We start from the raw sequence: 55,196 nt of genomic DNA on the forward strand, positions 1-55,196 counted from the left end.
GTGGCGTTGACCGTGGCCTCGTGGCCGGCGTTGAGGAGCAGGACGGCCGTGGAGATCATCTCCTGCTCGGTCAGCCGGTCGCCCTCGTCGTGCGCGGCGATCAGGCCGGAGACGAGGTCGTCGCCCGGCCGCTCACGGCGCTCGGCGATCAGCTCCCGGAGGTAGTCGGAGAACTCGACCGAGGCGCGCACCGCCTTCGCCGCCGTCTCCTCCGGCGGGTTCAGCTCGTACATCCCGCAGATGTCGGCCGACCAGGGCCGTAGTTGCGCCCGGTCGGACTCCGGGATGCCCAGCATCTCGGCGATCACCGCGACGGGCAGCGGTTCGGCCACGTCCGTCAGCAGGTCGCCGCCGCCCGCCTCCACCAGGGCGGCCACCAGGTCGTTCGCCAGGTTCTGGACGTACGGCCGCAGCGCCTCCACGGTGCGCGGCGTGAACGCCTTGGACACCAGACGCCGGATCCGGGTGTGGTCCGGCGGCTCCAGGTCGAGCATGCCGTGGTCGTTCAGGACGTGGAACGGCTCGTGCTCCGGCGGGGGCGCGGTGCGGCCGAAGTCCTCGTGGGTGAACCGGTGCTGGTACGTCCGCCCGAGCCGGCGGTCCCGCAGCAGCGCCGAGACGTCCGCGTGGTGCGGGACCAGCCACTGGTCGGTGGGCTCGTAGTGGATCACCCGCCCCCGCTCCCGCAGCTCGGCGTAGGCCGGGTACGGGTCGGACACGAACGTCTGGTCCCAGGGATCGAACGCGAGGTCGTCAGCAGCTGCCATGAACGGACGCTAGCCCGGCACCGGGGCCGCTGACCAGGGGTGTCGGCGGTCCGCCCCGCTCTCAGCCCGGTGTGACCAAGCGCGCTTCGTAGGCGAACACCGCCGCCTGGGTCCGGTCCCTCAGCCCCAGCTTCACCAGGATCCGGCTCACGTGGGTCTTGATCGTGGACTCGGCCACCACCAGGTGCCCGGCGATCTCCGCGTTGGACAGGCCCTGGGCGATGAGGACCAGTACCTCCGTCTCGCGTTCCGTCAGGTCCCCGTAGGCCGCCTGCGCCGTCACGGACAGCCGCGGGGAGTCGGCCAGCCGGGAGAACTCCGTGATCAGCCGCCTGGTCACCGAGGGCGCCAGGAGGGCCTCGCCGGACGCCACCACCCTTACCCCGTCCGCCAGTTGGCGGGCCGAGGCGTCCTTCAGGAGGAAACCGGAGGCTCCCGCACGCAGGGCCTGGTACACGTACTCGTCGAGGTCGAACGTGGTCAGCACCAGGACCTTCGCCGCGCCGTCCGCCGCCACTATCTCGCGGGTGGCCTCTATGCCGTTCAGCTCGGGCATGCGGATGTCCATCAGGACGACGTCCGGGGCCAGTTCGCGCACGCGGTCCACCGCCTCGCGGCCGTTGACCGCCTCGCCGACGACCTCGATGTCCGGCATGGCGCCCAGGAGCACGGAGAAGCCCTCGCGCACCATCATCTGGTCGTCCGCGATCAGTACCCGGATGCTCATTCGTTCCCTTCGATCGTCGTGGTGACGGGCAGGAACACCGTCACCTCGTAGCCGCCGTCGTCCGCACGGCCCGCCGTCATCTCGCCGTTCAGCATGGTGACGCGTTCCCGCATCCCCGTGATGCCGTGGCCGGCCCCGGGGGACGGCTTCACCAGGGACGGCGCGGGCGGCGGGCCGTTCACTATCCGCAGGCCGAGCCCGCCGAGAACGTACCCGACCTCCACGCGGGCGCTCGCTCCGGGAGCGTGCCGGAGGGTGTTGCTCAGGGCCTCCTGGACGATCCGGTACGCCGACAGCTCGACGCCCTGCGGCAGTTCGCGCACGGCCCCGGTGACCACCTTCTCGACGTCGAGGCCCGCCTCCCGCACGTTGGCGAGCAGTGCGTCGAGGTCGGCGAGCGTGGGCTGCGGGGCGTCCGGGGCCTCGTAGTCCTCCGCGCGGACGACACCGAGGACGCGGCGCAGCTCGGTCAGCGCCGCCACCGCGTTCTCCCGGATGGTGGCGAAGGCCCGCTCCAGCTCGGGCGGCGGGTTCTGCACCCGGTAGGGCGCGGCCTCCGCCTGGATGGCGACCACCGACATGTGGTGGGCGACCACGTCGTGCAGCTCGCGGGCGATGGTGGTGCGCTCCTCCAGCAGGGTGCGGCGGGAGCGCTCCTGCTCGGTCGCGGTCTGCTGGGCGGTCACCTCATGCCGGGCGTCGCGGCGTATGTGCCAGACGGTGACGGCCAGCAGGATCATGCCGGCGATGATCAGCACGGGGGCGGTGTTGACGCCGTAGTCGCCCCGGTCCATGAGGTACTCGACGACGAGACCGTAGGCTCCGGTGATCGCCCACATCCAGGCCGCCGTGCGCGGGCGGGTGCGTATCGCGACGATCGTGAGCACCGCCAGGTGGGACACGGCGGCGCCGGGCAGCCACGGCCAGTCGATCGGCGAGTAGCTCCTGCTCAGCAGGGTGACGACCGTCGTCGCGACGAAGGACAGCCAGAAGGCGCCGACCGGGCGGATCAGCGTGAGCAGGACCGGGGCGGCGACGACCAGGCCGCTCAGCAGGGCCGGCAGGCCGCCACGGCTGTCGCTCGACCAGGCGACCAGCATCGAGAGCACGGCAGCGGCGGCCACCATGCCGTGCCGGGCGTACAGGGCGTACTGGCGCGTGCGCGGTGAGAACAGGCTGGTGATCGGACCGTCGACGTTCATGGTGGGCAGCGGGCGGTAGGCGAAGGCGTCCTGGAACAGGTCCTGTCGCAGCCCCCGCAGGGCGCCCGCGGCCAGCCGATATTCCATGCTGCGCCGCCTGGCGCCCGCGCCAGGCGGTGTCGTCTGCGTGTGCGTCGTCTCGGTCACGTGCAAAAGGTAGGCGGCAGGAGGGGCGTGGGGCGTCACCAGTGAGAGGGGTCCTTCGGGGTCCCCCTCAGGTACTACGGGTTGCCATGGGCCCCCGTCGCCGGTCGGATGCCTCAGCGGCCGCCCGGACGGACCAGGCCCGACTCGTAGGCGAACACGGCCGCCTGGGTGCGGTCGCGCAGGCCGAGTTTCACCAGGATGCGGCCCACGTGGGTCTTCACGGTCTGTTCCGCGACGACGAGCCGTTCGGCGATCTCCGCGTTCGACAGACCCTCGGCGATCAGGGCGAGCACCTCCGTCTCCCGTTCCGTGAGGTCACCGACGCGTTGCTTCAGCGGTGCCCGGCGGCTGCCGTCCAGGCGGGAGAACTCGGCGATCAGCCGACGGGTGATCCCCGGGGCGAGCAGCGCGTCGCCCGCGGCCACCACCCGGACCGCCTCGGCGAGCTGGTCCGCGGAGGCGTCCTTCAGCAGGAAGCCGGACGCGCCCGCGCGCAGTGCGTCGTACACGTACTCGTCCAGGTCGAAGGTGGTGAGGACGAGCACCCTCATGCCCGGGTACTCGGCGGTGATGCGGCGGGTGGCCTCGATGCCGCCCAGTTCGGGCATGCGGATGTCCATCAGGACGACGTCCGGAGTCAGTTCGGCGGCCTTGCCGATCGCGTCCAGGCCGTCCACCGCCTGGCCGACCACGTCGATGTCCGGCCGGGTGTTGAGCAGCACGGTGAAGCCCTGCCGGACCATCTGCTGGTCGTCGGCGATGAGGACGCGGATGGGACTGCTCGTCATACGGTGCCGTCCTTCGGGTCGGTGACGAAGCCCGGGGCGACGTCGCCCGCGGAGAGAGGGAGATACGCCATCACCTTGTAGCCTCCGTCCGGCAGGGAGTGTGCCGTCAGCGAGCCGTCGAGCATCGCGACCCGCTCCCGCATGCCGAGCAGCCCGTGCCCGACGCCCGGCGACGGTGGTGCGGGCCGCGTCGGCGGTGAGTTGACGATCTCCACGATCAGCCCGTAGGTGTAACGGAGTTCGACGCGGGCGGTGGCGCCGGGTGCGTGCCGGAGCACGTTGCTCAGCGCCTCCTGGACTATCCGGTACGCGGACAGCTCGACGCCCGGCGGCAGCGGTCGCCGCTCCCCCTTGATGTCGAGGTCCACGGTGAGACCCGCGGCCCGGGTGTTCTCCACGAGCGCCTCCAGCCGGTCCAGGCCGGGCTGCGGGGCGTGCGGGGCGGTGCCGGTGGCCGGACCGTCGAGCAGGTCGCCGGTTTCGGGGTGTTCGGAGCGCAGCACGCCGAGCACCCGGCGCAGCTCCGTCAGTGCCTCCAGCGCGTTCTCGCGGATACCCGCGAGGTTCTCCCTGAGTTCCTCGGGCGGGTCCTCCACCAGGTGCGGGGCGACCTGGGCCTGGATGGAGATGACGGACATGTGGTGGGCGACCACGTCGTGCAGTTCGCGGGCGATGCGGCTGCGCTCCTCCAGGAGTGTGCGCCGCGCCCGCTCCTCCGCGGTGAGCGTGGTCTGCCGGCCGAGTTCCGCGCGTGCTTCACGGCGGCCGCGCAACGCCATGCCGAGCACCACGACGACCGCTGACAGGACGGTCGCGACCATCCCGGTGGGCTGGTAGTTCGCCCCGCCCCACAGCCCTTCGAGGAGGTAGGTGACCAGTACGGTCAGGCCCAGCGCCTCCGCGGACACCCTGGTGCGCACCCGCAGCGCGAGCAGCAGCAGCACGAGCAGGTGGGCGATGATCCCGGCCACGGTCCAGGGCCAGGTGAACCTTTGGGTACCGGCCTCCACGGGCAGCCAGCCGTGCACCGCGACGGCCCCCACCACGGTGGCCGCCATGGACAGCCACCACGCCGGTATGGGCCGCCGCAGGGCGAGGACCACCGAGCCGCCCTGTGCGAGGGCGATCAGCAAGGCGTACCCGGAGTAGAGGTTCCCGTTGTTCGCGAGCTGGGCGGCACCGCCGAGGGTGATGCCGAACGCAGCGAGGCACAGCACGCCGTGCGGCAGCCGACGCATCCATACGGACGGGGGCAGCGGATCCGCCCTGGTGGTCCACAGGTCGTCACGCAGCACCCGCAGCCAGCGCAGGACTGTGCCGGTGAGCACACGCCGCGTCCCCGGTTCCGTCACGGGCCCCACCCTAGACATGACGCTTCGCCACCACCGCTCTTCCGGGGGACGGCCGGTGCGACCGGACCACGTGTGAACGCCGGCCGCGGGGCTGCTCGTAGCAGCGGAATGCCGTCCAGCAGACGGCGAGGGCCAAGGCGAACACCGGGAGCCAGGTCAGACGGGACGCCACCCAGCCGAGGTCGTCGGGCAGGGTGTGCAGGCCCGGCAGGCGGCCGGCCGGGAGGGCGGTGGCCGTGGTGGCCATCATGGCCGTCTGGTGCCAGAGGTAGATCGTCATCGCGGAGAGGTTCACCAGGGCCACCGCCGCCCAGGCCAGGGGACGGCGCAGCGCGCCGCGCAGCCGGTCGCGCAGCAGCAGGGCCAGCCCGCACTGGGCGAGGCCGAAGGTCACGGCCGCCAGGGTCGGCGGGTCCAGGTTGGAGACGGCCGTCCCGGGGACGCCGACCATCGAGGCCGGGTAACCCGCCCAGGCGACCAGTGCCGCGGTGGCGGCCGCGCCGCCGAGGAGCAGCACCCAGCCCGCCCGGCGGCCCTCCAGCTCGCCCCGGGTCCAGGCCGCGCCCAGGGTGTAGGGCACCAGCCAGCCCGCCGCCAGGTTCACCCAGCCGAGCCAGGACGGGGCCACGCCGAGGCCGAATCGGAGAATGTCCACATGGAGGACGACGGCCAGCGGCCACAAGGGGTTGAGCCGGCCGACCAACGGGGTCGCCGCCGTCAGCGCCGCGAACACCAGCAGGAACCACATCGGTGACAGGGCCAGCTTGACCAGGGTGTGGACCGTGTCGTACGGGACGCCGGAGACGAGCAGGGCGGTCGCCACCACCGTCCACAGGGTGAGGACGGCGGCGACGGGCCGGAACAGCCGGGACAGCCGGCCGCGCAGCCACGCGCCGTACGACGTGCCCCGGGAGCGGGCGGAGGCATACCCCTGGGTCGCCACGTGGCCGCCCACCAGGAAGAAGACCGCGAGGGTCTGGAACACCCAGGAGACCGGGGCCAGCCAGGGCATGTGCTGGAGCGGGCTCGCCGTGTGCAGCGTGCCGTCGTCCACGACGAGGGCGGTGACCAGCCAGTGGCCCAGGACCACGCCGAGGATCGCGAAGGCGCGCAGGGCGTCGACCGCGCGGTCCCGGGAGGCGGGGGTGGCGGCGTCCACGCGGCCGGCGGCCTGCCGTATGCCCCGCAGGAACGGTGCGCGGGTGGTCGGTTCAGGCACCGGACACCTCCGAGGTCTCGCCCAGGACGATCCGGGCCAGGTTGGTGAGGGCGGTGGAGCCCGGGGTGAAGTAGCCGCTGTGCTTCGCGTCGGCGGCATCGAAGACGCGGGCGCCGAAGGCCGGGGAGACCGGGTCGGTGCCGAAACCGACGGTGGCGACGGCCAGGTCGGCCCTGACATGCGGCACCTCGCCCACCCAGTCCTCGCTGCCGCGGGCCGCCCAGACCCGGGCGGGAGTGCGCAGGGCGGCGACCGTGCCGGCGCCCGTGCCGGGGCTGCCTATGAGGGCGATGTCGGCCACCGCCAGGCCCGCGGCGGCGCGGCCGCAGACCACCGAGCCGTACGAATGGCAGACCAGGGTGAGGCGGGTGTGCGGGCCGGTGACGCGGCGCAGCTCGCCCACCATGTCCCTGAGGTGCGGGGCCGCCTGCTCGGCGCGGCCCGCGGTGAGGACGGTCGTGCTGACCGTGCCGGGCGTGCGGTAGCCGAGCCAGGCGACGACGGCGGTACGGGTGCCGGACGGGGCGTGCCGGGTGAGTTCGCGGTACAGGGCGGAGCCGGCCGCGTGGAAGCGGGCGTAGGTGTCGAGGGAGGTGTCGGAGCCGGGGACCACGACGGCCACCCGGTCCGCGTGGGCGAGGTCGCCGAACACCTCCGTGGCGAGGCCCGCGCCCCGGCCGTCGAAGGCGAGCAGGTGACGGGACGGGGCGGCGAGCTCGCGGTCCGCCGCCGCCCGGTGCCGGTCGCCGTGGGCGGCGGCCATCCGGGACGCTTGCGCGGCGTTGGCGCGGTTGGCGGTGTAGGCGTCGCCCAGGGTGGCTGCCGTCACGTGGCCGAGAGCGGCGGGTGCCGGGGCGGGGATCTCCGGGTGCGCGGCGGCGGAGAGGGGGACCACGATGGCGGCGGTGATCGAGGTGGCCAGGAGGGCGCGCAGCCACCTGGGTCCGCGGCGCCGTCTCCCGTCGCGATCGCGTGCCGTCCGTACCAGCTCCATGCCGGCCTCCCCTCCCCTGCCGCCCGGCCATCGGGCTGGTCTGGAGGGGAAGTTACGGAGCGGGGCCCGTCGCCTGCGTCACGCTCGGGAGCTGTTCTCGGAGGTAGCTCTCAGGTACTACGGGTATGGCCGGGTGCCACCACGGGGCTACGTCAGGGTGCCGCCCCCGGCGTATGCCCGGGTGCCGCCCCCGAGGGCCGGCCCGGGCGCCCGCGGCGCATCGCCCGGCGGTACCGGGGCGCCTGAGCGGGCGTCACCGGCGGTACCGTCCCAGCAGTGCTCTCACCAGCGGTACCGTCCCACCGCTGCTCTCGCCACCGGTCTCTCACCACGCCAGTTGCGCGATCTCCTCCGCCACCACCGCGCACGCGTCCGCGGCCGGATCGATCAGCGGGAAGTGGCCGACGCCCTCCAGGAGCGTCAGGCCCACCATCTCGCCCGCCTTCGCCGCCGCCTCCGCGTACGACTCGGCGACCGCCTCCGGAACGTCGATGTCCGCGCGGCCCTGGACGAGGGTGGTGGCGATGCCGGTGGGCAGGAGGAGCGCGGGGTCGGCGTACGGGCGACGCTCGGTGAAGTTCTCCTCGCCGCCGAGGAGTTGGACCGCCGCGTTGCCGCAGACCTCCAGTTTCGCGGCGACCTCGAAGTCCGCGATCGGGGCGAGGGCCACCACCCCACGCAGGGGGGCGGGGCCGTCCGTGCGCCAGGGGGAGCCGGCCGGCAGCACATGGCGGGCCGCCGCCCACAGCGCCAGATGGCCGCCCGCGGAGTGGCCGGTGAGCACCGTTCGGCGCACGTCGGCCTGGGGAAGCACCTCGCGGACGAGGGCCGGCAGCGCGTCCATGGCCGCCGCCACGTCGTCGAAGGTGTCCGGCCAGCGCCCCGCGACCGGGTCGTCCGCGCCCTGCCCCTGCCCCGGTGCCGCACCGCCGCGGCGGTACTCGACGTTGGCGACGGCGAAGCCCCTGCGGGCCAGGAAGCCGGCGAACGGGGTGATGTGGCGGCGGTCGTAGGGGGCACGCCAGGCGCCGCCGTGCAGGACGACGACCAGGGGGGCGGGTCCGCTCTCGCCCTGTGGTGCGTAGAAGTCGATCACCTGGTCGGTGTGCTCACCGTAGGCACGGGTGGCTTCGGGCTCCACGGACGGGTGCGAGAAGGCCGACTCCTCCTCGGCGGCGGCGCGGGATGCTGCGTCGTCCGGCATGCTCCAACCTCTCAGCGGTGTAATGGGTTTGGGACCAGGTGGGAATCGGCCGTTGGCCGGGACGGTACCAGGCCGGTGACGTGGTATGTCACTCTCGGTGAGGATAAACGGTTCGGCGGGGGTGGGTCCGGTGGGCGGTGGGGGGGGCGGCGGAGTGGTCGGGGCCCGAGGTTTTCGCCCCCGCCGCCCCTACCCGTTCCCGTCCCCAGGGGCTGCGCCCCTTCGACCCCGCCAGGGCTGCGCCCCCTGAACCCCGCCGGGGGCTCTGCCCCCGCGCCCCTGGGGGCTGCGCCCCCAGACCCCCCTTCGGCCTGAACGGCCTCGTCCTCAAACGCCGGACGGGCTGAGTGACGCCTACCGGCGCTGAGACGCCCCGGCGGGAATCCTCACCCCCTGACCGTCTCCCCCAGCACCCGGGCCGCGCGCTCGACGTCCGTGAAGCGCACGTACAGGGGGGTGAAGCCGAAGCGGAGGACGTCGGGGCGGCGGAAGTCGCCCACGACGCCTCGTTCGATCAGGCGGCGCATCACCTTTCCCGCGTCGTCGCAGCGCAGCGCGATCTGGCTGCCGCGCTCCTGGTGACGTACCGGGGTGAGGGACTCGACGCGGCCCGCCGGGACGTACCGCTCCACGCACTCCAGGAAGAAGTCGGTCAGCGCCAGGGACTTGGCCCGTACGGCCGGCACCGACACGTCCTCCCAGACCTCCAGCGCCGCTTCCAGGGCCAGCATGGAGAGGATGTCCGGGGTGCCGACGCGGCCGCGCAGGGCGCCCGGCGCCGGTTCGTAGGAGGGCCGCATGCCGAACGGCTCGGCGTGCGAGTTCCAGCCGGGCAGGGGGGAGTCGAAGCGCGGCTGGAGGTCCTCACGGACGTACAGGTACGCGGGTGAACCCGGGCCGCCGTTCAGGTACTTGTAGGTGCAGCCGACCGCCAGGTCCACCCCGTGCTCGTCCAGGCCCACCTCCAGCGCGCCCGCGCTGTGGCACAGGTCCCAGACCGCGAGGGCGCCGCACGCGTGGATCGCCGCCGTCAGGGAGGGCAGGTCGTGCAGGCGGCCCGTGCGGTAGTCGACGTGGTTGAGGAGGACCGCCGCCGTACGGCCGCCGAGCGCGTCCGGTACCTCGGCCGGGGTCACCGGACGCAGCGTGCGGCCGGTCAGCCGGGCCGCCGACTCGGCGATGTAGCCGTCCGTCGGGAAGGTCGTGGCGTCGACGAGGATCTCGTCGCGGTCCCCGTCCGCCATGCGTACCGCCGCCACGAGCGCCTTGAAGACGTTGACGCTCGTGGAGTCGCCGACCACGATCTGGCCCGGCGCGGCACCGACGAGCGGCGCGATGCGGTCGCCGATCCGCTCGGGCGCCGTCCACCAGCCGCTCTCCTCCCAGGAGCGGATGCGCAGTTCGCCCCACTGGCGGCGGATCACGTCGGCGACCCGGTCGGGGACGTTCGCGGGGAGGGCGCCCAGCGAGTTGCCGTCCAGGTACGCGCCCGCGGCGTCAGCCGCCTGATCGGACACAGTGTCCAGGACGAACCGGTCCCGCAGCGGCGCCAGTTCGTCCGCGCCGTCCAGCTTCCGCGCGCGTACCGCGAGCTCAGACATGGGACCTCGCCGTCCACAGCTCGGGGAAGACGTTGTTCCGGGCGCGCTTCTCCAGCCAGGCCACGCCCGCCGAGCCGCCGGTGCCGGGCTTGGCGCCCATCGCGCGGCGGGTGGCGACCAGGTGGTCGTTGCGCCAGCGCCAGACCAGTTCGGCGACGTCGGTCAACGCCTCGCCCAGGCGGGCGAGTTCGGCGTCCTGGTCGCCGGAGTAGATCGACGTCCAGACCGACTCGACGGCGTCCGAGGGCTCGTGGCGCTGGGATACGTCACGGCTCAGGATGTCGGCGGGGATCGCGTGGCCGCGGCGGGCCAGCAGCCGCAGCACCTCGTCGTAGAGGCTCGGCTCGTGCAGGGCCTTCTCCAGTTCCGCGTGCACACGCGGCGCGCCCCGGTGCGGGACGAGCATCGACGCGGACTTCTCACCGAGCAGGAACTCCATGCGGCGGTACATCGCCGACTGGAATCCGGAGCCCTCGCCGAGCGCGGAGCGGTAGGAGTTGAACTGTGCGGGGGTCAGCTGGCCGAGCGGCTTCCAGGAGGCGTTGAGGGCCTCCAGTTCGCGGACGGAACGCTTCAGCGCGGCCACGGCGGTCGGCACGTCGTCCGAGCGCAGGGCGTTCGCCGCGGTCTCCCACTCGTGGACGATGACGGTGAACCACAGCTCCATCACCTGGGTGGTGACCAGGAAGACCATTTCCCCGGGGTCGTCGGAGAGGGTGTGCTGGAGGTGGGTGAGCACGTCCGCCTTGACGTAGTCCTCGTACGGCGTCGTGCCGGCGAAGTCGAGATGCGGGGTCTCGGGCTCATGGGCCTCGGGGGGCTGAGAGGTCGGGCGAGCCTGTTGGGACATCGCTGTCTCCTGTTGTTGCTCCGGGTAGCGGTCCGCCCCTGCCGATGCCGGCACGGGGGCCCCGGTCCCCTCTCCGCATCCTCCGTAATTCCCCCGGGTACGGCAAGGCCCGTCTGCTGCCAGACGGGCCACACCAGGCAGTCCAGTCCCGTTCCGGAGTCAGGACGGGGGCTGGAGGACCGAGTCGATGACGTAGATGGTGGCGTTCGCGGCCTTGATGTTGCCGCAGACGATGTTCGCCTTGCCGTTGACCTTGAAGTCGGTGCCCGAGCCGGAGGTGGTCAGCTTGCTGCCTTCGACCGTCGTGAAGGAGCCGTTGGAGAGTTCGTTGGGGGTGATCTGCTTGTCCACGACGTGGTAGGTCAGCACCTTCTTCAGCTCGCCCTGATTGCTCAGCAGCGAGGCGAGCTGCGACGCGGTCACGTTCTTGAACGCCTGCTCGTTCGGAGCGAAGAGGGTGATGTCCGGCTTCCCGTCGAGGGTGTCGGTCAGTTTCGCCCTGACCGTGGCCGAGACCAGCTGGCTGAGCTGGGGGTACGCGGCCGCGGCCTCCGAGACCTTGTCCTTGGCCGTGTCGAGCTTCTGGGAGAGCGCCGAGCAGCCGGAACCGAACGTCCCCGACGGGCTGGGAGACGGGGCCTGTGGCCGGCTCTGCGACGCCAGACCTCCGAGCGCGAGCGGGACGGCGACCACAACTGCCGCGGTGGCGTTTGCTGTACGCATGCGGGTGAACCTCATCGCAACCTTCCTCCCGTGGAGGCGTGAACAGTGCAGAGGTCTGGATTGCGGAAGTGCTCGTTTTCCTGAGGGTGTCCGGGTCTTGGGGGGGGTGGTGCGGCTGCTGCGCAACGGCCTCGGGCCGTCGTCGTCCGGCCACTCAGCGAGCGTATCCAGCAGGCACCGGTGACCGCATCTCGAAGCCGGCTTCCGGAACTCGGCAGCCGCGCCTCACCGTTCTGCGCCCTGGGTGACGAGGCGGCCGGGGCCTCTCAGGCTGCGTCGACCGGCGACGCGGGGGAGGATGGTCCCTGAGGGACCGCGGGGGGGGGAACCACGAGGGGACCACGAGGCCTGGGCTCTTCAGACCTCGCAGGGCCCACCCCGCAGGGCCCCGTCGTGCTGCCGTGGGCCGTGGACACAAGTGGCAGACTGGCCCCATGACGACTCACAACAACCTCCTCGGCGGCCCCGAGCCGACGTACCTGCCGGAGAACGAAGAGGCGTACCGCCTGCTGGGCGAGGAGTCCCGGTCCCCGGCCGAGGTCGCGGCGAAGCACCCCACGTTCTCGCTCGCCTGGGCCATGCTCGCCGAGGACGCCTTCGAGGCGGGGCGAGTGGTCGAGTCGTACGCGTACGCCCGCACCGGCTACCACCGGGGCCTGGACGCCCTGCGCCGGGCCGGCTGGAAGGGCCACGGCCCCATCCCGTGGAGCCACCGCGCCAACCGCGGTTTCCTGCGCTGCCTCGCCGCCCTCGCCCGCGCGGCCGGCGAGATCGACGAGAAGGACGAGACGGAGCGGTGCTGGCAGTTCCTCCAGGACAGCAGCGCGGAGGCGTACGCCGAGCTCAAGCGGTGACCGTGCACGCCCCGAGGTAGCGCTGCGGGCCGGCCCTGGCTACGCCCGGCGGTCGCCGCGCTCCAGCGGCGGAGCCGTCACGTTGCCGTGCGTCCGGCACTCGGGGCGGCGGCAGTCCGGGCGCGGACGGCGTACGAAGGCGAAGGCCAGTACCGCCCCGGCGACCAGGACCCCCGCGCAGATCGGCATCGCCCGGCGGAAGGCCGCGTCGAAGGCGGCAGCCGAGCGGTAGGCCTCCGGGCCCATCCCGGCCAGCAGCGGCAGCGCGGCGACCGCGATCAGGCCCGCCGCGCGTGCCGCCGCGTTGTTGATGCCGCTGGCCAGGCCCGCCCGGGCGGTGTCCACGGAGGCGAGGACGGAGGCGGTGAGGGGGGCGACCAGGGTGACCATGCCGGTGCCCATGACCAGCAGGGCGGGGAGGACGTCCGTCGCGTAGTTCGCGTCCGGGCCCACCCGCAGCATCAGCAGCATCGCCGCCGCGCACAGCAGGGGGCCGAGGGTGAGCGGCAGGCGGGGGCCGATCCGGTCGGCCAGGGCGCCCGAGCGGGCCGAGAACAGCAGCATCAGGGCGGTCGTCGGCAGCAGGGAGACACCGGCCTGCAGGGGCGAGTAGCCGGCCACGACCTGGAGCTGGAGGGCGGTGAGGAAGAAGAAACCGCCGAACGCCGCGTACACGCAGAGGGTCACCAGGTTGACCGCCGTGAACTGCCGCGAGGCGAAGATGTCCAGCGGCAGCATCGGGTCGGGGCGGCGCTTCTCGACGTACACGAAGGCGCCGGCGGCCAGCAGTCCCGCCACCGCGGCGAGGGCGACGGCCGGCGAGCCACCGCGGGCCTCGATCAGCGCGTACGTCACCAGGGCCAGGGACAGCGCGCCCAGCGCGGCGCCGAGCGCGTCGAAACGGCCGTGCACACGGGCGTCGGAGGACTCCGGGACGTGCCGCAGGGCGACCGGCGCGCACAGCAGCGCCAGCGGCACGTTCAGCAGGAACACCCAGCGCCAGCCGGGGCCGGCCACCAGCCAGCCGCCGACGAACGGGCCGACGGCGGCCCCGATCCCGCCGAAACCGGACCACAGGCCGATCGCCCTCCCCCGGTCGTCGGGATGGAAGGACGCCTGGATCAGGGCGAGGGAGCCCGGGGTGAGGAGCGCCCCGCCGATGCCCTGCAGGGCGCGGGCGGCGATCAGCACGCCCGGGGTCGGGGCGAGGCCGCACAGCAGGGACGCGGCGGCGAACCAGACCACGCCGAGCACGAAGATCTTCCGGCGGCCGTAGCGGTCCCCCAGCGAACCGCCGAGCAGGATCAGCCCGGCCAGCGTGACCATGTACGCGTTGACCGTCCACTGGAGGGCGGCGAGGCTCGCGTCGAGGTCCCGGCCGATGGTCGGGAGCGCCACGTTGACGACGGTCGAGTCCAGCAGGGCCATGCTGGAGCCGAGGACCGTGGTGAGCAGGATCCACTTGCCCTGCGGGGAGGCCATCCGGACGTCGGGCATGCCCCCAGGTATACAGCGAGCCCGGCGCCGTAGACAGACGCCGGGCTCGCCGGGAAGTACCGCGACCGGTTACTTGATCTTGTTGCCCGCCGACCGCAGGTTCTGCGCGGCCTCGACGACACGCTTGGCCATGCCCGCCTCGGCCAGCTTGCCCCAGGTGCGCGGGTCGTAGGTCTTCTTGGAGCCGACCTCGCCGTCGACCTTCAGGACGCCGTCGTAGTTCTTGAACATGTGGTCGGCGACCGGACGGGTGAAGGCGTACTGGGTGTCCGTGTCCAGGTTCATCTTCACGACGCCGTTCTCCAGCGCGGTGAGGATCTCCTGCTCGGTGGAGCCGGAACCGCCGTGGAAGACGAAGTCGAACGGCTTGCTGCCGGCCGGCTGGCCGTACTTGGCGGCGACGCCGTCGTTCAGCTCCTTCAGCAGGTCGGGGCGGAGCACGACGTTGCCCGGCTTGTACACGCCGTGCACGTTGCCGAAGGACGCGGCCAGCAGGTAGCGGCCCTTCTCGCCGAGGCCCAGCGCCTCGGCGGTGCGGATCGCGTCCTCGACCGTGGTGTACAGGGAGTCGTTGATCTCGTGGGAGACGCCGTCCTCCTCGCCGCCGGTCGGGGTGATCTCGACCTCGAGGATGATCTTCGCGCGGCGGGCCTGCTCCAGCAGCTCCTGCGCGACGTCGAGGTTGTCGGCGAGGGTCTCGGCGGAGCCGTCCCACATGTGCGACTGGAACAGCGGGCCCAGACCGGCCTGGACACGCTTCTCGGAGAGCGCGAGCAGCGGACGTACGTACCCGTCGAGCTTGTCCTTCGGGCAGTGGTCCGTGTGCAGGGCGATGTTGACCGGGTACTTCTCGGCGACGATGTGCGCGAACTCGGCCAGCGCCACCGCGCCGGTGACCATGTCCTTGCTGTACTGGCCGCCCAGGAACTCGGCGCCACCCGTCGAGATCTGGACGATGCCGTCGCTCTCCGCCTCAGCGAAACCGCGCAGGGCCGCGTGCAGGGTCTGGGTCGAGGTCACGTTGATGGCCGGGTAGGCGAACTTGCCTGCCTTCGCCCGGTCGAGCATCTCGTTGTAGACCTCGGGGGTTGCGATGGGCATCTGTCCGCTCCTTGTATGTGCGGGTGGCGTTCTGCGATTACGGCCCTGACCTAGGGGATGACGTCGTCGTCGGGGCCATCTTTGCAGACTCGGCGGGATGCTTCGGACATCCTGTCCAGCCTGTGGAAAACCGCTCAGTCGAGCCCCAGGTCGTCCTTCGAATAGGCGAAGAGGTACGGCACACCGGCCTGCTCGGCGATGGCCTCCGCGGCGCCCGTCGCCCGGTCCACGATGGTCGCCACGGCGACGACCTCCGCGCCGGCCTCGCGCAGCGCCTCGACCGCGGTCAGCACCGAGCCGCCGGTGGTGGAGGTGTCCTCCACGGCCAGCACCCGGCGGCCCTTGACCTCGGCGCCCTCGATGCGGCGCTGCAGGCCGTGCGCCTTGCCCGCCTTGCGCACCACGAAAGCGTCCAGCGTCTTCCCGCGCGCGTGGGAGGCGTGCAGCATCGCCGTGGCCACCGGGTCGGCGCCGAGGGTGAGCCCGCCGACCGCCTCGAACTCCAGGTCGGCGGTCAGGTCGAGCATGACCTCACCGACCAGCGGCGCGGCCTCGCCGTCCAGGGTGATCCGGCGCAGGTCGACGTAGTAGTCGGCTTCCTTGCCCGACGACAGGGTCACCTTGCCGTGCACCACGGCCTTGTCCTTGATCTGCTGCAGCAGCTCGCCGCGAACGTCCGTCATGTCGGACAGCTTAGATGCGCCGCCAGTTCCAGGTCATCGTGGCCTCCAGCGGCTCCAGGGGGGTGACCAGGCGTGGAAGCGTGTTGAGGCCGTTGGGCGGGCCGGTCTGCGGCTCCACGCACACCGCGGCGTCCTGCTCGTCGTAGACGACGACCCACTCCTCGCGGCTGGTCACCTTCAGCTCCAGCTGCCCGGGCCAGGTGAGCGTGACGTCCACCCCGCCCGGCATTCCGAAGCAGTCGTCCCACGGGCCGGGCCCCGGATCGACGCGGTTGCCGGTGGGCAGGTGGTCGTCGCCGCGCTCCTCCTGCCAGGCGGGGTCGAAGTCGAGGCGCACGTCCTGACCGCCCAGGTTCCGGTTGAACCACGGGTGCCAGCCGAGCTGCGCCGGGAAGGACGAGTCGTACGTCTCCACGGACATGGTGAGCGTCAGACTGTCCTCGGTCAGTGTCACCGCCTGGGTGACCCGGCCGGAGAACGGCCACGGCTCGACCAGGTCGTACGTGAGGACCGCCTCGCCGTCACCCGCGCGGGCGACGCGCCAGGCGCCGTCGCGGGCGGTGCCGTGGATGGCGTGCGGCGGCGAGTTGAGCGGCATCTGGTGGACGGTGGCGCCGTCCAGGAAGCGGCCCTCCCGGATCCGGCCGCACCAGGGGACCATCGGGAAGCACCCGAAACGGTCACCCTGCCGGAGCAGTTCCAGACCGGCGACCTTCAGTCCGCCGACCCGGCCACCATGGGCGGGCCGCAGGGTCACTTCGGCGTCGCCGGCACTCAGAGCGAAGTCCTTGTTACTCACGTGACGACCCTACTCGGGTGATCAAGGGGGCGGTCCGGTCCTCGCGTGGCCCGGTCAGCGTCTTCTGCGCAGCGCGCGGCCCACGACGATCGCCGAGGCCAGTACCAGCGCCGCCGTGGGAGCCGCCCAGCGGAGCGTGGAGTTCACGGCGACGGTCTGCGGCGCCGGCACGGGGGCGTACCGGCCGCGCGGTGGCGCGTGGTCCACCTCCTCCGCGCTGCGGCCGATCATCGTCCGCCGGGCGTGCGCCGCCTCGGCGGGCGGCTCGCCCGGTGCGGGGAAAACCTCCGTGCCGGTGTTGTCGACGTCGGTGTCGAAGGCCGGGCGGGGCGGTACGGGGCTTTCCTCGGCGGTGGGGGCGGTGTCGGGGGCCGGGGCGGCGGGCTCCGGTTCGGCTTGCGGCCCGGACTTCTGCTCGGCTTGCGGCTCCGGCGTGGTTTCCGGCTCCGGCTTCTGCTCGGCTTGTGGCTCCGGCGTGGTTTCCGGCTCCGGCTTCTGCTCGGCTTGCGGCTCCGGCTCTCCCAGCGCTTCCAGGGAACGGCTCAGCAGCCGCAGCGCGGCCGAGGCCACCGCGTCCCCCGGCAGTTCCGTGACACGTCCCTCCCCGGTGGCGGTCCCGTGGACGGTCACGGTGGTGCCGCCGTCGGTGTCGCGCAGGCGGAGGGTGAGGGCGAGGGTGACCGAGCCGGTGCCACGGGTCTCGGTGGCGTCGCCCTCGACGACGTACGCCCCGTCCTGACCGGGCGAGACGCGCAGCGAACCCCGGTAGGTGATGGAGTGGCTGCCGACGCGTACCTTCAGCCGCCCGGCGACGGGCTCCGCACCGGCGTCCTGCTGGAGCCCGGGAACCGCCCGGGCGATGCGCGCGGGGTCGGCGAGCGCCTCCCTCAGCCGCTCGGCCGGAACCGGAAGGAAGACCTCGTACTCCATGTCGGCTGAGCCTACCCAGGTGCGGCCGGTGCGTACCCTCCTCGGGCGCGCGTCAGTAGCGCGGATGCACCAACGTCGAGGCGGGCAGCCCCTCGACCCGGGTACGGGCCGCGGAGCGGACGGCGCCGGCGAGCTCGGCGCCGGTCAGCGTGCGCGGAGGCGGGGCACCGGGGTCCAGCCGCAGCGGGGGCGGGGTGGCGCCCGGTGCGGCCAGGAAGAAGCCCCAGTCGTGCGGGGCGTGGAAGGCGCCGGCGGAGCGGTGCGGGCCGACCGCGAGGCCGGGGTCCTGGCCGGGGACGCGGTAGGGGCTGGTGGCGAGGCCGGCCGCGTGAAGCGTCGAGGCCACCGTCCAGAAGGCGCGGGTGCTGCCGGAGATTGGGCCGGCGTGCACCGCCAGGCGGCCGCCGGGGGCCAGCACCCGGCGGGCCAGGCCGTAGAACTCCAGGGAGTACAGCTTGGTGCTGGGCGTGATGCCGGGGTCGGGCAGGTCCGCGATCACCACGTCGTAGGCCGCCGGGGGCGCCCCGCGCAGCCAGCGGAAGGCGTCGGCCGTGGTGGTGTGGACCCGGCTGTCGTCGTACACGTGCCCGTTCAGCCGGGACAGCGCGGGATCGTGCCGGGCGAGGTGGAGCAGGCCGGCGTCGAGTTCCACGACGTCGACGCGGCGCACGCCCCGGTGGCGCAGCACCTCGCGGGCGGCCAGCCCGTCCCCGCCGCCGAGGATCAGCACGCGCGCGTGGGGGCCGGTCATCGCCGGGTGGACCAGTGCCTCGTGGTAGCGGCGCTCGTCCCGGCCGCCGACCCGCAGCCGGCCGTCCAGGTAGAGGTCGAGCGGGCGGCCGCGCGTACCGCCGGTGAGGACGACCTCCTGGACGCCGGTCTGCACGGCGACCCGTACGTCGGGGCCGTACACGGCGTGCCGGGCGGCCCGTTCGAAGTCGTCGACGAGCACGGCGGAGGAGGCCAGGACGGCGAGGACGACGAGGTTGGCGACCAGCAGCAGCCGGCGGGCCCGGCGGGTCAGGTCGCGGCGGAACAGGCCGAGGACCAGGGCGCCGCCGGCCACCGCGTTGACCGTGCCGGTGAGCAGCGCGCCGGTCAGCTGGCCCAGCCGGGGCAGCAGCAGGAAGGGGAAGGCGAGGCCGCCGGCGAGCGCGCCGACGTAGTCCGCCGCGAACAGGTCGGCCACCGCGCCGCCCGGATCCTGGCGGCGGATGCGCTGGATCAGCTCCATCAGCAGCGGGACCTCGGCGCCGATCAGCAGGCCGATCGCGAGGGAGAAGGCGACCAGGAGGCAGCGCGGGCCGTCGGCCCACAGGCCGCCCCAGTCGCCCGTCCAGGCGAACACCGCGTACAGCGCCATCGCGCTGCAGCCGCCGACCAGCGCGAGGGCCGCCTCGATCGCGCCGAATCCGGCGGCGGCGAGCCGGCGCAACCGCTTGGCGACGAGGGAGCCGATGCCCATCGCGAAGACCATCACGGACAGCACCACGGAGGCCTGGGTGACCGAGTCGCCCATCAAATAGGAGGCGAGCGCGACCAGTTCGAGTTCGTACACGAGTCCGCAGGCCGCGCAGACGAACACGCCCGCGAGGACCAGGAGACGTCCGGTCGCCGGCCGGACGGGCAGCCGCGCGGGGCCGCCCCAGGACGGCGGTGTGCCGGGCGGGGCGGGCGCGTGCGGTTCGATCACTCTGCGACGTTACGTCACGGGTGGGGTGCGCTTCGTCACCCACACGTGTGTAACTGGGAGTTGTGCGGGGCCCTTGGTTCCGGCCTCGGGACTTCCGTGGTTCCGGCCTCGGGCCCTCCGTGGTTCCGGCCTCGGCACCTCGCGTGGTTCCGGCCTCCGGCCCTCGCGCTTGGCCGTCAGGACGGCTGGACCTGGTCGAAGTGGGCGAGTGCTTCCGCGGGGTCCGGGCTCACGAGGCGTTCCAGTCCGTCCGTCGTGATCTTCGCCCACCTGCCGGCCCGTGCCCACATGCGCTCCTCGAAGGCGCGGACGGCCTCGTCCGGATCTCCGGGGCCGGCGGCGAGGGACTCGGCGAGTTCGGCGCCTTCCAGCATCGCGAGGTTCGCGCCCGCCCCCAACGGGGGCATCAGATGGGCGGCGTCGCCCAGCAGCGTCACCCCGGCGACGTGGGTCCAGGTGTGGGACACGGGCAGGGCGTAGCAGGGGCGGTGGACGAAAGCGGTGCCGTGGCGGAGGAGGTCGAGGACGGGAGCGGCCCAGCCGTCGAACAGGGCCGACAGGCTCGACCGCACGGCCTCGACGTCGGCCAGGTCCAGGTCCGTGTGCCAGTCCAGCGGCGCGCGGAACCTGGCGTACACCTTGACGTGGCCGCCGCTGTTGCGCTGGGCGACGACGGAGCGGTTCACGCCGTACACGGCCACGGAGCCGTCGCCGATCAACCGGGCGAGGCCGGGGTGGCGGGTGTCGACGTCGTCGAGGGAGGTCTCGACCGAGGTGACGCCGGTGTAGTGCGGCGTCACCGGTGAGACCGCCGGGCGGGTCCGGGACCAGGCGCCGTCCGCGCCGACCACGAGGTCGAAGGTCTCCTGCCGCCCGTCCGCGAGGCGGACCAGGACGCAGTCCCCGTCGCCCTTCCCCGGCAGCACCTGCGTCACGTCCCGGCCCCACTGGACGTCGAGGGGGCCGAGCAGCAGGTCACGCAGGTGCCCGCGGTCGATCTCGGGATTGGCCCGGTCGTCCGGTCGCGCCGGCCAGTCGCGCAGGACCGTCCCGTCCGTGTCCAGGATGCGCATGGCCTGTCCCTCGGGGCGGGACAGCGCCTGGAAATCCGTCAGCAGCCCCGCCTTCTCCAGCGCTGACTGGCCCATCCCTTCGTGGAGGTCCAGCGAGCCGCCCGGGGGGCGGGCGTCGGGGGCGGGATCGCGTTCGAGGACGGTGACCGGACGGCCGTGGCGGTGCAGTACCCGGGCGAAGGTGAGGCCGGCGGGACCGGCCCCGACGACAGCTATACGGTGTCTCATGTCGATACACTGTATTCCGTCAATGTGATGCATCGCAGCAGAACGGTGATGACCATGACTGTCTGGGACCTGCCGGAGCCACCGGCTCGCCCCGTGCCGCTCGACCGGGGGCGGATCGTCGCCGCCGCCCTCGCGCTGGCCGACGAGGGCGGGCTGGAGGCGGTGTCGTTGCGCAAGGTCGCCGCCCGGCTGAACGCCGGTCCGATGCGGCTGTACGGCTTCATCTCCACCAAGGAGGAGCTGTTCGACCTCATGGTGGACGAGGTCCAGGCCGAGATCCTCCCCGCGGAGCAGCCCGGTGACTGGCGGGAGGCGCTGCGCGTCCTCTCCCACCGCACCAGGCAGGCCGCTCTCCGCCACCCCTGGCTGGCCGACCTGCTCGGCGGTCGCCCGACCCTGGGCCCGAACGGCCTCGCCGTGACCGAGGCCAAGCTGGCCGCCCTCGACGGCCTCGCCGACGTCGACACCGTCATGCGCGCCGTGGAGACCGTCAGCGCCTACGCCATCGGCGCGATCAGGCGCGAGATCGCGAACCTGCGGGCCGAGCGCGCAACGGGCCTGTCCGAGCGCGACTGGCAGCGCGCCTCCGGCCCGCACGTGACCAGGATGCTGGCCACGGGCCGCTTCCCCGCGCTGGCCAAGGCCGTGCACGACGGCACGGACGTGGACGCCGAGACATCCTTCGCGACCGGCCTGGACTGGGTCCTCGACGCCGTGGCCGCCAGACTCACCCTGCCGCCGGGGTGACGCTCGTGACGCTCGGGCGAGGAGGTCAACCGGTCGTCAGGTGACGCGCCGAGGCGCGCACGCCGACCTTCGTGCAAGTGGCCACCAGTTGGCCGTCCTGCGGATAGGCGTGCCAGGTACGCCAGTTCACCTGGCCGTCGTGGTGCTGGGCCAGGAGCGCGGTGAAGGCGTGCGGGCTGCCGGGGAACACCCCGGCCAGGCCGTGCGGATGGTCGGAGACCAGGGCCAGCAACTCCTGGGCGCGGCCCGCGAAGGAGCGGGGCGAGAGGACCTCCACGCGTGCCGAGAACTCGTACTCCCAGTTCCCGACCCGCTTGGCCACGCCCAGCGGAAGCGGGGTGCTGGATCCCGGGAGGCACGCCACCGTCTCCGAGCAGTTGCCGCGCTCCTCCTCCAGGAGCACCTGGTGGGACGCGCCGAGGAGCCGCAACTGGAGCTTCGCGTCGGCCAGTTCCAGATCGAGCGTGGCGAGGGCGGGGAGCGGCTCGCGTCCCAGGGCCCAGGCGAGGTCGGCGGCGCGCGTGTCGGTGTAGGCGGTGTTCAGGGTCGTGAGCATGGATCGGCTCCGCTAGCACGCAAAGATGAGGAGGGGGAGAGAAGACGAAGGAGACGACAGGGGCGGCGTCGGTGCGGCGCACCTGGGTCGCCACCAGGAGATCGGCCAGGTCAGCCCGGTCGGCCCGGCCTGTCCAGGGCGGTTTAGAGGGAATCATGAACTGTGACGCCGCCAAAGCGTTTTTACCCAACTTCGTGGTGTTTCCATCCCTCAGAGGGCTCAACAGCTCAACTGTTCAACCACGGCGTGCGATTCGGGCCCGAGGCGCACGCCCGCGCCCGCACGACGGAGCGCCCGCCGGTTGCCTTCCTCCGGCGGGCGCTCGGTGTGCGGCCCCTGGGGCGCGGTGGAGCTCAGCTGCCCCGTGTCAGCTGCCTCCGCCGCATCCGCCCCCGCCGCAGGACGAGCCGCCCCCGCAGGACGACCCACCGCACGACGAGTGCCCCCCGCAGGAGTGACCGCCGTGACCCCCGTGACCTCCGTGCCCCCCTGAGGACGAGCTGCATGAGGAGGCCGCCCCCGAGCTCCCGGCCACCCACCAGCTGCTGTCGCCGCTGTTGTACGAAGCCGATCCCCTGCGAGTCGCCCGGCGCGTGCCCTTCCGTACGGCCGTGACGACCAGGACCGCGACCACCACCAGGATGATGCCGATGACCATGGCGCCACCCTCCTTCCGTTCCCCCGTGACTGTGGTGAACGGGGGATGCCCTGCCGTCTCGCGGACCAAAGCAGAGTTGAGCTACTTCTGAGGGTCCTTCAGGAAAAAGCGAGGACGCGGGCGGCGTCGCGGAGGGATCCACCGATCCTGGGGGAGCGGGTCCGCGGACGATGTGGGTCATCTCTTGTCGGCGCATGCCTCTGCCTCCGCCAGGTACCGCGCCACCGGCCCCAGCGTCAGCATCCCGCTCGTCCCGCCCGCGTGTTCGGTCCGGGCGGCGCGCAGGGCCGTTGCCGCGCGGGCGGCGACCCGGCGCTCGCCGAGGCGGGCGGCGGCGTGGGCGGTCAGGCACCAGAGGGCCTCCTGCATGTGATCAAGGGGTGGTTCGTGCGTCATGGTCAGTGCGGCCCGCGCCTCCTCGGCCCGGTTCCGGGCGAGCAGCACCAAGGGGTGCGTCCAGGGGTGGTAGGGGCCCCAGTCGAGGGCGGGATCGGTGGGCGCGGGACGGTTGTGCAGGAGACGTAGGCCCAGGAGGGCGAGGGCGAACAGGCCCCGGTGCAGCCCCGGCATGCCCGCTGTTTCGGCGAGGGCGTTTTCGGCGGCGCGGTAGTGCGCCGCGGCCGTGGCGGCGGCCGGTCCGCCCGGTTCGGCGCTGCGGGCGGCCGTGACCCGGGCCCGGAACCAGGCGGTGAGTACGGGGACGAGAGAGGCCTCGGTGCTGGCGGCGAGCTGCTCGGCTGCCTCGGCGTGTGCGGTCGCGGCGTCGAGGTCGCCGAGAGCGGAGGCGGATTGCAGGCGGATGAACCGGCCGAGCACGGCGAAGTTCGCCAGCTCGTGCCGGGTGGCCAGGTCGAGGATCTCGGCGCCGATCACGTCCCGTGCCGCCGCGAAGCCGGGCCGGGTGAAGGACTGGAGGAACACGCCGTTGAGGGCGAACACCAGCAGGGCGGGGTCGCCCAGCTCCCGGGCCAGGGCCTCGGCCTCGCGCGCCGCCTGCCCGGCGCGCCTCCGTTCGATTGCCGACAGATCGGCGCTGCGGCTCTCGACCGCGACGGTGGCCAGCAGGCGGGCGCGCAGTTCGGCGGGGCCGTCGGTGCCGAGCGCGGTGAGCGTACGCTCGGCCGCCGCGACGACGGCGCGGGACTGCTCGGGGTCGTCGGCCCGGCTCCAGAGGGCGGGCACGTCGTAGGCGCCGATGACGCGGGCGGTCAGAACGACGTCTCCGGTGCGCTCCGCCGCCTGGACGGCGGCGAGGCGGTCGCGCCGCGAGTGGATGAGGCCGTCACCACCCGCCAGGGCCAGGGTGCGCGCCAGTTTCACGGTGGTGCGCGGGCCGAGTCGTACGCCTGCGGTCCGGACGGTACGCAGGGGCTGGAGCGTGGCAGCTCCGCGGAGAATGTCCGTCTCCAGGCGCCGGAGGTCGTCACCTGGGTCGAGCCCGAGCTGGTCCGCGAGCATCGTGCGGGCGCGGCGGAGGGTGGCCAGTGCGTCTGCCTGACGGCCTGCCCGGTGCAGTGCGCGGGCCAGCAGCCCCCAGGCCGGCTCGCGCCAGGGGTGTTCGGTGACGTGGGCGCCCAGTTCGGCGACGAGCTCGGCTCCTGAACCGGAGTCGAGGAGGAGGCGGGCGCGCAGTTCCATCCCCTCCAGCCTCAGCTCCCCCAGCCGGGTCCGTTCGCGCTGGGCCCACGCGGAGCCGGTCACATCGGCGTAGGCAGGGCCGCGCCAGGCCGCGAGGGCCGCGTCGAGGTCGGTCAGCGCATCGGGTGCACGCCGGGCGCGGACCAGGGCGTCCTCGAACCGGTGGACGTCCACGGCGTCGCGCGGCAGACGCAACGCGTAGCCGGGGCCTTCCGTGACGAGGACGCGCGGCGGGGTGCGGGGCGGCCGGTCGGGTTCGATGGCACGGCGCAGCGCGGCGACGAACGTACGCAACGCACCCACGGCGCGCACCGGCGGCTCGGCCCACAGGTCGTCCACGAGGGTGTCGGTGGGGACCATCCGTGCCCCGGCGGCGACGAGCCGGGCGAGCACCTCGCGGTGGCGGGGCCCGCCCAGGTCGACCGGGGTGCCGTCGTCGCGGAGGGCCCGCACGGCACCGAGTACGTCGATTCGCATGCCCTCCATCTTCCGTGCCGCGGGTCCGCGGCACGGAAGCGTACTGATCGGCTGCTGATCGTCGTCGCCCACGCTGATCCCGTCAGTCCCTCGGACCAAGGCTTTCGTCGGTCCACCGACCCCAGGAAGGGGCCTTTGATGACGCTCGCCATTCCCGGTTTCGACCCCGTCCGTCTGCCCGGCGCCGACGGAGTGGAGCTGGCCGCCGCCGTCGGCGGCAGCGGCAGCCCGGTCGTGCTGCTGCACGGCTTTCCGCAGACCCACCTGATGTGGCGGCACGTCGCCGAGCGGCTCGCCGGCGAGCACACGGTGATCTGTCCCGACCTGCGCGGCTACGGCGCCAGCGACAAGCCGGTGGCCACCGGCCCCGAGGTGTACTCCAAGCGCACCATGGCCGCCGATGTCGTCGCCCTGGCGGCGGCGCTGGGCCATGAGCGCTTCGCCCTGGTCGGCCATGACCGGGGCGCCCTGGTCGCCTTCCGGGCGGGACTGGACCATCCCGATACCCTCACACACCTGGGCATCCTCGACGTCGTGCCGACCCTGGACATGTGGAACGTCCTGCACGGTGTCCCGGCGGCGGTCGGCTACCACCTGTTCCTCATGGCGCAGCCGCCGGGGCTGCCGGAGACGATGATCGCCAACAGCGCCGACGCCTACTTCGGCTCCTTCCTCGACGCCTGGGCCAGGGACCCGGCCGCCATCCCGGAACCGGTCCGGGCCGCGTACCTGCGGGCGAGCGCCGCGGCCGTGCCGTCGATCGTCGCGGACTACCGGGCCTCGGCGGGCATCGACATGACACACGACCAGGCGGACCAGGACGCCGGTTCCCAGCTGGCCATGCCCGTGACGGTCGTCCAGCAGGACTGGGGCGCTCGACTGGGTTACGACGCCGCCGCGATCTGGCACGCGTGGGCGCCGGACCTGGACCACCGGCTGACCGGCGCGGGCCACTTCATGGCCGAGGAGGCGCCCGACGAGATCACGGAGGCGATCCGCGACCTGCTGCTCCGCTGAGTCCCCGCCCGTGCCACAGGAGGCGGCGGGCGAGCCCCGCGATCCGGCGACTGCTGACCAGCTCGCCTCCCTGCGGCCGCTGCCGCGGCCCGGGGAACACCAAGCGACGCTCAGCAGCGGGCGCGCCGGCGCCCCACGGGGGTACGGCCGTGTCCCTTCCGCTCCGCGGGGCGGGGGGTAGGCCGGGGCAGCGAGGGGGCGGCACCCGTTCCGGCCGGACCGATCGGCACGGTGGCGGCACGGACCGGGTGCGCGTGGGCGGGGAGGGCGGCCGATGAGCGCCGGGAGCCGGGCGTCCCCGCCCCGCCTGGTTCATCCCTGGAGGGTGGCGAGCCAGTCGGTCAGCAGGCGGTTGACCTCGTCGGGGCGCTCCTGCTGGATCCAGTGGCCGCAGCCGTCCAGGAGGTGGGAGGCCGACAGGCCGGGGAGAGTGGTGGGGTAGGCGTCGATGGCGTCGGACAGCCAGGTGGTGGAGGCGTCCAGGGCGCCGCCGACGAACAGGGACGGCTGCTTGATCGGGGCTCCGCGGTGCGGGGCGAGTTCTTCCCAGTCGCGGTCCATGTTGCGGTAGCGGTTGAGGGCGCCGGTCAAGCCGGTGCGCTCGAACTCCCCGGCGTAGACGTCGAGGTCCTCCTCGCTCAACCAGGCCGGGAGCGGGCCGGCGGGGAAGCGGTCGCGCAGCCGGCCGCCGCGGGCGACGAAGTGCGGGTCGGGCTCGCCCCGGGCAGGCATGGTGTCGGCGGACAGGGCCGCGTAGAAGCCCGCGAGCCAGCCCCGGACGTCGGGCTCGATCTCCGCCTCGGCGCGGCCGGGCTTCTGGAAGTAGGAGACGTAGAACTCCTGCTCGGGGCCGCCGATCCGGCCGAAGAGGTCGGTCGGGCGCGGGCCGCCGGGCGGCGCGTAGGGGACGCTCAGCAGGCCGACGGCACGGAAGATCTCGGGGCGGAGCAGGGCCGAGGCGGAGGCGATGTTGGCGCCCCAGTCGTGGCCGACCACCACCGCGCTCTCCTCGCCGAGGGCACGCACGGCGGCGACGTTGTCCTCCACCAGGTCGAGCATCCGGTAGGCGTCGGTCGCCTCCGGCTTGGAGGAGCGGCCGTAGCCGCGCACGTCGATCGCCACCGCCCGGTAGCCGGCCGTGGCGAGGGCCGGGAGCTGGCGGCGCCAGGAGTACCAGGACTCGGGGAAGCCGTGCACGAGCAGGACCAGCGGGCCGGTGCCCTGCTCGACCAGGTGCAGGCGCCCGGCCGGGGCCTCGACGGTGCGGTGGCGGAGCTGGGCGGTCGGCTCGGGCTGCATGGGCTTCTCCTCGGTTCACGGCGACGCGGCTGCCCATCGATCATGCGGCGCAGCACCCGCCTGACGCGATCAGCCTTGCCCTTCTGGCAAACTCGCAGGACAGAGCGGTGGAGCGGCAGGGCGAGAAGGAGCGGGAAAGGTGGCAGTCGACGACGTGGACGGCACGCTGGCCGCGATGGGGCCCCGGTTGCGGGCCGCGCGCGAGCACCACGGCGCGACGCTCACCGGTGTCAGCTGCGCGACCGGCATCTCGGCCAGCACGCTGTCCCGCATCGAGACCGGCCGGCGCAAGCCCACCCTGGAGGTGCTGCTGCGCCTGTCGAAGGAGTACGGCGTCTCCCTGGACGAACTGGCCGGCACCGCGCCCGCCCCCGCGGCCGAGCCGCGCGCTACGGCGCCGCTGAGCTTCGGGGATGACAAGGCAGTGCTTCCGTTGACCCGATACGTCGGCGGCCTGCACGCCCACAAGCACGTCCTGCCCGCTGTGGGGGGTCCGCCCACACGGCCGCGGCAGGTCTCCCACGAGGGCTACGAGTGGTTGTGCGTCCTGTACGGACGGCTGTGGCTCGCGCTCGGCGACCAAGATCTCGTCCTGACCCCCGGGGACGTCGCCGAGTTCGACACCCGTACCCCGCACGGGGTGGCGAACTCCGGCCCCAGCGGTCCGGTCGAGTACCTGGTCATGTTCGGACCGCAGGGCGAGCGCCAACGACCGCGCACCCCTCCAGCCGCTGTTCGCAGAGCCATCGGGCCTCGGCACAGCCACTGAAGGCCGCTGGAAACGAAAGCCCCGCCCCTGACAACTCAGGGACGGGGCTTTCTCATCGGAGCGCCGGGCAGGCCTTGCACCTGCATTTCCCCGCAGGAAGCGGGGCGTCTTTCCTTGGACCACCAACGCACTGAGCGCTACCGGCGTTTCAGCGCCGCGCTCAAGATCAACCATACCCCATCCGGACGGACGTGTCACACGACGAGCACGGCCTTCAGCAGCTGCGCAGTCGCCCGGGGGAACGCCGTGTTCCCGTTGTGCCCGCCGGGGAACACGACCGGCTCGGCGCCCAGCAGTTCGGCCAGCGCGAGCGCGCAGCGGTAGGTGTGCACCGTCGGCCGGGTGGTCCGGCCCGTGGCGGGGATGATACGAGTCCCGGCGCGCGCGGCGGCCCGTACCGGCTCGGCGGGGTCGAACCGGTCGGTCAAGACGGCCGTGAACTCGGTGCCGATGAAGTGGCCGAAGTTGGCCTGACGCCGGGGCGCCATCGGCTGCGGTGTGAGGCCGTCCTCGGTCTCCTCGTGGACCGGATCGATGCCCAGATGCCGAGCGATGGCCGGGAACGCCGCCGCCAACCCCCGGGATGTGTACGCCTCCTGAATGGCCGCCAGCTCGGCCACGTGCTGGGCGCGATCGGCCTCGGGCAGCAGGTTCGGCGTAACGGGTTCGTGCGCGACCAGCGTGCCCAGCACGCCCGGGTGCCGGGCCACGACCTGGAGTCCGATCGCGCCGCCCATGCTGAACCCGACCATCAGCGCCGGCCCGTCGGCGACTTCGGCGAGCAGCCGCGCGACGTCGTCGGCGTGCTCGGCCATGGTGACGGGCCGGTCCGGGTCCTTGAGCGTGCTGCGCGACAGCCCCCGGCGGTCGTAGGTGACGACGGTGAAGTCGTCGGCCAGGTGCGGGACGAGGTCGACGGTCCGGTCGGCGTCCCCTTCACCGCTCTGGGAGAGCAGCAGAACGGGCCCGCTGCCCTGGGCCTGGTAGTGCAGAGCGGCGCCGGGCACGGACAGGGCACGGGCGGCGGTCGCGGCCATGGTGGATCCCCCCTGGATGTCGTCGTCGGCAATTCGGACCGACATCAGGACAGTAATCCATCGAATCAGATACATCAAGAACGATGCATCGGTTTCGATATACCATCCGGGACATGAACGGAGTCGAACTCTTCCTCCTGGGCCGCACCCTCATGAAGATCGGCGAACAGGCCATGCCCCAGCCCAAGACGGAGGCGCGGGGCTCGGTCCGCTCGGTACTCGTCGCCCTCGGCGACATCGTCACCCACCCCGGCACCACCGTCGGAGAGATCGCGGCGCGCACGGGCCTGCCGCAGAGCCAGGTCTCCACCGCGGTCGCCCGGCTGGAAGAGGCCGGCTCGATCAACACCCGCCCCGACCCGGCCGACCGCCGCCGCCGGCTCATCCACCCCGCCGGGAAACCCTCCGCCCGAGTCGCCGAGGTCCGCGCCACCACCATCGACGCCGCCCTCACCGCCGCCCTCACCACCCCCGAAGGCACCGCCCCGACCCCGGACACCCTCCGCGAGATCACCACAGCCCTGGAGGTCCTGGCACGCCACCTCACTCCAGAAGCAGCCACCCGCGCCCGCGACCTCGACAACGCCCAGTGGAACGGATCCTGAAACTCGCTTCCTCGGAACAGTGGGCGGGACCGTCAAGGGCGGGTGCCCTGGGCATCACCGCAGGCGGTCATCGGCAACGTGAGTTGAGGAACTCCGGAGCTTCGGCGCAGGATGTCCGGCATGACCTCCAGCACGCGCCCGCTGCTCAACCGCCGGCTCGCCGAGTTCGGGACGACGATCTTCGCCGAGATGTCGGCCCTGGCCGTGCGGACCGGCTCGATCAATCTGGGCCAGGGCTTCCCGGACACGGACGGCCCCGAGGAGGTCAGGGAGGCCGCGGTGCGCGCACTGCGGGACGGGCGGGGCAACCAGTACCCGCCGGGCCCGGGCGTCCCCGAGCTGCGCACCGCGATCGCCGCGCACCAGGAGCGCCGCTACGGCCTGACCTTCGACTCCGACGCCGAGGTCCTGGTCACGGCCGGTGCCACCGAGGCCATCGCCGCGTCACTGCTGGCGCTGCTCGAGCCGGGCGACGAGGTGGTCGCCTTCGAGCCGTACTACGACTCGTACGCGGCGAGCATCGCGATGGCGGGCGGCAGGCGGGTACCGGTGACCCTGCGGCCGCACTCCGAGGGGGACACGGCGAGCTTCCGGCTCGACCTCGACGAGCTGCGCGCGGCCGTCACCGACCGCACCCGGCTGCTGCTGATCAACACCCCGCACAACCCGACGGGGACGGTGCTCACCCGCGAGGAGCTCACCGCGATCGCCGAGCTGGCCGTGGAGCGCGATCTGCTGGTGGTCACGGACGAGGTGTACGAACACCTGGTGTTCGACGACGCCGAGCACCTGCCGCTGGCCGCGTTCCCGGGGATGCGCGAGCGCACGGTGACGATCGGCTCGGCCGGCAAGACCTTCTCCTTCACCGGGTGGAAGGTCGGCTGGGTGACGGCGGCGCCCGCACTGGTGGCGGCGGTGCGCTCGGCCAAGCAGTTCCTGACGTACGTGGCGTCGGGCCCGTTCCAGTACGCGGTGGCGGAGGCGCTGGCCCTTCCCGACTCGTACTTCGCCGACTTCCGCGCGGACATGCTGGCCAAGCGGGACCTGCTTTCGGCGGGGCTGGCGGATGCGGGCTTCCGGGTCTTCCGGCCTGCCGGCACGTACTTCGTCACCACCGACATCCGCCCCCTCGGCGAGAAGGACGGCCTCGCCTTCTGCCGGGCCCTGCCCGAGCGCGCGGGCGTCGTCGCCATCCCGAACGCCGTGTTCTACGACCACCAGGAGGCGGGTGCGCCCTTCGTACGGTTCGCTTTCTGCAAGCAGACACAGGTTCTTGACGAGGCCGTCAAGCGGCTGCGGGCCATGTGACACGCATGAGGGTCGGCCGAGATCGCTGTCCGAGCAGACCAGCGGAGGGCCAGAGTGACGAAGGAGCAGGAGACGCCCGCGTGGCGAGATGTCCTGGAGCACTGCGGTCTTCAAGTACTCGAGAAGGCGCCCCAGAGCGGTCCTACCGTGCTGTCCGCCATCTATGCCGTCAACGGTATCGAGGTCAAGCCGGCCGCCACTGTCCCCATCTCGTCCCCGGATGCCGTCGGCGATTTGGACGCGCAATGGCACCTCCATGCCTCGACCGTCTCGCTCTACGACGAGAACGGCGAGTTCCTCATCCTGCCGCCCGTGTCGAGAGGCGAGGAGATCGGCTGGGTGAAGGTCAAGGACACCGTCGGCAGGAACCTGCCCTCACGCGTCGCGAAGGTGACGGGTTCCCCCGAGTTCCTCGCCGTTTCGACCGACGGACGGCACCTGTGCGCTGCCTCGGTGGAGGAGTACGACTACTGGGTAGTGCTGCACGCGTTCTCGTGAGCAGCCAAGCAGAAGCATCGACCGGTTGACCGCCTGTTCAATCGCTCGGACTTCCGCCTTGGCGACGCTGTTGTCCGCGGCTGCGACCTCCGAGCACCAGGGCCTGACCGGCATCGACCTCATCGCCATCGCCCTGGTGGTGACCGCGAGTGCCGGAGCCGTGCGCGCCTCCGGCCGGTGACCGACGAATCGCGTCGGCGCTCATGGACGGCTCCTTCCCCCTGTGGTCGAGACACGGCTGCAAGAGAGAGCCGGCAGCGACTACGCCAACCCGAGGATCACGCGAACGCACTCCTCCACACGCCGCATCTCACTCGCATCCAGCAGGCCGAGACGCCGTCGGAGCCTTGGTTTGTCCACGGTGTGCAGGTCGGTGCAGTTCACGTATGACTCGTCGTACTTGGTCACCCCGCAGTCGGAGCCGACCGGGACATGCGTGGATGCAGGCCCGGACGTCCCGGTGATCACGGCAACGGTCACCGCCGACAGCGGCTCGGCAATGCGGTTCACCGTGAGAACAACCACCGGATGCGGGCCGAGAGGGCTTGGCAGGGCACAGCCCCAGACCTCGCCTCGCAACGCCGAGCCGACGTTCACCATTCGGTCTCGTCCGCTGCCGCCAGCTCATCGGCGGTCGCGGGCAGCACGCCTTCGGGAGTCGGCGCCTGGGCGCCCTGATAGAAGTCGCGGATCTCCTGGGAGGCGGCAACCTCGGTTGCTTCGCGGGACAGCAGCCGGAGCCCTTCGCGCAAGGCATCGGAGAGCGAGTGCAGCTTGAGGGTCTGCATCACCCGTTGCAGATCCGCCAGCTCGTCCGGGCGCAGCCGCACCTGGGCCACGCTTGTCGCAGCGCTGCCGCCCTGCTTCTGACGCGTTGGTGAAGTCCGGGTCATCCCTACCTCCCTCCTTCCACTGTATGACAAATGTCGTACATCCAGTGTCATTCCTGTGTCCCTTCTGGTCAAGCGTCTTGAGTCGTCGTCTCAGGCAGCGGTGGAGAGGCGCTCCTCGGACGGTCGGCAGTCACGGCAGCGGCCGGGTTCCGCCGCGCGGAAGCCTCGGTCACAGCCGTCGCAATTCCACATGGGCAGGACTGCCGGGCGCCTTGCGGGTTCGGTGTTTCTGGCCGGTGCAGGCAAAGGGGTTTCCTTGAGCCGGTGGGCGAGGATGCCGACCGGGCGGGTCAGGAGGCGGTCCGGGAGTCCGGCGGTGAGGTGGTCGGTGATCTGTGTGGGCAACAGGCCTGCCGCGAGCCAGCGGGTGACGGCCGGGGCGAGGCGGGCGGCTTCCTGCTCGGTCAGGAGAAGGCGAGGGTCGCTCCTGCGCAGGGTGGTGAGTACGGCGACGGCTCGGGGGTCGGCGTCGGCGAGCGTAGCCGGTGTCCCCGCCTCCGTCTCTGCCTCTGCTGGTACGGGTGTCTGCACCGTTTCCGGCACGGCCGCGGCGTGCTGTTCCCGAGGGCGGCGCGGTTCGGGCGGCTGCGGAGGGCCGTCGGGGTCCGGGGTGCCGACGGGGATGTCGTAGAAGTACGTCCGGGTGCGGATCTGCCCGGAGGGCGTCCGTTCGCGGCGGCGCTCCAGGTATCCGGCCGTTTCGAGCTCCTTGAGCGCCCGGGAGATGAGGATCTCGCCCTCGTCGAAGTGGTCGCACAGGGCGGTGATGGTCACGGGAGTGCCGTCGGGCAGGGAGGCGATGTACGCCGCGACGCCGATCGTGACCGCGCTGCCGCGCCGCTGGACGAGGGCGTTGGAGAGCACCGTGAAGTCGGCCGTCAGCCGGGTGCGTACGTGGATCACACCGGAGGTGGGAGTTCCGGCGTCGGCGCGCGAGGGCACGTTAGACTGCGGGTCAGCCATCGGGAAGTGTGCTCTTCTCGATCGGTCAGGCCCTCGATCGGGATGCCACTCCCGGCCGGGGGCCGTCGTCTGTGTGAGGTTGTCGCGGCGAACGTAACCGTCCGCATCCCGCGCCTGCAAGCCGGTCACCCGGACGGGTGACGCGGGCCCTCCGGCCGGGGAGGGTGGGCGGGTGGGTAGTTCTTTCCCCCGGTTCTTTCAGGAGGTCAGCGACCCGCCGGGCCCTCGCGGACAAGGACCCGGTGAGCCCGGAAGATGGACGGCGGCCGGGAGCCGGCCGCCTCAGGGACGGTGCCGCCCGGCCTTCAACTCGCCTATGAAGGCGGCCCAGGAGGCGGCTTCGAAGCACAGTGCCGGACCCTGCGGGACCTTGCTGTCACGGACGGGGACGACGGCCCGGAACCCGTCGGCCACCTCCACGCAGTCGCCCCCCTCCTGATTGCTGTAGCTGCTCTTGCGCCAGGCGACGCCGTTCAGATCGGGACGGGACCTTCGCTCCACGGTGGTTGTCCTCCATCACGGATCGGATCATGTCGAGCGACATGAGCGGGGGCAGAGCTGCCGCCCGCAGCCGATCGTAGGTCAGCGCGAAACTCGCGACCTCGTCCGGATCCTCGATGAGTTGGCCGTAGTGCGCGCCTTCCGTGTAGGCGATCTCCGAGCCGTCCGGCATGGTGAGCAGCGTGAGCGAGCCGCCCATGACGTCGTGCTCGCCCTGGTCGAACGGCAGTACCTGCAGAGTGATGTGAGGTTCCGCCGTGGTCCTGAGCAGCCGCGCCAATTGCTCACGCATCACTGCCTGGCCGCCGACGGGACGCCTGAGCACCGCCTCGTCGAGGACGACCCACAACTCGGGTCGGTCGGGGCTCCCGAGGCGCTCCTGTCGTCCCATGCGCAGGGCGACCCGCTCCTCCAACTGCTCTTTGCTGCCGAGCGTTCGGCCGACACTCAGCACCGCCCGCGCATACTCCTCCGTCTGCAACAGACCCGGCACCACATGGGCCGCGTACTGCCTGATGGCCACCGCCCGCTCCGAGCACTCCATGAACCTCCGTGACCAGTCCGGAAACGCCTCCCGGTACACGTACGGCCACAACTCCACCAGCAGGTCGTCCGCCCCCAGCACCGCGTCCAGCACACGCGCAAGCGCCAGCGTCGGTTTGGCGCCGGACGCCCGCTCGATCTGCGTGATCCGGGTACTCACCACATGGACCGCGTCACCGAGCTCGGCCTGGGTCAGTCCGGCCGCCGTGCGGAGCCTGCGCACCCGTGCGCCGAACAGGGCCGCCATCGACGCACTGGGGTCAATTCCGTTGGCCAAAGCGTCACTTCCGTTCCTTACGGCCTGAAAAGTAAGGCTGTGTCACCTGTCGAGCGTAGGACGAACAGACGAACCTTGAGCACGGAACGTAATGACTCGTGTACCGCACGAGATGACCCGGCTCGACAGACAAGGACGGACAAACCGTGCCCACAGGAACGACCACCCCGGGATACGGGCGACCGGAGCTCCCTTGTTCCAGCGAACAGTTCCCCTCCTCACCGCGAGGTGCGCAGCTCGCCCGCCGGCTGGCCGTCCGGCGCATGGAGGAGTGGGGTCACCCGCCGGCGTCCGACGTGTCGTGCGCGGTCGCGCTCGTCGTCGGCGAGCTCGCCGCGAACGCCGTGCGGCACGGCCGGGTCCCCGGACGTGATTTCAGCCTCCGGCTCGCCCTCGACCCGACGGCGGGGCTGGTGCGTGTCGAGGTCACGGACGCCGCCTCCGAGAAGCGGCTGCCCACGGCCCCGCCCTCGCCGCACCCGACGGCGAGTCCGGCCGTGGGCTGCTCCTGGTGGACGTCCTGGCCGCGCGCTGGGGGTCGGTGCCTCGTCGGCCCGTCGGCAAGACGGTGTGGGCGGAGGTGGCCCTTGAGGCGTCAACTTCTGTGTGACGCCGGTGATACGGCAAGAGCCCGACCCTGGACACTCGGCCGTGACGGCCGGTGCCCTGGCCGGGCTCTGTCACGCGAGGGGGCGAGAGGGGCGCGAGGACTACTCCTCGTCGTCGCCCTCGTCCTCGGACGCGTCCGCCTCGTTGACCTCCTGCTCGAGGCCGAGCTGCTCGACCAGCCACTTGTCGAACTCGATCGCGGCGCGCACCCAGCTGACCGTGGAGGAGACGAAGTGGTTGAGGTCGACGCCGGTGCCGATCAGCATCTGCGCCTCGCCGATGAGGCGGACGGTGCCGTCGTCGTGGGTGTGGCTGTACACCTTGGGCCACAGGGTGCGCCGGTTCCAGTCGTCGATGGACTCCAGCAGCTGCGGCTTCTCGTCGATCTTGTGGGGACGGTCGTAGAAGGTCCGCACCGAGAAGACGGCCTGGTCGGCCTCTCCGCGGAACATGAAGTACGTACGGAACTGCTCCCACGGCGCCGCGAGGTCACCCTCGTCGTCGACGACGTACTTGAGCTCCATCTGGTCGAGGAGCTGCTTCACGAGGTCCTGATCCGGGACGACGGGGCCCGCCGGTCCTTGCGGCTGCGGCTCGGGCTGGCCCCCGAAGTTCGGAATCGAGGACGGGTCGATGGTCACCGTGATTTTCCCTTCGTACGGATTCCGCCATCCTCCCTCATCCGGGGAGGGGGGTGGCAAGCCCCGACGGGGCCTGTCAGCCGTCGGCTGATTCGATTCGGTCACCCTTGTCTGACGGCCTCATGACGAACCTACGGCAGGCTCGCGGCGGGCGCATGAGAAGAGAAGTGCGGTGGCTGGTGGGGGCCGTGTGGCTGGGGTGCCTGGTGGTGCGCCTGGTGGTGCCGGCAGCCCGGCCGGTGAGGTACGCCGGCCGGGCGGGTGGCCGCGCCGTCAGAGCGTCTTGCCGGTCGCCGGGCCCACGATCAGCCCGTCGCCGAAGGCGTCCACGCGGACCGTGTCGCCGTCCTTGATCTCGCCGGAGAGGATCTCCTTGGCGAGGCGGTCGCCGATGGAGGTCTGGACGAGGCGGCGCAGCGGACGGGCGCCGTACGCCGGGTCGTTGCCCTCGTCGGCGAGCCAGGCCAGGGCCTCGTCGGTGACCTCCAGGGTGAGGCGCCGCTCGGCGAGCCGCCTCGCGAGCCGGTCGATCTGCAGCCGGGCGATGCGGGCCAGTTCCTCCTTGCTGAGCGCGGAGAACACCACCAGGTCGTCCAGCCGGTTGAGGAACTCCGGCTTGAAGGAGGTCCGTACCGTCTCCAGCACCTGCTCCTTCTTCTCCGTCTCGCTGAGCACCGGGTCGACCAGGTACTGGCTGCCCAGGTTGGAGGTGAGGACGAGGATGGTGTTGCGGAAGTCGACCGTGCGGCCCTGGCCGTCCGTCAGGCGGCCGTCGTCCAGCACCTGCAGGAGGATGTCGAAGACCTCGGGGTGGGCCTTCTCGACCTCGTCGAGCAGGATCACGCTGTACGGACGGCGGCGCACGGCCTCCGTGAGCTGGCCGCCCTCCTCGTAGCCGACGTACCCGGGAGGCGCGCCGACGAGCCGGGCCACGCTGTGCTTCTCGCTGTACTCGGACATGTCGATGCGGACCATGGCCCGCTCGTCGTCGAAGAGGAACTCCGCGAGCGCCTTGGCCAGTTCGGTCTTGCCGACACCGGTCGGGCCGAGGAAGAGGAAGGAACCGGTGGGCCGGTCGGGATCGGCGATCCCGGCGCGGCTGCGGCGCACCGCGTCGGAGACGGCCCGTACGGCCTCGGACTGCCCGATGAGCCGCTTGCCGATCTCGTCCTCCATGCGCAGCAGCTTCTGCGTCTCGCCCTCCAGGAGCCGCCCGGCGGGGATGCCGGTCCAGGAGGCCACGACGTCGGCGATGTCGTCGGAGCCGACCTCGTCCTTGACCATCGTGTCCTGGGCGGCCTCCTCCTCGGCCTCGGAGGCGGCCTCCAGCTCCTTCTCCAGGGAAGGGATCTCTCCGTAGAGCAGCTTGGAGGCGGTGTCGAAGTCGCCGTCGCGCTGGGCGCGTTCGGCCTGCCCGCGCAGGTCGTCGAGGCGTTCCTTCAGCTCGCCGACCCGGTTGAGGGACGTCTTCTCCTTCTCCCAGCGGGCGGTCAGACCGCGCAGCTCCTCCTCCTTGTCGGCGAGGTCACGGCGCAGCTTCTCCAGGCGCTCGCGGGAGGCCGGGTCGGTCTCCTTCTCCAGCGCCAGCTCCTCCATCTTCAGCCGGTCGACGGCGCGCTGGAGTTCGTCGATCTCGACCGGGGACGAGTCGATCTCCATCCGCAGGCGCGAGGCGGCCTCGTCGACGAGGTCGATGGCCTTGTCGGGCAGGAAGCGGGAGGTGATGTAGCGGTCGGAGAGTGTGGCCGCGGCGACCAGGGCGCTGTCCGCGATCTGCACCTTGTGGTGGGCCTCGTAGCGGCCCTTGAGGCCGCGCAGGATCGCGATGGTGTCCTCGACGGTCGGCTCGGAGACCAGCACCTGCTGGAAGCGCCGCTCCAGCGCCGGGTCCTTCTCGATCCGCTCCCGGTACTCGTCGAGCGTGGTGGCGCCGACCATGCGCAGCTCACCGCGGGCGAGCATCGGCTTGAGCATGTTGCCCGCGTCCATGGCGGAGTCGCCGCCGGCGCCCGCGCCCACGACGGTGTGCAGCTCGTCGATGAAGGTGATGATCTGCCCGTCGGAGTCCTTGATCTCCGCGAGGACGGTCTTCAGCCGCTCCTCGAACTCGCCGCGGTACTTGGCGCCCGCGACCATCGCGCCCAGGTCGAGCGCGACGAGCCGCTTGTCCTTGAGGGACTCGGGCACGTCGCCCTTCACGATCCGCTGGGCCAGTCCCTCGACGACGGCGGTCTTGCCGACGCCGGGCTCGCCGATGAGCACCGGGTTGTTCTTGGTGCGGCGGGACAGCACCTGCACGACCCGCCGGATCTCCTGGTCCCGCCCGATGACCGGGTCGAGCTTGCCGTCGCGCGCGGCGGCGGTGAAGTCGGTACCGAACTTCTCCAGGGCCTTGTACTGGCCCTCCGGGTCCGCGGTGGTCACGCGGCGCCCTCCCCTCGCCTTCTGAAAGGCCTCCAGCAGCTTCTTGGCGGTGGCACCCTGCCCCGACAGCACCTCGCCGGCCGCGCCGCCCTTCGCGGCGATGCCGATGAGCAGGTGCTCGGTGGAGAGGTACTCGTCGCCGAGGTCCTTGGCGCGCTCGGTCGCGTCGGCGATCACGGCGAGCAGTTCACGGTTGGGCTGCGGGGGCGCGACGGTGGACCCGGTCACGCTGGGCAGCCCGGCGAGCACCCGCTCCACACCGGAGCGCACGGCCGCCTGGTCGGCGTCGACGGCGGCGAGCAGGTCGGTGATGTTCTCGTTCTCCTGCCCCTGGAGCAGCGCCAGCAGCAGGTGGGCGGGCGTGAGGTCCGGGTGCCCCTCGGTCACGGCCCGGTTGCCGGCCGCGTTGATCGCTTCCCGGCTCCTGTTGGTCAGCTCGGCGTCCACGTGTCCGTTCTCCTCCTCGGCGTCGGCTCGTCGGCCGTACATCCCACTGCTGACTTAACCAACGTACACAAAGTTGAGTCTATTCCACTCAAGGCGGCTCCGGGCGGCTCCGGTGGAGGCGCGAGGGTGGTTCTGGTTGGCTTCCGTTCCATGAGTACGTACTCCGTGGATCCGGGTGCCCCGGACGAGCCCTATCTGAGCTTCTGGCGGGAGCGGCACCTGTGCACGCTGACGACCCTCCGCCCCGACGGGAGCCCGCACGTCGTTCCCGTCGGAGTGACCTACGACGCCGGGGCGCGGCTGGCCCGGGTGATCACGAACAAGGCGAGCGCCAAGGCGGCCCATGTGCTGGCCGCGGGGCCGGAGGGCGCCCGGGTCGCCGTGTGCCAGGTGGACGGGCGCCGGTGGGCGACGCTGGAGGGGCGGGCGCACGTCCGCGGTGAGCGGGAGCGGGTGGCGGAGGCGGAGCGGCGCTACGCGGAGCGCTACGAGCGGGTCCCGTCGCCCAATCCGTCACGCGTGGTGATCGAGATAGAGGTGGAGCGGGCCCTGGGGCGGGGTTGAGCGTGTTTCGGCCACCCTGAAGGGCCGAGCAAACACGCGCATACGGGGAAATGTCCGCCGAAACGACAGCGGCGTCACCGTGTTCAGGTCACGGTGACGCCGCTGCGGGGGGAAGTACCTGAGCGATCTTTTACGACGGGGGAATCGCGTCAGGCACTGCGGGGGGTGGCCGAGATGGTCCTCACGTCCGAGACTCCCGGGTCTGCCAACCGGTGGTCTCGCTGGTCCAGGTTCACAAAGATCATTCCGTAGCGAATGGCGCATCGCACGGGCTGTGGCGCCCCGCGGGGCTTCCGCAGGCACCGGTACGCCCGCACGTCCTCGTCCTCGTCCCGCGTGACGACGACCGGCTCTCCGAAGACGGTCACCATCAGCGAGTCGCCGCTGTGGGGGATGGCGGTGACCAGGTCGATGAAGTGCCAGCCGGAGCGATAGGCGGTGGCCATCTCGCGGCGGAAGGAGCGGTCGTCGGGCGGAGTCGTCACGTCAGCTCCCGGCTCCGCCTGCCGCCGAACCGGTGTTCACGGCCACCAGGGGCCACTCGGTGACCGCCCGGACCTGGGACTTCCCGGCCGACGGCCACTCAGTGACGGCCTGGAGCTGGGACTTCCCGGCCGACGGCCACTCAGTCACCGCCTGGATACCGCTCTTAGCGCCGGAGACGCCGCTCAACACCCCCAGGGCCGCGACGGCGGACAAGCCGGCGACGAACACCGAGCGAAGCAGTCTGTTACGCATAGTCGGCTTCATCCTCACTTGAAGGTCCCCTTTTCCCCCGTCACGTACGACGATGGCTCATTCGGGCACGTGGTGGCCACAGAATCAGTGCATCATGTTCCTGCATGTTCAGGATATTGGGGGGTGGAGATTTAGTGGCGAATCGGCCAAAAGCGGCACATCCCCATGCGATGACGCAGCTCTGTGAAGAAGGCAGCCGCCTCTACACCAGCGCTCTCAGTACGGGACGCATCGCCCGCTCGGACACGGACACCGCCCCGTGCCTGATCGAATTCGCCCTGCTCCACCCCGATCCCGACGACCCCGACTGGCTGCGCCCGGTACCCCCGGCGGTCGCCCTCGCCCAGCGGCTCAACCCCATCGAACGGGAGATAGCCGAGCACAGGCGCCTGTCCGTCGAACTCGCCGAGGTCTTCGAGCCGTTCATGGCGCTCAGCACGGTGGCGACGACAAGCAGCGACTCCATCACGGTGCTGGAAGGCAGCGAGCGGATCAACGGGGCGCTCAACCTCGCCACCTCCCAGTGCCAGACCGAACTCGTCACGGTACAGCCGTCCGACCGCATCTCGGAGACCAGTCTGCTGCAGGGACTGGAGCGGGACCGGCCCCTTATCGAACGTGGTGTGAAGATCCGCAGCCTGTACCAGCACACGGCGCGGTACAACCCGGAGAAACTGGCCTATGCCGCCCAGCTCTCGGACGGCAAGATCGAGTACCGCACCATCGACGAACTGGTCGAGCGCCTGATCATCGTCGACGGCACGGTCGCCTTCATCCCGGTCCGCGAGGACCACAAGATCGCCCTGGAACTGCGTCAACCCGGCCTGGTCCGCTATCTCATGAAGGTCTTCGAGTACCTGTGGGACCGAGCCGTCCCGATGAGCGCCGGCGGGCCGTACGAAGTCGACGCCGAGGGCATCACCGAGATCCAGCACTCCATCGCCAAGCTCCTGGTGGAGGGCCATGTCGACGAGGCCATCGCCCGCCGCCTCGGCATGAACGTACGGACCTGCCGTGCCCACATCGCCAAGCTGGCCCAGGCCCTGGGCAGCGGCAGCCGTGCCCAACTCGGCTACCTCATCGCCCAGTCGGGCATCCTGAACAAGAACGGCCCGCTGCCGGAGCCGGACGGCCGCCGGTGAGCGGCATACCGTCGCCGCACCCGGAGCACGGCCCCGAGGAGCTCTGCCGCGCGGCATCGGAACTGTACGCACAGGCCCTGCGGGACGGCGGGATCGACGGCACCGAGGCCGAACGGGCGCCCTGCCTGCTGGACCTGGGTCTGCTGCAGCCGGCCGTCGCGGACCCGGGGCGGCTGGAGCCGGTCGCCCCGACCGTCGCCCTCAACCGCCTCCTGCGCACCTCCCGCTCCCGCATCGCCGACGAACAGCGCCGCGAGGAACGCCTGGTGGAGCTCTTCGATCCCCTGATGCGCATCGACGCACCGCACTCCGCCACCACCGCCACCCCCACCCTGCGCCTCCTCAGCGGCAGCGACCGCATCAACCGCGCCCTCGACGAGGCCATGGCCGAGGGCCGCGAGGAAGTCCTCTGCATCCAGCCGTACACCGGCCTCGGCGGCCCACGCGGCGACATCGCGCAGACCGAGGCCTACGGCCGCGACCAGGCGCTGCTGGACCGCGGCGGCCGTATCCGCACCCTCTACCAGGACACGCTGCGCCACCGGCCCACCATCTACGCCTACAACGAGCAGCTGAAGGGCGACACGGCGGCCCGCACCCTCGACGAACTGCCCGACCGCCTCGTCGTCGTCGACCGTACGGTGGCCTTCGTCCCCGCGAGCGAGGACGGCACCGGCGCCCTCGCCCTCGAGGTCCGCCACCCCGCACTGGTCAGGTACTTCGTCACCACCTTCGACCGGCTCTGGCACCTGGCCACCCCCATGTACCCGGAAGCCGTCCGCCGCCCCTCCCTCGACGGCGTCACCCCGCGCCAGCGCGCGATCGCCGCCCTCCTCGTCGAGGGCCACACCGACGCCGTCATCGCCGACCGCCTCGGCATGAACGTCCGCACCGCCCGCGTCCACATCGCCAAACTCGCCGCCACCCTGGGCAGCGAGAGCCGGGCCCAGCTCGGCTATCTCATCGCACGGTCGGGGATCCTCGACCGGGAAGCCTGACCACGGCCGGCTGCGCCGTGCGCGGCGGCCCGTCCAGCCCCACCTGGGCGATCCGCACCCCCAGCTGAGTACGGCTGGCCGCCCCCAGCGTCTCCGACAGCCGGGCGATGTGGGCCCGGCAGGTGCGGACGCTGATACCGAGCCGCTCGGCGATCACCGCGTCCTGATGACCCTCCGCCAGCAGGGCCGCGATGGACTGCTCGCGGTGGGAGATGCCCTCGATGCCGGTGTCGGGCAGCGGCGCGGTCAGCGGGATGGCCAGCCGCCACAGCCTTTCGAAAACCGTCACCAGGTATTCGACCAGCGCGGGATGACGCAGTTCCAGCGCCATCGTGCGGTCGGCGTTGGCGGGGATGAAGGCCACCGTGCGGTCGAAGAGGATCAGCCGGTCGATGACCTCGTCCAGGGTGCGGGCCTCCACCGTGTCACCCATCAGCTCCAGGTAGTTCAGCAGCCCCTGCCCGTGCCGGGCCACGTGCGTGTACAGGTCGCGCATGCGCACGCCCCGGCCGCGCAGCGCCAGCGCCCGGTGCAGTCCCTCGGTGAGCTCGTCCTCCCGCCGGATGCCGCCGGGCTGCACGGTCAGCACCTCGGTGGTGCAGGCCTCGGTCGCCTCGTCCATCGCGGCCTGGATCCGGGACAACCCGTCCAGGACGCGGATGGCGGTGCCCTCCGCCGAGACGGACGCGGCAGGCTGCGACTGCCGTCCCAGACCGGCGTACCGCTCGAACGCGGACACCGCCGAGCCCACCCGTCGCTGGCTCTCCCTAACTTCGTCGTACACCCCGCGCAGCAGCCGGGTCATGACCTCCTGCGGGGAGGTCGGCACCAGCCAGTCCATGTCGTCGGGGTCCGGGTGCAGCAGTGCCAGCTCCAGCAGGCAGGGCACCGGTTCGGCGTCCGTGCGTGCCACGCGGCCCCGCCGTACGGCCCGGGAATACACGCGATCCCCGGCCTCGCACAGTCGGTCGGCACCGTGGGGATGCTCCTCCGTCCCGTGCCCGGCCATCGCCCATTCCACCCCCGGTTTGCGGCCTCTTCCGCAGCGCAACTATGCGCGGCCCCGACCGGGTCCGCAACACGGCTCTCCGCGCCACGACCGACGTAAACCACTGGTATGGCCGGTTATCGCCCCGCCCCCGCCCGCCGCACTGCAACAAGCTGATGGTGGTGCGCCTCAAGCCACGGGTGCATCGTGGTACCGCCTGCTCCGGGCGCCAGGACGCCCGGTGGGGCCCGGTCGGGCTTCCCCGTCCGACCTGGGCCGCCGCATCGCGCCCACGGGGGTGGCGCGATGCGGCAGCCGGCCGGCGCCGTGCCCGGGGGCGGCTACTTCAGGCCGATGGCCGCGCAGTCCGCCTTGAGCTTGGGCGTGCAGATGTCGTCCACCTTGTAGATGCCGTCCGCGAGGACGGTGCTCTTGATGGTCTTCTGCGTCAGGGCGTTCACCGTGACCAGCTGGGCGGGGATGTCCTTGTTGGTGGGGCTGTCGACCTTGTCCTGGGTGAGGGAGTCGAACTGGATGTCCCGGCCCTGCAGCTTGGCGACGGCCATCTCCGCGGCGGCCTGGGCCAGGTCCGGGTAGGGCTTGTAGACGCTCATGTACTGCTCGCCGGAGACGACCCGCTGGACCGCCGACAGCTCCGCGTCCTGGCCGGTGATGGGCGGAAGATGGGTGACGCCCGCGTTGTGGAACGCGTCGACGATGGCACCGGCCATGGCGTCGTTGGCGGAGTAGACGGCGGCGATGTTGTCCTTGCCGATCGTGTTGATCGCCTTGGTCATCTCCTTCTCGGCGTTCTTCGGGTCCCAGAGGGGGGTGTCGTAGCTGTCGGCGATGGTCACCTTGCCGTTGAGCTCGGAGAGCGCGCCCTCCTTGAACTGCGCCGTGTTCGGGTCGGTGGACGAGCCGTTGATCATCACGACCTTGTCGGAGGTGTCGGCCTGCGGGCCCAGCGCCTCGAGCAGGGTGCGGGCCTGGACCTCACCGACGAGCTCGTTGTCGAAGGAGGCGTACGCGTCGATCGGGCCCTCGGCCAGCCGGTCGTAGGCGATGACCGGGATGCCCGCCTCATGGGCCTTCTTCACCATGGGGGCGATGCCGTGCGAGTCGACGGCGTCGAGGACGATCAGGTCGACCTTGTCGTCGATCATCTGCTGCATCTGGCGGATCTGCGTCTTCAGGCTCGACCCCGCGTTGGCGTACACGGTCTTGCCCTGCTTCTTGGTGAGCTCGGAGATCCGGTCCCGCATGATCGGGTAGTCGAACTCCGCGTACCGCGTGTTCGTCTTCTCCGGCATCAGGACGCCCACGGTGACGTCGTTGCCCTTGGTCGGGCTTGCGTCGCTCGAGTCCCCCGTCGCGTTCAGCATGCCGCAGCCGGCGAGCGAGAGGGTCATCGTGGTGGCGGCCACGGACAGGGCGATACGACGCATTCGAGGGCTCACTTCAGGGGTTTCGGGACGCGGCGGCTCCTATGCCACCCAGATGTCTGAAAAGCCAACGCGTCGCCCACCACCGGCGTCAAGCGGAATCACTTAACGAGTGCGCAACACCACGCTCCGCAGCACCTGTGAAGGCGGAGCGGAATCGCCTCCAAACGCCCTTTACGGACCCTTCACCCAGCGGGAGTTCACGTGTGGGTAAAGATCGGTGCAACCAACTCCATACCTCGCGAGTCGCGATCGTCGGCAGCGCGAACGCCCACTCGGGTCGCCGCCCCGATCCGAGCACAGGAGCGAACGATTCACGACGCGCACGTCCCCACCGGAACGTCCCCCCGGCACCGAAGGGCACGGCGAAGGGGCCCGGAGGTTCACCCTCCGGACCCCTTCGGCGTGCGCGTGCGCGTCAGTCCGACGGCCCCTGCCGCTTCGGACGCCAGACCACCAGCGCGCTGGTCTGCTGGACCTCCTGGTACGGGACGAGGTCCCGCCGGTAGGAGGCGTGCACGGCGGCCTCGCGCTGACGCATCGCCGCCGCCGCGCCGTCCAGCGCCGCCTGCATCTCCGCGACACGGGACTGGAGGGCGGCGACCTGGTTCTCCAGTTCGATGATGCGCTTGATGCCGGCCAGGTTGATGCCCTCGTCCTGCGACAACTGCTGCACCTGGCGAAGCAGTTCGATGTCGCGGGCCGAGTAGCGGCGGCCCCGGCCGGGAGTGCGGTCGGGCGAGACCAGGCCCAGGCGGTCGTACTGGCGCAGCGTCTGCGGGTGCAGGCCGGAAAGCTGGGCCGCCACCGAGATGACGTAGACCGGGGTCTCCTCGGTCAGTTCATACGGGTTGCGTCGACGGCCGTCCATCCCACTCAAGCTCCCTTCGCAGCCTCGAACAGCTCAGCCCGCGGATCCTCCCCCGCGGTCGCCTCGCGATACGCCTCGAGCGCGTCACGAGCCTTCCCCGACAGGTCCTTCGGAACACTCACCTCGACGGTGACCAACAGGTCGCCGCGGGTGCCGTCCTGGCGGACCGCGCCCTTGCCCCGCGCCCGCATGGTGCGCCCGTTGGGCGTGCCCGGCGGCAGCTTCAGCGTGACGGCGGGGCCGCCGAGGGTCGGGACCCTGACCTCGCCGCCGAGGGCCGCCTCGGCGAACGTGACGGGGACGGTGACCGTGAGGTTGTCGCCCCTGCGGCCGAACACCGGATGCTCACCCACGTGCACGACCACGTACAGGTCACCCGCCGGCCCGCCCCGCTCGCCGGGCGCGCCCTTGCCGCGCAGCCGGATGCGCTGCCCGTCGGTCACGCCGGCCGGGATACGGACCTGCATGGTGCGGGACGACTTGGCCCGGCCGCTGCCCTTGCAGTCCATGCAGGGGTGTTCCGCGATCAGACCGCGGCCCTTGCAGTCGGGGCAGGGGTCGGTGAGGGAGAAGCCTCCCCCGGAGCCCCGGGCGACCTGGCCGGTGCCGACGCAGGTCGGGCACACACGCGGGGTGCCGTTCTTGTCGCCGGTGCCCGAACAGGCCTTGCACGGTGCCTGCGAGGACATCCTGAGCGGGACCGTGGCCCCCTCGATGGCCTCCGTGAAGCTCAGCGTGACCTCGGACTCGATGTCCTGGCCGCGCCGGGGCTGGGTGCGTGTGGTACCCGCACCGCCCCGGTTGAACAGGCCCCCGAAGACGTCACCGATTCCGCCGCCGAAGCCGCCGCCCTGGGCACCGCCTCCGGCTCCGCCGCCGAAGAGGTCGCCCAGGTCGAAGTTGAACGATCCGCCACCCGCTCCCGGCCCGGGGCGGAAGCCCCCGTTGCCGAAGAGCGCGCGCGCCTCGTCGTACTCCTTGCGCTTCTTGGGGTCACCGAGGACGTCGTTCGCCTCGGAGATCTCCTTGAAGCGCTCCTCGGCCTTGGCGTTGCCCTTGTTGGCGTCCGGGTGGTTCTCGCGGGCGAGCTTCCGGTACGCCTTCTTGATCTCGGCCTCGGTGGCGTCCTTGGGGACGCCGAGGACCTTGTAGTAGTCCTTCTCGATGAAGTCCTTGGTGCTCATCCCCGACGCCCCTCCTTCCCGTCAGTGTCTACGACGTCAGCCCTCCTCAGGGCCGTTGTCCTTGTCGTCGTCCGCCGCCTGGGCCTCGTCGGCCCCCTCGGCCTTGACCGTCTGCGCGCCGGGCTGCGGCTCGGCCACGGCCACCCGCGCGGGGCGGATGGTGCGCTCGCCGATGCGATACCCGGGCTGCAGGATCGCCACGCACGTCGTCTCGGTGACGTCCGGCGCGTAACTGTGCATCAGGGCCTCGTGGATCGTCGGGTCGAAGGGCTCGCCCTCCTTGCCGAACTGTTGCAGGCCCATCTTGGCCGCGACGGTCTCCAGCGACTCGGCCACCGACTTGAAGCCGCCGACGAGTTCGCCGTGTTCCCTCGCTCGCCCGATGTCGTCCAGCACGGGCAGGAGCTCGGTCAGGAGGTTCGCGATGGCGATCTCCTTGACCTGGATCCGGTCGCGCTCGACGCGGCGGCGGTAGTTCTGGTACTCGGCCTGGAGGCGCTGGAGGTCCGCGGTGCGCTCGCCGAGCGCGGTGCGCACCTGGTCCAGCTGGGCCACCAGACCCGCTGTCTGGCTCGCGTCCCCGGCCGGGGCCGCCTCCTCCTTCGGGGAGGAGGCGGCCTTCGGCTCGGCGTCTTCAGGGGTGGCGCCGGAGGGGACGTCGGGCTTCTCGTCGAAGCCCGGGGTCTCCTCCGTCACGCGGCACCGTCCTTGCGCTCGTCGTCCACGATCTCGGCGTCGACGACATCGTCGTCGGCCTTGGCCTCACCGGCACCGGCGGACTCGCCACCGGCGGCCTGCGCGGCGTCGGCGTACATGGCCTGGCCCAGCTTCTGGGAGACGGCCGCGACCTTCTCCGTGGCGCCCCGGATCTCGGCGGTGTCCTCGCCCTTGAGGGCTTCCTTCAGTTCGCCGATCGCGCCCTCGACCTCGGTCTTGATCTCGCCCGGGACCTTGTCCTCGTTGTCCTTGAGGAACTTCTCGGTCTGGTAGACGAGCTGCTCGCCCTGGTTGCGGCTCTCGGCGGCCTCGCGGCGCTTGTGGTCCTCCTCCGCGTACCGCTCGGCCTCCTCGCGCATGCGGTCGACCTCTTCCTTCGGGAGCGAGGAGCCGCCGGTGACGGTCATCTTCTGCTCCTTGCCGGTGCCGAGGTCCTTCGCCGTGACGTGCATGATGCCGTTGGCGTCGATGTCGAAGGAGACCTCGATCTGCGGGACGCCGCGCGGCGCCGGCGGCAGACCGGTCAGCTCGAACATGCCGAGCTTCTTGTTGTACGCCGCGATCTCGCGCTCGCCCTGGTAGACCTGGATCTGCACGGACGGCTGGTTGTCCTCGGCCGTGGTGAAGATCTCGGAGCGCTTGGTCGGGATCGTGGTGTTGCGCTCGATCAGCTTGGTCATGATGCCGCCCTTGGTCTCGATACCGAGGGACAGCGGGGTGACGTCGAGCAGCAGGACGTCCTTGACCTCGCCCTTGAGGACACCGGCCTGGAGCGAGGCGCCGATGGCGACGACCTCGTCCGGGTTCACGCCCTTGTTGGCCTCCTTGCCGCCGGTCAGCTCCTTGACGAGCTCGGCGACGGCGGGCATACGGGTGGAGCCACCGACGAGGACGACGTGGTCGATCTCGTTGATGGAGATGCCGGCGTCCTTGATGACGTTGTGGAACGGCGTCTTGCAGCGCTCCAGCAGGTCGGCCGTCAGCTGCTGGAACTGAGCCCGGGTGAGCTTCTCGTCCAGGTGCAGCGGGCCCTCGGCGGACGCGGTGATGTAGGGAAGGTTGATCGAGGTCTCGGTGGACGAGGACAGCTCGATCTTCGCCTTCTCGGCGGCCTCGCGCAGACGCTGCAGGGCCATCTTGTCCTTGGCCAGGTCCACGCCGTGACCGGACTTGAACTGCTGCACCAGGTAGTCGACGACGCGCTGGTCCCAGTCGTCACCACCGAGGTGGTTGTCACCGTTGGTGGCCTTCACCTCGACGACGCCGTCGCCGATCTCCAGCAGGGACACGTCGAAGGTGCCGCCGCCGAGGTCGAAGACGAGGATCGTCTGGTCGTCCTTGTCCAGGCCGTAGGCGAGCGCGGCCGCGGTCGGCTCGTTGACGATGCGAAGGACGTTCAGACCGGCGATCTCGCCGGCCTCCTTGGTCGCCTGGCGCTCGGAGTCGTTGAAGTACGCCGGGACGGTGATGACCGCGTCGGTCACCTTCTCGCCCAGGTAGGACTCGGCGTCGCGCTTCAGCTTCTGCAGGATGAAGGCGGAGATCTGCTGCGGGTTGAAGGGCTTCCCGTCGAGCTCCATCTTCCAGTCGGTGCCCATGTGGCGCTTCACCGAGCGGATGGTCCGGTCCACGTTCGTGACCGCCTGGCGCTTGGCGACCTCGCCCACCAGCACCTCGCCGTTCTTGGCGAAGGCGACGACGGACGGCGTGGTCCTGGCACCCTCGGCGTTGGTGATGACGGTGGGCTCGCCGCCCTCCAGAACGCTGACGACGGAGTTAGTCGTGCCCAGGTCGATGCCGACCGCACGTGCCATGGTTGATTCCTCCAGCTGACTTGAGTGGAACAGGCTCAAGTGTGCATGAGGCGGACCGCTGGGTCAACAGACATGAGTCGACTGGGCTCAAGTCTTATCCGTTCCTTACACGCAACCGCCCTGTGACCTGCGTGGATGCATCACCGGAGTCCTGTGTGGAGCCCTGCGCGGGCGGCCTGAAGGAGGCCCGAACGGGTGACGTGAAGGAGGTCTGGGCCGGTGTCCGGGTGAAGGTCTGAACGGGTGTGCGGGTGGAGGTCTGCGCGGGCGTCCTGGTGGAGGTCTGGACCGGTGTCCCGGTGAGGGTCCGGGTCGCCGTCCGGGGTCCGGTCTGTGCGGGTGCCCGGCGACGGGCCCCGTACACGGGGACGCGCAGCAGTCCGAGCACGACCGCCGACGCCCCGCCGACCACCCACAGCACGGCCGGCTCCCCCGCCCACCCGCTGTGCACGAGCACCCCGGCCAGTACCGCCGCGAAGGCCCCGGCCCCCAGCAGCGCGGTGACCGTGGGCGGCGTGGGCCCGAGCCGCCGCAGCCGGTGGGCGAGGTGGTCGGGCCCGCCGCGCAGCAGCGGGCGCCCGGCCATCAGCCGCGAGACGACCACGAGGACCACGTCCGCGGTGGCGACCGCGGTGAGCGGGAAGAGGACCCGGGCGCTGGACGCGAGCGGGTACCCCGCCCGGGCGAACACGGCGGCGGCGGCGAGCAGGAAGCCGGTGAACAGCGACCCGCAGGCCCCCAGACCGATCCGGGCCGGCGGCCAGTTGTGCATGAGGAACCCGGTCAGGGCGGCGGCGAGCACGCTCAGCAGCACCGCGAGCCCGTCCATCACCTCGGCCGCCGCGCAGGCGCCGGCGCCGAAGGCGGTGACCACCCCGACCGTGCCCGCGAGCCCGTCGGCGTGGTCGAGGGCCCGGAAGGCCAGCGCCGCGAAGACGATCCAGGCGACCGCGAGCAGCCCGGCGGGCAGCCCCGTCTCCTCGTACGGCACCACGAAGGCCGCCGCCACCGCCGTACCGCCGACCAGCACCCGCGCCCGCAGCCGCCACACGTCGGCGGCCAGCCCGAGCGCGGCGACGCCCACCCCCGCGACCAGCAGCCGCGCCACCCCGTCCCCCAGGGGTGCCACCCGCGTCCACTGCCCGGTCCCGGCGACGAGACAGGTGACGGCCACGACGGCCAGCCCCCCGAACAGCGGCACCGGCCGCTGTCGCCGCCGGTCGACGATCCCGGCCCGCAGAACGGGCCCCCTGAGCAGCGCCGCGAGCACGGCGGTCAGGAGGAAGGCGGTGGTGGCGGCGATGATCCCGTAGAGCACGGCTCTAAATTAGGCCCGAAAGTAACAATTCTGGATGAATAACACGATCAGATTGCCGGACGGGCTCCCCCTCGGCCCCTCTGCGGCCTCCGCTCAGGCACACCTCAGCGACCCATATCACCCCGCACCCGGCTGCATCCCGACGGAAGATGGGGGTAGTCTCAGACGGACTGCATAAGTTACCGCTTAGTAATGTCGCTCGGTTAATTCGAGGCCGCCTCAGGAGCCCCAATGCAACTCGCCGCGATCATCGTGTCGCTGGTCCTGATCGTGGTCGGCGTGGCACTGTTCGGCCGCGCCCTCCTGCAGATCTACAACTTCATGCGGCTGGGCCAGCCCGTGCCGGCCGGTACGCGGACCAACGATCCCACACAGCGCACCCTCACCGTGGCCAGGGAGTTCGTCGGCCACACCCGGATGAACCGGTGGGGCGTCATCGGTGTGGCGCACTGGTTCGTGGCGGTGGGCTTCTTCACCCTGCTGCTGACGATCGTCAACGCGTTCGGCCAGCTGTTCAAGGCCGAGTGGCTCCTGCCGGTCCTCGGTGACTGGGCGCCGTACAACATGTACGTCGAGTTCATCGGCACGATGACGGTGCTCGGCATCCTCGCGCTGATCGTCATCCGCCAGCTGAGCCACCCGCGCAAGCCGGGCCGCAAGTCCCGCTTCGCCGGCTCCAACTTCGGCCAGGCGTACTTCGTCGAGACCGTCATCCTGGTCGTCGGCGTCTGCATCTTCATGCTGCACGCCCTGGAGGGCGCCCAGCACCACGTGGACGGCTACGAGGCCTCGTTCTTCATCTCGTACCCGGTGGTGCACTGGCTGGAGGGCATGGACGTCTCCACGCTCCAGAACCTCACCTACTTCTTCGCCGGCCTGAAGATCGCGACCTCCTTCATCTGGATGATCGTGGTCGGCCTGAAGACCGACATGGGTGTGGCCTGGCACCGCTTCCTCGCGTTCCCGAACATCTGGTTCAAGCGCAACGCGACCGGTGAGACCTCGCTGGGCGCCCTGCTCCCGATGACGTCCGGCGGCAAGCCGATCAACTTCGAGGACCCGGGCGACGACGACGTGTTCGGCGTCTCGCAGGTCGAGCAGTTCTCCTGGAAGGGCCTGCTGGACTTCTCCACCTGCACCGAGTGCGGCCGCTGCCAGTCGCAGTGCCCCGCCTGGAACACCGGCAAGCCGCTCTCCCCCAAGCTGCTGATCATGTCGCTGCGGGACCACGCCCACGCCAAGGCGCCGTACCTGCTCGCGGGTGGCGGCAAGACCATGGAGGGCGAGGAGAAGGCGTCCGAGGAGGCGCTGAAGGACGTCCCCGCCGCCGCTCTCGCGGAGGCCGAGCGCCCGCTGGTCGGCACCGCCGAGGAGAACGGCGTCATCGACCCGGACGTCCTGTGGTCCTGCACCACCTGCGGCGCCTGCGTCGAGCAGTGCCCCGTCGACATCGAGCACGTCGACCACATCGTCGACATGCGCCGCTACCAGGTGATGATCGAGAGCGCGTTCCCGTCCGAGGCGGGCACGATGCTCAAGAACCTGGAGAAGAAGGGCAACCCCTGGGGCCTGGCCAAGAAGCAGCGCCTGGAGTGGCTCAAGGAGGTCGACTTCGAGGTCCCGGTCGTCGGCAAGGACATCGAGGACCTCAGCGAGGTCGAGTACCTGTACTGGGTCGGCTGCGCCGGCGCCCTCGAGGACCGCGCCAAGAAGACCACGAAGGCCTTCGCCGAACTCCTCCACATCGCGGGCGTCAAGTTCGCGATCATGGGCGGCGACGAGAAGTGCACCGGTGACTCCGCCCGCCGCCTCGGCAACGAGCCCCTCTTCCAGGAGCTCGGCATGGAGAACGTGATGGCCCTGAACACGGCGTTCGGCGAGGAGCTGGACGACGAGGGCAAGGTCACGGCCGAGTCGAAGAAGCCCAAGTCGGCGAAGAAGATCGTCGCCACCTGCCCGCACTGCCTCAACACCCTCGGCAACGAGTACCCGCAGCTCGGCGGCGACTACGAGGTCATCCACCACACCCAGCTCCTCCAGCACCTGGTGGACGAGGGCAAGTTGGTCCCGGTGATCCCGGTCGAGGGCATCATCACCTACCACGACCCGTGCTACCTGGGCCGCCACAACAAGATCTACACGCCCCCGCGCGAGATCATCGGCAAGGTCCCGGGCCTGCGCAACGAGGAGATGCACCGCCACAAGGAGCGCGGCTTCTGCTGCGGCGCCGGCGGCGCCCGGATGTGGATGGAGGAGCGGATCGGCAAGCGCATCAACAACGAGCGCGTCGACGAGGCCCTCTCCCTCAACCCGGACATCGTCTCCACGGCCTGCCCGTTCTGCCTGGTCATGCTGACCGACTCGGTCAACGGCAAGAAGAACGACGGGAAGGCGAAGGAGTCCATCCAGGTCGTGGACGTCGCCCAGCTCCTCCTCGACTCCGTCAAGACCCCGGTCGACCCGGCGGGCGAGGCGGAGACGGAGAGCGAGCCGGAGCCGGAGCCGGTGAAGTAGGAGCCGGTGAAGTAGGCGAAGCGCCCCGACCCGACCGGTACGACCGATGCCCCCTCGCCCTCTCCGGGCGAGGGGGCATCGTCGTGCTCACCAGGCGGAGACGGTGGAGCTCGGTGTCACGACGGGCCCGGAGTCGGGAAAGGTCGGTGTCACGACGGGCCCGGGGTCGGAAAGGGTCGGTGGCCCGCCCGGGGCGGAGTCGGAAGAGGTCGGTGTCCCGCCCGGGGCCGGCTCGGCCGCTGTCGCGCCCACGACGTCGACCACCGCCCCGGTCCGCAGCCGTCCGTACAGCCACTTCGCGTCGGACAGCCGCAGGCCGATCCAGCCCGAGGTGGTGTCGTAGCTGCCCGGGGCCTTCTTGTCGTACGGAATGGCGGCGAGGAAGGTGGTCGCGCCGTCCTGCCCCCGCAGGCCGATCACCCACGGCAGCTTGTAGCTGCCCGCGGCCCCCCCGACGACCACTCCACCGCCCATCTCCTTCACGTCGGTCATCGAGGTGACGGTCATCCGCCCGGTCGGCGTCGGTGTCTTCGCGAGGCCGGAGGTGATCGGCACCTTGCGCCCGCCGGCCACGAGGTACCGCGCCGAGAGGTTCACCGTGACGTCGGCCGCCGCCCGCTGGGTCGGCGAGCTGATCGCCGTACGGGTCTGCCGCGGGGCAGGCGGCGCGCTGGTCGGGCCGGCGGCCGGCGTGGACGTCCGCCCACCGTCCGGACCGCCCAGGTTCAGCACCAGCGTGGACGCCACCGCGACCGCGGCGACCGTCCCGGCGACGGCGGCGGCAGTACGCCGGCGACGGCGGCGCGACTGGGCCAGGCGACGGATGTCCGAGCCCGAGGCGGTCGGCAACCTCTGTCCCGACTCGGCCAGTTGACGCAGCCCGGTGGTGAGGTCATCGGACACGGTCGTCCTCCCTCTCCCCGTCACCGCTGCCCAGTTCCCGCGCCAGCGCCGCCCGGCCGCGGGACAGCCGGGCCTTGACCGTCCCCACGGGGGCCCCGGTCTCGGAGGCTACCTGCTCCACACTCAGGTCGCACAGATGGTGCAGGACCACCGCCATCCGCTGCGCCTCGGGCAGTCGCCGCAACGCGGCAACCAGATCGGCGAGATGGGCCTGCCCGGACTCGGGCCCCGGCGTGTACTCCGGCGGCGGGGTACGGCGCACCAGCTCCAGCCACCGCTTCGCCCGCCGCCAGCGGCTCACCGCGAGCCGCATCGCCACGGTCCGCACCCAGGCCTCGGGCGCCCCGTCCGCCAGGAACTCCCGGCGCCGGTTCCAGGCCCGTACGAACGCGTCCTGCACGACGTCCTGCGCCTCGCCGTGGTCCCCGGTGAAGGCGTAGAGCTGGCCGGTCAGCCGGGGGAACGCGGCGGTGTAGAAAGCGTCGAACTCTTCCTCCGTCATGCCCCCGCTTCTTCCTCCGTCATGCCCCCGCCACGAGGTTCCCGATGTCCCGTGCAACCCGGCGGTCACCGCCGTGCGTACAGGTCCCGTACGTCGCACATCGAAACACACCGCAGGAGGAAATCGATGACCCGCAGAGACAACTCCCCTCGCGCCGCTGTCTTTTGGGCCGTCCGCCCACCGGTCGTGCCACTGACGTGACCTCCCGACCCCCCTCCCCGCGCGAGGACTTCGCGGCCTACGCCGACCGTGCCTGGCCCCGCCTGTACCGCACCGCCCACCTGCTGACCGGCGATCCGTGGGCGGCCCGGGAACTGGCGCGCACGACGCTGGCCGACACCTACGCCCGCCGTCGGCGGATGCCGCGCGACGACGCCGACTTCTACGTCCGGCGGACACTGGTCCGCCGGTATCTGCGCCATGCCCGTCGCCTCGCACGCGGTGCCGGCGAACGGCCGCTCCTGTTCCATGCGCTCGGACGCCTGGGCCGCCGGCAGCGGGTGGTGCTGGTGCTGCGCCACGGCGAGCACCTGGCCGAGGCGGAGATCGCCGAGGTGCTGGGCTGTTCGGTCGGCGCCGTCAGGTCGTACGCGCGGCGGGGCCTTTCGGCTCTGGGCCCGCTGCCGGTGTCGGGAGTCGGCCGATGAACCGTACCCAGGCGCGCGAGGCGCGCGAGGCACGCGAACGCGAGGTGCGCGAGGCGTTCGCCGAGGCGGCGCGCGAAGCCGACCCGCCGCCCCTGCCGCTGGCCGAGATCGAGCACGAGGGCCGCGCCCGCCGCCGCAGACGCCTCGCCACGGCGCTGCTCACCGTCTGCCTGCTGGTGCTCGCCCCACTCGGCTACATCGCCTCCCACACCCTGGTCACGACCTCGTCGTCCGGCTCGACGTCACCGTCGGACACCGCACCGGCCGGGAGCGTGCGCGTGGTCGCACCGGGCGAACGCGTGCGTCCCATGTCCGGCGTGGAGTTGTGGCTGTCGAAGGACGGGGAGCACTGGTCGACGGCATCGGGACCGGGCTGGTTCCAGCCGGTCGGCGGGCGTGCGGCGCACGGTCCCGCCCTCACCCTGCACCTGGAGGGGAGCGGCAACCGCGCCGTCCTGTCCGGCATCTACCGGGGCGACGTGCCGACCGGGCGGGTGGAGGTGACCACGCCG

At 71.6% G+C, this 55,196-nt stretch carries 54 protein-coding genes and 1 pseudogene (2 of these 55 running past the window's edge); 15 read left to right on the plus strand and 40 right to left on the minus strand.

What is annotated here, in order from left to right:
* The 11 genes from ACFYZQ_RS09450 to ACFYZQ_RS09500 all read right to left on the minus strand — a co-directional run.
* Positions 1–767, minus strand: the 5' portion of a protein-coding gene (locus ACFYZQ_RS09450; RefSeq protein WP_389143760.1) for a cytochrome P450. 454 nt of this gene lie to the left of the window's left edge; only the first 767 of its 1,221 coding nucleotides appear in the window; its start codon is at positions 765–767; its stop codon lies off the left edge, out of view.
* A gap of 61 nt (positions 768–828) precedes the next feature.
* A complete protein-coding gene (locus ACFYZQ_RS09455; RefSeq protein ID WP_389143763.1) occupies positions 829–1,494 on the minus strand; it encodes a response regulator in 666 nt (221 codons plus the stop codon).
* The gene (locus ACFYZQ_RS09460; RefSeq protein ID WP_389143765.1) at positions 1,491–2,843 is read right to left on the minus strand and encodes a sensor histidine kinase; all 1,353 of its coding nucleotides are present in this window, start codon (positions 2,841–2,843) and stop codon (positions 1,491–1,493) included. The genes ACFYZQ_RS09455 and ACFYZQ_RS09460 overlap by 4 nt, the downstream gene beginning before the upstream one ends.
* Before the next feature lie 113 nt (positions 2,844–2,956).
* Positions 2,957–3,631, minus strand: coding sequence for a response regulator (locus ACFYZQ_RS09465; RefSeq protein ID WP_389143768.1), 675 nt, complete (start codon positions 3,629–3,631; stop codon positions 2,957–2,959).
* Positions 3,628–5,001: a sensor histidine kinase gene (locus tag ACFYZQ_RS09470; RefSeq protein WP_389143771.1), complete on the minus strand. Its 1,374-nt coding sequence runs from the start codon at positions 4,999–5,001 to the stop codon at positions 3,628–3,630. Before ACFYZQ_RS09470 ends, ACFYZQ_RS09465 begins: the two co-directional genes overlap by 4 nt.
* Positions 4,994–6,202: an acyltransferase gene (locus ACFYZQ_RS09475; RefSeq protein ID WP_389143774.1), complete on the minus strand. Its 1,209-nt coding sequence runs from the start codon at positions 6,200–6,202 to the stop codon at positions 4,994–4,996. Before ACFYZQ_RS09475 ends, ACFYZQ_RS09470 begins: the two co-directional genes overlap by 8 nt.
* The gene (locus ACFYZQ_RS09480) at positions 6,195–7,196 is read right to left on the minus strand and encodes an alpha/beta hydrolase (protein WP_389143776.1); all 1,002 of its coding nucleotides are present in this window, start codon (positions 7,194–7,196) and stop codon (positions 6,195–6,197) included. The genes ACFYZQ_RS09475 and ACFYZQ_RS09480 overlap by 8 nt, the downstream gene beginning before the upstream one ends.
* 325 nt (positions 7,197–7,521) lie before the next feature.
* On the minus strand, positions 7,522–8,400 hold the full coding sequence (locus tag ACFYZQ_RS09485; protein ID WP_389143779.1) for an alpha/beta hydrolase: 879 nt from the start codon (positions 8,398–8,400) through the stop codon (positions 7,522–7,524).
* A gap of 386 nt (positions 8,401–8,786) precedes the next feature.
* Positions 8,787–10,001, minus strand: a complete 1,215-nt coding sequence (kynU, locus tag ACFYZQ_RS09490; protein WP_389143782.1) for a kynureninase — start codon at positions 9,999–10,001, stop codon at positions 8,787–8,789.
* Positions 9,994–10,851: a tryptophan 2,3-dioxygenase family protein gene (locus ACFYZQ_RS09495; RefSeq protein WP_389143785.1), complete on the minus strand. Its 858-nt coding sequence runs from the start codon at positions 10,849–10,851 to the stop codon at positions 9,994–9,996. The genes kynU and ACFYZQ_RS09495 overlap by 8 nt, the downstream gene beginning before the upstream one ends.
* Before the next feature lie 159 nt (positions 10,852–11,010).
* Positions 11,011–11,574, minus strand: coding sequence for a fasciclin domain-containing protein (locus ACFYZQ_RS09500; RefSeq protein ID WP_389143787.1), 564 nt, complete (start codon positions 11,572–11,574; stop codon positions 11,011–11,013).
* 434 nt (positions 11,575–12,008) lie between these two features.
* Between ACFYZQ_RS09500 and ACFYZQ_RS09505 the strand changes: the two genes are divergently transcribed.
* Complete coding sequence (locus ACFYZQ_RS09505) at positions 12,009–12,428, plus strand: DUF3151 domain-containing protein (RefSeq protein WP_389143789.1); 420 nt, start codon at positions 12,009–12,011, stop codon at positions 12,426–12,428.
* Between the two features lie 39 nt (positions 12,429–12,467).
* Here ACFYZQ_RS09505 and ACFYZQ_RS09510 read toward each other — a convergent pair whose 3' ends face one another.
* The 7 genes from ACFYZQ_RS09510 to ACFYZQ_RS09540 form a co-directional block, all read right to left on the minus strand.
* Positions 12,468–13,925, minus strand: a complete 1,458-nt coding sequence (locus tag ACFYZQ_RS09510) for an MFS transporter (protein WP_389143791.1) — start codon at positions 13,923–13,925, stop codon at positions 12,468–12,470.
* Positions 13,926–13,994: 69 nt separating this feature from the next.
* Entirely contained in the window at positions 13,995–15,026 is a 1,032-nt protein-coding gene (fbaA, locus tag ACFYZQ_RS09515; RefSeq protein WP_389143793.1) for a class II fructose-bisphosphate aldolase, read from the minus strand.
* A gap of 134 nt (positions 15,027–15,160) precedes the next feature.
* Positions 15,161–15,709: an orotate phosphoribosyltransferase gene (gene pyrE / locus ACFYZQ_RS09520; protein WP_389143794.1), complete on the minus strand. Its 549-nt coding sequence runs from the start codon at positions 15,707–15,709 to the stop codon at positions 15,161–15,163.
* 10 nt (positions 15,710–15,719) lie between these two features.
* Positions 15,720–16,508, minus strand: a complete 789-nt coding sequence (locus ACFYZQ_RS09525) for an aldose 1-epimerase (RefSeq protein WP_389143797.1) — start codon at positions 16,506–16,508, stop codon at positions 15,720–15,722.
* Positions 16,509–16,562: 54 nt separating this feature from the next.
* Positions 16,563–17,438 (minus strand): SRPBCC family protein, encoded by an 876-nt coding sequence (locus ACFYZQ_RS09530; RefSeq protein ID WP_389143800.1) that lies wholly within the window; start codon positions 17,436–17,438, stop codon positions 16,563–16,565.
* A gap of 52 nt (positions 17,439–17,490) precedes the next feature.
* The gene (locus ACFYZQ_RS09535; protein ID WP_389143803.1) at positions 17,491–19,131 is read right to left on the minus strand and encodes a polyamine aminopropyltransferase; all 1,641 of its coding nucleotides are present in this window, start codon (positions 19,129–19,131) and stop codon (positions 17,491–17,493) included.
* A 176-nt stretch (positions 19,132–19,307) separates the two neighbouring features.
* Complete coding sequence (locus ACFYZQ_RS09540; RefSeq protein WP_389143806.1) at positions 19,308–20,432, minus strand: FAD-dependent oxidoreductase; 1,125 nt, start codon at positions 20,430–20,432, stop codon at positions 19,308–19,310.
* A 54-nt stretch (positions 20,433–20,486) separates the two neighbouring features.
* Here ACFYZQ_RS09540 and ACFYZQ_RS09545 point away from each other — a divergent pair, with 54 nt between their 5' ends.
* The gene (locus ACFYZQ_RS09545; protein WP_389143809.1) at positions 20,487–21,179 is read left to right on the plus strand and encodes a TetR/AcrR family transcriptional regulator; all 693 of its coding nucleotides are present in this window, start codon (positions 20,487–20,489) and stop codon (positions 21,177–21,179) included.
* A gap of 25 nt (positions 21,180–21,204) precedes the next feature.
* Here the strand turns inward: ACFYZQ_RS09545 and ACFYZQ_RS09550 are convergent, their stop codons facing one another.
* Both ACFYZQ_RS09550 and ACFYZQ_RS09555 read right to left on the minus strand, forming a co-directional pair.
* On the minus strand, positions 21,205–21,735 hold the full coding sequence (locus ACFYZQ_RS09550) for a DUF2617 family protein (protein WP_389143812.1): 531 nt from the start codon (positions 21,733–21,735) through the stop codon (positions 21,205–21,207).
* Between the two features lie 835 nt (positions 21,736–22,570).
* The gene (locus tag ACFYZQ_RS09555; RefSeq protein ID WP_389143815.1) at positions 22,571–24,508 is read right to left on the minus strand and encodes a BTAD domain-containing putative transcriptional regulator; all 1,938 of its coding nucleotides are present in this window, start codon (positions 24,506–24,508) and stop codon (positions 22,571–22,573) included.
* 138 nt (positions 24,509–24,646) lie between these two features.
* Between ACFYZQ_RS09555 and ACFYZQ_RS09560 the strand changes: the two genes are divergently transcribed.
* On the plus strand, positions 24,647–25,525 hold the full coding sequence (locus ACFYZQ_RS09560) for an alpha/beta fold hydrolase (RefSeq protein WP_389143818.1): 879 nt from the start codon (positions 24,647–24,649) through the stop codon (positions 25,523–25,525).
* A 312-nt stretch (positions 25,526–25,837) separates the two neighbouring features.
* Here ACFYZQ_RS09560 and ACFYZQ_RS09565 read toward each other — a convergent pair whose 3' ends face one another.
* Entirely contained in the window at positions 25,838–26,824 is a 987-nt protein-coding gene (locus tag ACFYZQ_RS09565) for an alpha/beta fold hydrolase (RefSeq protein WP_389143821.1), read from the minus strand.
* Between the two features lie 139 nt (positions 26,825–26,963).
* Here ACFYZQ_RS09565 and ACFYZQ_RS09570 point away from each other — a divergent pair, with 139 nt between their 5' ends.
* Positions 26,964–27,593: a helix-turn-helix domain-containing protein gene (locus ACFYZQ_RS09570; RefSeq protein WP_389143824.1), complete on the plus strand. Its 630-nt coding sequence runs from the start codon at positions 26,964–26,966 to the stop codon at positions 27,591–27,593.
* Positions 27,594–27,787: 194 nt separating this feature from the next.
* On the opposite strand, the gene ACFYZQ_RS09575 is transcribed toward ACFYZQ_RS09570, so the two are convergent.
* Positions 27,788–28,675, minus strand: a complete 888-nt coding sequence (locus ACFYZQ_RS09575) for an alpha/beta fold hydrolase (protein ID WP_389143827.1) — start codon at positions 28,673–28,675, stop codon at positions 27,788–27,790.
* A gap of 68 nt (positions 28,676–28,743) precedes the next feature.
* On the opposite strand from ACFYZQ_RS09575, the gene ACFYZQ_RS09580 reads away from it, so the two are divergent.
* The 4 genes from ACFYZQ_RS09580 (at position 28,744) to ACFYZQ_RS09595 (ending at position 31,222) form a co-directional block, all read left to right on the plus strand.
* Positions 28,744–29,235, plus strand: a complete 492-nt coding sequence (locus ACFYZQ_RS09580) for a MarR family transcriptional regulator (RefSeq protein WP_389143830.1) — start codon at positions 28,744–28,746, stop codon at positions 29,233–29,235.
* A gap of 111 nt (positions 29,236–29,346) precedes the next feature.
* Entirely contained in the window at positions 29,347–30,543 is a 1,197-nt protein-coding gene (locus ACFYZQ_RS09585) for a pyridoxal phosphate-dependent aminotransferase (protein WP_389143833.1), read from the plus strand.
* Between the two features lie 54 nt (positions 30,544–30,597).
* Positions 30,598–31,041, plus strand: coding sequence for a hypothetical protein (locus ACFYZQ_RS09590; RefSeq protein WP_389143836.1), 444 nt, complete (start codon positions 30,598–30,600; stop codon positions 31,039–31,041).
* A gap of 58 nt (positions 31,042–31,099) precedes the next feature.
* Entirely contained in the window at positions 31,100–31,222 is a 123-nt protein-coding gene (locus ACFYZQ_RS09595) for a hypothetical protein (RefSeq protein ID WP_389143839.1), read from the plus strand.
* Positions 31,223–31,302: 80 nt separating this feature from the next.
* On the opposite strand, the gene ACFYZQ_RS09600 is transcribed toward ACFYZQ_RS09595, so the two are convergent.
* From ACFYZQ_RS09600 to ACFYZQ_RS09620, 5 genes are all read right to left on the minus strand, one after another.
* Entirely contained in the window at positions 31,303–31,641 is a 339-nt protein-coding gene (locus ACFYZQ_RS09600) for a type II toxin-antitoxin system PemK/MazF family toxin (protein WP_389143842.1), read from the minus strand.
* Positions 31,635–31,934 carry a hypothetical protein gene (locus tag ACFYZQ_RS09605; RefSeq protein ID WP_389143845.1) on the minus strand — a complete coding sequence of 100 codons (300 nt, stop codon included), beginning with the start codon at positions 31,932–31,934 and terminating at the stop codon, positions 31,635–31,637. The genes ACFYZQ_RS09600 and ACFYZQ_RS09605 overlap by 7 nt, the downstream gene beginning before the upstream one ends.
* 90 nt (positions 31,935–32,024) lie before the next feature.
* The gene (locus ACFYZQ_RS09610) at positions 32,025–32,897 is read right to left on the minus strand and encodes a hypothetical protein (RefSeq protein ID WP_389143848.1); all 873 of its coding nucleotides are present in this window, start codon (positions 32,895–32,897) and stop codon (positions 32,025–32,027) included.
* Positions 32,898–33,179: 282 nt separating this feature from the next.
* Positions 33,180–33,317 carry a DUF397 domain-containing protein gene (locus ACFYZQ_RS09615; RefSeq protein ID WP_389143851.1) on the minus strand — a complete coding sequence of 46 codons (138 nt, stop codon included), beginning with the start codon at positions 33,315–33,317 and terminating at the stop codon, positions 33,180–33,182.
* Positions 33,274–34,188: a Scr1 family TA system antitoxin-like transcriptional regulator gene (locus ACFYZQ_RS09620; RefSeq protein WP_389144715.1), complete on the minus strand. Its 915-nt coding sequence runs from the start codon at positions 34,186–34,188 to the stop codon at positions 33,274–33,276. The genes ACFYZQ_RS09615 and ACFYZQ_RS09620 overlap by 44 nt, the downstream gene beginning before the upstream one ends.
* Before the next feature lie 176 nt (positions 34,189–34,364).
* Between ACFYZQ_RS09620 and ACFYZQ_RS09625 the strand changes: the two are divergent.
* Positions 34,365–34,828 (plus strand): annotated as a pseudogene (locus ACFYZQ_RS09625) (ATP-binding protein).
* A 100-nt stretch (positions 34,829–34,928) separates the two neighbouring features.
* Here the strand turns inward: ACFYZQ_RS09625 and ACFYZQ_RS09630 are convergent.
* Complete coding sequence (locus ACFYZQ_RS09630; protein ID WP_389143854.1) at positions 34,929–35,468, minus strand: YbjN domain-containing protein; 540 nt, start codon at positions 35,466–35,468, stop codon at positions 34,929–34,931.
* A gap of 273 nt (positions 35,469–35,741) precedes the next feature.
* Positions 35,742–38,339, minus strand: coding sequence for an ATP-dependent chaperone ClpB (clpB, locus tag ACFYZQ_RS09635; protein WP_389144718.1), 2,598 nt, complete (start codon positions 38,337–38,339; stop codon positions 35,742–35,744).
* A gap of 150 nt (positions 38,340–38,489) precedes the next feature.
* On the opposite strand from clpB, the gene ACFYZQ_RS09640 reads away from it, so the two are divergent.
* Complete coding sequence (locus ACFYZQ_RS09640; protein ID WP_389143857.1) at positions 38,490–38,903, plus strand: pyridoxamine 5'-phosphate oxidase family protein; 414 nt, start codon at positions 38,490–38,492, stop codon at positions 38,901–38,903.
* Positions 38,904–39,052: 149 nt separating this feature from the next.
* Here ACFYZQ_RS09640 and ACFYZQ_RS09645 read toward each other — a convergent pair whose 3' ends face one another.
* A complete protein-coding gene (locus ACFYZQ_RS09645; protein ID WP_389144721.1) occupies positions 39,053–39,349 on the minus strand; it encodes a (2Fe-2S)-binding protein in 297 nt (98 codons plus the stop codon).
* Between the two features lie 40 nt (positions 39,350–39,389).
* Positions 39,390–39,641 carry a hypothetical protein gene (locus tag ACFYZQ_RS09650; protein WP_389143859.1) on the minus strand — a complete coding sequence of 84 codons (252 nt, stop codon included), beginning with the start codon at positions 39,639–39,641 and terminating at the stop codon, positions 39,390–39,392.
* 170 nt (positions 39,642–39,811) lie between these two features.
* Between ACFYZQ_RS09650 and ACFYZQ_RS09655 the strand changes: the two genes are divergently transcribed.
* Positions 39,812–40,783, plus strand: coding sequence for a helix-turn-helix transcriptional regulator (locus ACFYZQ_RS09655; RefSeq protein ID WP_389143861.1), 972 nt, complete (start codon positions 39,812–39,814; stop codon positions 40,781–40,783).
* Between the two features lie 5 nt (positions 40,784–40,788).
* Positions 40,789–41,781 (plus strand): LuxR C-terminal-related transcriptional regulator, encoded by a 993-nt coding sequence (locus ACFYZQ_RS09660; RefSeq protein ID WP_389144724.1) that lies wholly within the window; start codon positions 40,789–40,791, stop codon positions 41,779–41,781.
* Here ACFYZQ_RS09660 and ACFYZQ_RS09665 read toward each other — a convergent pair.
* The 7 genes from ACFYZQ_RS09665 to ACFYZQ_RS09695 all read right to left on the minus strand — a co-directional run bounded on the left by ACFYZQ_RS09665 (position 41,744) and on the right by ACFYZQ_RS09695 (position 50,118).
* Positions 41,744–42,790 (minus strand): LuxR C-terminal-related transcriptional regulator, encoded by a 1,047-nt coding sequence (locus ACFYZQ_RS09665; protein ID WP_389143863.1) that lies wholly within the window; start codon positions 42,788–42,790, stop codon positions 41,744–41,746. The genes ACFYZQ_RS09660 and ACFYZQ_RS09665 overlap by 38 nt on opposite strands.
* Positions 42,791–43,110: 320 nt before the next feature.
* Positions 43,111–44,217: a substrate-binding domain-containing protein gene (locus ACFYZQ_RS09670; protein ID WP_389143866.1), complete on the minus strand. Its 1,107-nt coding sequence runs from the start codon at positions 44,215–44,217 to the stop codon at positions 43,111–43,113.
* 415 nt (positions 44,218–44,632) lie between these two features.
* Positions 44,633–45,085, minus strand: a complete 453-nt coding sequence (locus tag ACFYZQ_RS09675) for a heat shock protein transcriptional repressor HspR (RefSeq protein ID WP_389143869.1) — start codon at positions 45,083–45,085, stop codon at positions 44,633–44,635.
* A 5-nt stretch (positions 45,086–45,090) separates the two neighbouring features.
* On the minus strand, positions 45,091–46,269 hold the full coding sequence (gene dnaJ, locus ACFYZQ_RS09680; protein ID WP_389143872.1) for a molecular chaperone DnaJ: 1,179 nt from the start codon (positions 46,267–46,269) through the stop codon (positions 45,091–45,093).
* A 36-nt stretch (positions 46,270–46,305) separates the two neighbouring features.
* Positions 46,306–46,965 carry a nucleotide exchange factor GrpE gene (gene grpE / locus ACFYZQ_RS09685; RefSeq protein ID WP_389143875.1) on the minus strand — a complete coding sequence of 220 codons (660 nt, stop codon included), beginning with the start codon at positions 46,963–46,965 and terminating at the stop codon, positions 46,306–46,308.
* Positions 46,962–48,800 (minus strand): molecular chaperone DnaK, encoded by a 1,839-nt coding sequence (gene dnaK, locus ACFYZQ_RS09690; protein ID WP_389143878.1) that lies wholly within the window; start codon positions 48,798–48,800, stop codon positions 46,962–46,964. The genes grpE and dnaK overlap by 4 nt, the downstream gene beginning before the upstream one ends.
* Positions 48,801–48,894: 94 nt before the next feature.
* On the minus strand, positions 48,895–50,118 hold the full coding sequence (locus ACFYZQ_RS09695) for an MraY family glycosyltransferase (protein ID WP_389143880.1): 1,224 nt from the start codon (positions 50,116–50,118) through the stop codon (positions 48,895–48,897).
* A gap of 231 nt (positions 50,119–50,349) precedes the next feature.
* Here ACFYZQ_RS09695 and ACFYZQ_RS09700 point away from each other — a divergent pair, with 231 nt between their 5' ends.
* Positions 50,350–52,632, plus strand: coding sequence for a (Fe-S)-binding protein (locus ACFYZQ_RS09700; RefSeq protein WP_389143883.1), 2,283 nt, complete (start codon positions 50,350–50,352; stop codon positions 52,630–52,632).
* A gap of 87 nt (positions 52,633–52,719) precedes the next feature.
* Here the strand turns inward: ACFYZQ_RS09700 and ACFYZQ_RS09705 are convergent, their stop codons facing one another.
* Both ACFYZQ_RS09705 and ACFYZQ_RS09710 read right to left on the minus strand, forming a co-directional pair.
* Positions 52,720–53,535: a L,D-transpeptidase gene (locus ACFYZQ_RS09705; protein ID WP_389143886.1), complete on the minus strand. Its 816-nt coding sequence runs from the start codon at positions 53,533–53,535 to the stop codon at positions 52,720–52,722.
* Positions 53,525–54,037, minus strand: a complete 513-nt coding sequence (locus ACFYZQ_RS09710) for a SigE family RNA polymerase sigma factor (protein WP_389143889.1) — start codon at positions 54,035–54,037, stop codon at positions 53,525–53,527. Before ACFYZQ_RS09710 ends, ACFYZQ_RS09705 begins: the two co-directional genes overlap by 11 nt.
* 197 nt (positions 54,038–54,234) lie before the next feature.
* Here ACFYZQ_RS09710 and ACFYZQ_RS09715 point away from each other — a divergent pair, with 197 nt between their 5' ends.
* Together ACFYZQ_RS09715 and ACFYZQ_RS09720 are read left to right on the plus strand one after the other, a co-directional pair.
* Positions 54,235–54,684, plus strand: a complete 450-nt coding sequence (locus ACFYZQ_RS09715; protein ID WP_389143892.1) for a sigma factor-like helix-turn-helix DNA-binding protein — start codon at positions 54,235–54,237, stop codon at positions 54,682–54,684.
* A protein-coding gene (locus tag ACFYZQ_RS09720; protein ID WP_389143895.1) for a hypothetical protein crosses the window boundary here: on the plus strand, positions 54,681–55,196 show its 5' portion. Its footprint extends 168 nt past the window's final position; only the first 516 of its 684 coding nucleotides appear in the window; the start codon lies at positions 54,681–54,683; its stop codon lies beyond the right edge, outside the window. Before ACFYZQ_RS09715 ends, ACFYZQ_RS09720 begins: the two co-directional genes overlap by 4 nt.

Origin of the sequence: Streptomyces sp. NPDC001843, from assembly GCF_042891955.1 — a bacterium.
Classification (GTDB): domain Bacteria; phylum Actinomycetota; class Actinomycetes; order Streptomycetales; family Streptomycetaceae; genus Streptomyces.

Excerpts from the sequence above, each read along its gene's own strand:
- ACFYZQ_RS09700 (WP_389143883.1), top strand. The coding sequence starts at position 50,350 with ATGCAACTCGCCGCGATCATCGTGTCGCTGGTCCTGATCGTGGTCGGC.
- ACFYZQ_RS09550 (WP_389143812.1), bottom strand. The coding sequence starts at position 21,735 with ATGCTCACGACCCTGAACACCGCCTACACCGACACGCGCGCCGCCGAC.
- ACFYZQ_RS09480 (WP_389143776.1), bottom strand. The coding sequence starts at position 7,196 with ATGGAGCTGGTACGGACGGCACGCGATCGCGACGGGAGACGGCGCCGC.
- ACFYZQ_RS09645 (WP_389144721.1), bottom strand. The coding sequence starts at position 39,349 with ATGGCCACCGCCTATCGCTCCGGCTGGCACTTCATCGACCTGGTCACC.
- ACFYZQ_RS09620 (WP_389144715.1), bottom strand. The coding sequence starts at position 34,188 with ATGGCGGCCCTGTTCGGCGCACGGGTGCGCAGGCTCCGCACGGCGGCC.
- ACFYZQ_RS09510 (WP_389143791.1), bottom strand. The coding sequence starts at position 13,925 with ATGCCCGACGTCCGGATGGCCTCCCCGCAGGGCAAGTGGATCCTGCTC.
- ACFYZQ_RS09670 (WP_389143866.1), bottom strand. The coding sequence starts at position 44,217 with ATGCGTCGTATCGCCCTGTCCGTGGCCGCCACCACGATGACCCTCTCG.
- ACFYZQ_RS09565 (WP_389143821.1), bottom strand. The coding sequence starts at position 26,824 with ATGCAGCCCGAGCCGACCGCCCAGCTCCGCCACCGCACCGTCGAGGCC.
- kynU (WP_389143782.1), bottom strand. The coding sequence starts at position 10,001 with ATGTCTGAGCTCGCGGTACGCGCGCGGAAGCTGGACGGCGCGGACGAA.
- ACFYZQ_RS09575 (WP_389143827.1), bottom strand. The coding sequence starts at position 28,675 with ATGTCGGTCCGAATTGCCGACGACGACATCCAGGGGGGATCCACCATG.
- ACFYZQ_RS09650 (WP_389143859.1), bottom strand. The coding sequence starts at position 39,641 with ATGCGTAACAGACTGCTTCGCTCGGTGTTCGTCGCCGGCTTGTCCGCC.
- ACFYZQ_RS09585 (WP_389143833.1), top strand. The coding sequence starts at position 29,347 with ATGTCCGGCATGACCTCCAGCACGCGCCCGCTGCTCAACCGCCGGCTC.
- ACFYZQ_RS09545 (WP_389143809.1), top strand. The coding sequence starts at position 20,487 with ATGACTGTCTGGGACCTGCCGGAGCCACCGGCTCGCCCCGTGCCGCTC.
- ACFYZQ_RS09500 (WP_389143787.1), bottom strand. The coding sequence starts at position 11,574 with ATGCGTACAGCAAACGCCACCGCGGCAGTTGTGGTCGCCGTCCCGCTC.
- ACFYZQ_RS09675 (WP_389143869.1), bottom strand. The coding sequence starts at position 45,085 with ATGGACGGCCGTCGACGCAACCCGTATGAACTGACCGAGGAGACCCCG.
- ACFYZQ_RS09530 (WP_389143800.1), bottom strand. The coding sequence starts at position 17,438 with ATGGAGTACGAGGTCTTCCTTCCGGTTCCGGCCGAGCGGCTGAGGGAG.
- fbaA (WP_389143793.1), bottom strand. The coding sequence starts at position 15,026 with ATGCCCATCGCAACCCCCGAGGTCTACAACGAGATGCTCGACCGGGCG.
- ACFYZQ_RS09485 (WP_389143779.1), bottom strand. The coding sequence starts at position 8,400 with ATGCCGGACGACGCAGCATCCCGCGCCGCCGCCGAGGAGGAGTCGGCC.
- ACFYZQ_RS09640 (WP_389143857.1), top strand. The coding sequence starts at position 38,490 with ATGAGTACGTACTCCGTGGATCCGGGTGCCCCGGACGAGCCCTATCTG.
- ACFYZQ_RS09710 (WP_389143889.1), bottom strand. The coding sequence starts at position 54,037 with ATGACGGAGGAAGAGTTCGACGCTTTCTACACCGCCGCGTTCCCCCGG.
- ACFYZQ_RS09600 (WP_389143842.1), bottom strand. The coding sequence starts at position 31,641 with ATGGTGAACGTCGGCTCGGCGTTGCGAGGCGAGGTCTGGGGCTGTGCC.
- ACFYZQ_RS09665 (WP_389143863.1), bottom strand. The coding sequence starts at position 42,790 with ATGGCCGGGCACGGGACGGAGGAGCATCCCCACGGTGCCGACCGACTG.
- ACFYZQ_RS09555 (WP_389143815.1), bottom strand. The coding sequence starts at position 24,508 with ATGCGAATCGACGTACTCGGTGCCGTGCGGGCCCTCCGCGACGACGGC.
- ACFYZQ_RS09470 (WP_389143771.1), bottom strand. The coding sequence starts at position 5,001 with ATGTCTAGGGTGGGGCCCGTGACGGAACCGGGGACGCGGCGTGTGCTC.
- ACFYZQ_RS09495 (WP_389143785.1), bottom strand. The coding sequence starts at position 10,851 with ATGTCCCAACAGGCTCGCCCGACCTCTCAGCCCCCCGAGGCCCATGAG.
- ACFYZQ_RS09505 (WP_389143789.1), top strand. The coding sequence starts at position 12,009 with ATGACGACTCACAACAACCTCCTCGGCGGCCCCGAGCCGACGTACCTG.
- dnaJ (WP_389143872.1), bottom strand. The coding sequence starts at position 46,269 with ATGAGCACCAAGGACTTCATCGAGAAGGACTACTACAAGGTCCTCGGC.
- ACFYZQ_RS09560 (WP_389143818.1), top strand. The coding sequence starts at position 24,647 with ATGACGCTCGCCATTCCCGGTTTCGACCCCGTCCGTCTGCCCGGCGCC.
- ACFYZQ_RS09610 (WP_389143848.1), bottom strand. The coding sequence starts at position 32,897 with ATGGCTGACCCGCAGTCTAACGTGCCCTCGCGCGCCGACGCCGGAACT.
- ACFYZQ_RS09605 (WP_389143845.1), bottom strand. The coding sequence starts at position 31,934 with ATGACCCGGACTTCACCAACGCGTCAGAAGCAGGGCGGCAGCGCTGCG.
- pyrE (WP_389143794.1), bottom strand. The coding sequence starts at position 15,709 with ATGACGGACGTTCGCGGCGAGCTGCTGCAGCAGATCAAGGACAAGGCC.
- ACFYZQ_RS09455 (WP_389143763.1), bottom strand. The coding sequence starts at position 1,494 with ATGAGCATCCGGGTACTGATCGCGGACGACCAGATGATGGTGCGCGAG.
- ACFYZQ_RS09580 (WP_389143830.1), top strand. The coding sequence starts at position 28,744 with ATGAACGGAGTCGAACTCTTCCTCCTGGGCCGCACCCTCATGAAGATC.
- dnaK (WP_389143878.1), bottom strand. The coding sequence starts at position 48,800 with ATGGCACGTGCGGTCGGCATCGACCTGGGCACGACTAACTCCGTCGTC.
- ACFYZQ_RS09655 (WP_389143861.1), top strand. The coding sequence starts at position 39,812 with ATGACGCAGCTCTGTGAAGAAGGCAGCCGCCTCTACACCAGCGCTCTC.
- ACFYZQ_RS09465 (WP_389143768.1), bottom strand. The coding sequence starts at position 3,631 with ATGACGAGCAGTCCCATCCGCGTCCTCATCGCCGACGACCAGCAGATG.
- ACFYZQ_RS09540 (WP_389143806.1), bottom strand. The coding sequence starts at position 20,432 with ATGAGACACCGTATAGCTGTCGTCGGGGCCGGTCCCGCCGGCCTCACC.